This is a genomic window from Methylobacterium sp. Leaf93 (assembly GCF_001422345.1).
Taxonomy (GTDB): domain Bacteria; phylum Pseudomonadota; class Alphaproteobacteria; order Rhizobiales; family Beijerinckiaceae; genus Methylobacterium; species Methylobacterium bullatum.
Map to the genome: position 1 here is coordinate 1 of NZ_LMMS01000002.1, position 57671 is coordinate 57671.

Here is a 57671-nt window from a genome sequence, read left to right on the forward strand (position 1 = left end):
GATGCACTTGTCAAAGAACGCCAGACCCGAAAGCCCGGAAACTCACCMAACAAACCAAATCAGCGCCGCTTCCAGCACCAATCCCGCTTGCCTGTCTGGGAGAACCGTGATACCGACACCACCATCCGGTGGAGCGCCTCAGCGGTGGGGGCCGTCTAAGCCACCCAAATCACCCTGTCAACCCCGGCAATCCAGCAAAACCAGAYCACACAAAACCAACACCAGACAACAAAAACAGACGATCACCCAGCTAACCAGCCGGATCATCCATCCGATCATCATCCAGAAAGACACAACAACCGCCCGCCGAACCGAAGTCCCCGCTGGCCGCCGCCGATGAACAGGCTTCTAGACCCCACCCACGGACCCGTCAATGCTAAAATCGCAAAGCTGAGCGATTTTCGCGACAAACATATGACCACACAACATAACTCATTGCCGGCAAACAAGAATTCCCGCGGCCCGGTTCCAGTCTCGGATCGCCGCTTGAAGCTAGACCATGGTCAAGTGCCCCTCTGACGTAGAGCGGCGCAACACCGGGGTGGCTCGGCCAATACAATCCCGATTACGCGACGGAAACCGAAGGCGCGAACGACACGCGCCCTCGCCCTCGGCAGACATCACCGGTCTCAGGCTGCGTCAGGCATACGGTCAAGAAGTTTGTCGAGGGTGAGCGGGTAATTGCGCACCCGAATGCCGGTGGCATTGTAGACCGCGTTGGCCACCGCCGCGCTGACGCCGCAGATACCGAGTTCGCCCACGCCCTTGGCTTTCATCGGCGAGGAGATCGGGTCGGGCTCGTCGAGGAAGATTACCTCCTGATGCGGGATGTCGGCATGGACCGGGACTTCGTATCCGGCGAGGTCGTGATTGACGAAGAAACCGCGCCTTGTGTCGACGGCCAACTCCTCCATCAGCGCCGCGCCGACCCCCATGGTCATGCCTCCGATGACTTGGCTGCGGGCTGACTTAGGATTGAGGATGCGTCCGGCAGCACAGACCGCCAGCATGCGCCTCACCCTGATCTCGGCCGTGCTCACATCGACGCCGACCTCGACGAAATGCGCACCGAAGGTCGATTGCTGGTACGTCTTCGACAGATCGCCGCTGAACTCGATCGTGTCCTCGGCGATGATGTCACCCGCCTTCGCGGCCTCGGCGAGCGGAACGGAGCGGTTGCCCGAGCGGACACGCCCATCCTCGAACACGGCATCGTCCGAATTGAACCCGAGCGACCGCGCCACCGCCTCACGGAGTTTGACGCAAGCGGCGTAGACTCCCGACGTCGAGGAGTTCGCACCGAACTGGCCACCGGATCCCGACGAGATGGGGAAGGCGGAATCGCCGAGCCGCACCACGACCCTGTCGAGGCTTAAGCCCATCATCTCGGCGGCCGTCTGGCCGATGATGGTGTAACTGCCGGTGCCGATATCGGTCATGTCGGTCTCGACCGTCACCACGCCCTGGGCGTCTAAACGGACGCGAGCGCCGGATTTGACGTTCATGTTGTTGCGGAACGCCGCGGCGACACCCATTCCGACGAGCCAGCGTCCGTCACGGACCTGCCCCGGCTTGACGATCCGCTTGTTCCATTCGAAGCGCGCCGCGCCCCGGCGGAGGCATTCGATCAGGCTGCGCTGGGAGAACCGGCGCTCGGGCTTCTCGGGATCGACCTGGGTGTCGTTGCGGATGCGGAACTCGACCGGATCGAGACCGAGTTTCTCCGCCATCTCGTCCATGGCGATCTCGAGGACCATCAGGCCGGGCGCTTCGCCGGGCGCGCGCATGGAATTGCCCTCCGGCAGGTCGAGCATGGCGAGCCGGGTCTGGGTCATGCGATTGGCGCCGGCATAGAGCAGGCGCGTCTGTTGCACCGCCGCCTCCGGCTTGCCGCCGGGCAGGTTGCCGGACCAGCTCTCATGGCCGATCGCCGTGATCGTGCCGTCCGGCGTCGCGCCGAGGCGGATGCGCTGGATCGTGGCGGGCCGATGCACAGTGTTGTTGAAGCTGAGCTGACGGGTCAGCGCCACCTTCACCGGCCGCTTTGCGGCGCGGGCGCCGAGCGCGGCCAATACCGCTTCCGCCCGAAGGAATAGCTTTCCGCCAAACCCGCCGCCGACGAAGGGCGAGACGAGGCGGACCTTCTCCTTCGGGATGCCGAGGGTCAGGGCGAGATCCCGCGTACCCCAGGCGATCATCTGGTTCGAGGTCCAGACCGTCACAGCGTCGCCATCCCAGGAGGCGATGGACGCATGCGGCTCCATCATCGCATGCGCCTGATCTGGCGTGGTGTAGGTAGCGTCGAGTTGAACCGGGGCAGAGGCGAAGGCCCCGGCGAAATCACCGATGGCGGTGTCGGACGGGGCACCGGCGAGTTTCTCGGGCTTGCCCGTATCCTTCACCGCCGCGAGATCGAACGCGCCTTTGGATTCGGCATAATCGACACGAATGAGGGCCGCCGCGGAACGGGCCTGTTCGAACGTCTCCGCCACGACCAAGGCGACCGCCTGGTGATAATGCTCGATCTCGGGGCCGCCGAGAAGCTTGGCGGCGTTGAGCTTGCCCTTGTCGAGGGGGCCGGCATTCTCCGCAGTGACGATGGCCAGCACGCCGCGTGCGGCCCTTGCCTCATCGAGAACCATCGCTTCGATCCGTCCCTTGGCGATGGTCGCGCCAACGACGAAACCGTAGACCGCCGTCGAGTGCGGATCGTGCCAGTCATAGGCGTAGTTCGCAGTGCCGGTGGTCTTGAAAGGACCGTCGATCCGGTCCGTGGCCTTGCCCACCACTTTCAGCTGATCGATGGGGTTGCGACCCGCGGGAGTGTCGAACTTCATGGTTCAGGCCCTCGCTTCGGACAGGACGGCACCGAGCGCGCGCTCGGTGAGCTTGAGCTTATAGGCGTTGTCGTGGGTCGGCTTCGCTCCCGCGAACAAACGCTCCGTCGCTGCCTTGGCGCCTTTTGGCAGCTCCGCTTCGGTGGCCTCGTCGCGCCACGGCTTCGGGGCGATGCCACCGACGGCGATACGTCCGGTCCCGTCGCGCTGGACGATTCCCGCGATGGAGATCAACGCGAAGGCATACGAGGCTCTGTCCCGGACCTTGCGGTAGATATGCGTACCCAAGACCGGCTTCGGCAACGTCACCGCCGTGATCAGTTCGCCCGGCCGCAAGCTCGTCTCGATCTCGGGCGTGTCTCCAGGCAGGCGATGGAACTCCGCGATGGGGATCGTCCGCGTATCACCCTTATCATTCACGGTCTCGACGTTCGCGTCGAGCACCCGCATGGCCACGGCCATGTCGCCGGGATGCGTGGCGATGCAGGCTTCGCTGGCCCCCACCACCGCGAGTTGGCGACTGATGCCGCCGATGGCCGAACAGCCGCTTCCGGGATGGCGCTTGTTACAGGGTTGAGCCGTGTCGTAAAAATAGGGGCAGCGGGTGCGCTGGAGCAGGTTGCCCGCCGTCGTCGCCTTATTGCGCAACTGGCCGGATGCCCCGGACAGAAGGGCCCGGCTCAGCACTCCGTAGCCGCGCCGAACTCGCAGATCGGCAGCAAGATCGGTGTTGCGCACCAGGGCCCCGATCCGCAGGCCGCCCTCCTCAGTCGGTTCGATTGTATCGAGATCCAGCCCGTTGACATCGACGAGATGGGTCGGCGTCTCCACCTGCAGCTTCATCAGATCGAGAAGATTGGTGCCGCCGGCGATGAACTTCGCGCCGGGTATACGCATGACGGATGCGGCGGCCTGCGCCGGTGACGTGGCGCGCTCGTAAGTGAAGGACTTCATGCCTGCCTCCCCGCGACTTCGGACATGGCGTCGATGATGTTCGAATAGGCGCCGCAGCGGCAGATATTGCCGCTCATGCGCTCGCGAATCTCGTCCGTAGTGACCGCGGCGGTCGCGTTCAGATCCGCCGTGACGTGGCTCGGGATGCCGGCCTTGATCTCTTCGAGAACCGCGACACCGGAGCAGATCTGGCCCGGCGTGCAAAATCCGCATTGATAGCCGTCATGCTTTATGAAAGCGGCTTGCATCGGATGCAGGTTGCCGGGCTTGCCCAAGCCTTCGATGGTGGTGATAGCATCCCCCTCGTGCATGACCGCGAGCGTCAGACAGGAATTGATGCGCCTTCCATCGACGATCATCGTGCAGGCCCCGCACTGGCCGTGGTCACAGCCCTTTTTGGCGCCGGTCAGGTGAAGGTGCTCGCGCACGGCGTCGAGAAGCGTCGTACGGGTATCGATGGCGATCTCATGCGACGTCCCGTTCACCATGAGCGACACTTTGGACGTGACCGGGTCGGACGTGTTCTCAGCGGCCGCCCAGGACGCGGAGGGACAGGCCGTGAAGACGGCACAGGCAGAGGCTCCCGCCATCAAATGGCGCCGGTTGAGTTCGAGGTCTTCAGAGCCATACATGGCGTTCTCCGAACCTGATCCATAAGACGTGAGATTCCGTTGGTCGTGTCGCGGAAGTCCTCGCAAGGCTTCGACCAGCCCCTGGCAAACGCCCAATGGCGCAGAGATTTCCCTGGTGGTGCGAAGTAGCGCAGGCGGGCCGTGCTGCAACGCCTTGGAAGATTTCCAAAGCCCGTATGTGCGTGCGCACACGCGCGCCACGGTCGTCATTGAGCGGCTAAAGGGACGGGTAAAACGCCACTGAACCGGGCGAGACGGGCTCAAAGCCCACGCCGGGAAAAGCGAAACACAACAAAGCAGCCTAAAACGGCAATGCCGCGACTGACTAAACTATACCAATGATAATCAGAAAAGTGGGTCCCGGAGCCGAAGCCCCGGGTTCTGTTTCGACGGTTACCCTACCGCAAGATGCTTACGCCGCGAGGCGGGCATCCATGACAACGTTATCGTTGGCATTTAGAGTTTTGGCCAAATACTTGGAACAGGGGTTACCTGCGCCAAACCGGTCGAGTCCTTACCGACGCTCTCGCGATCCCTTTACCGCCCAGTCGATCCTATTTCGCCCCCATCAGAAACGCATCACGATGCGCTTTTGGTGGAGGCGCCGGAGTACTGCCCTCCGGGTCCTGAAACGTTATTACGAACCGGTCATCAAACGCATTCCTGATATAGAGGCGGCGGGCCGAAAAGTCCAGATCGGCGGCCCTTTGTCTGTCGGATGCCGGATGCCGAATGCCGCCAGGCGGATTTTGTCCCACACCCGGCAACCACATGCGCGGATGAGGCTTCTCGATCCGGCACGAGGCATGCGGGGATGCGTCCCGATGTGCCTTTCGGCAGAGGATCGATGATGGACAACACGCTGCTTTCCGCCCCGGACTTCAAGGGCCCCGCCATTCTGCTGTCGGGACCGGTCGATCACGACATGTACAAGGCTTTCCGGCGCCAACTCGACGCCGCCTCCGGGCTGGACCTCGTGGTGGTCGAACTCACCACCCTCGGCGGCGACCCGGAAGTGGCCCGGATGATGGGCGAAGACATTCGCTTTGCCAGCGAGGTGACACCGCATCGCCGTTTCGTCTTCCTCGGCAAGGCGGCGATCTATTCCGCCGGAACGACGCTCATGAGCTTCTTCGCGCGCCCGAACCGCTACCTCACGCGCGGTACGCGACTGATGATCCACGAGCGCAAGATGGCCAAGACCCTAGAGATCCACGGTCCCCTCTCCACTTGCATCGCCACCATCAAGGCGACGTTGCACGAGATCGAAACCTCCATCGAAATTCAGAACGAGGGCTTCGCCAACCTCGTCACCGGCTCGCAGGTAAGTCTGGAAGAGGTCATCGAGAAAGCCCCGTACAATTGGTATATCGAGGCCGAGGAAGCCAAGAGTCTCGGGCTGATCGAGGCGGTCCTCTGATCACTGACGCTCAATCCCGGCGGCAGGCCTGGATCACACCGACCCGTCCCGATGCCGTGCCGCCTCCATTACCGCGAGGTAGATGCGGTCCGGCGCGAAGGGAGTCGCGGTGAGCCTCGCGCCCGTGGCATCGCGGATGGCGTTTGCGAGCGCTGGCGCAACGGGGTTGAAGGGGCTCTCACTCATCGATTTCGCGCCGAGCGGACCGATGCCGTCATAGGTGTCCGCGAACAGGACGCGGGTGCGCGGCACGTCCGCGAAGGCGGGGATATGATAGTTGCGGAAGGTCTGCGTGACGACGCGGCCCTCTCCGTCGATACGCATCGCCTCGTACAGAGCCGCACCGATCGCCTGCGCGACACCGCCCTCGACCTGGCCGCGGCACTGCATCGGGTTCAGAACGCGGCCGGCATCGGCGGCATGCACGCTGTCGAGGATGCGAACCTCCCCGCTCGACCGATGGACCGCAACCCGGAACCCCTGGACGTTGAAGGCAACGGAACGCGGCGAGCCATCGGCCTTCGCCGCGCGCTCGATAGGACCGTTCGAAACGAGTTCGGCGAAATCGATCTCGCCGTTGGGAGTCGCGACGCCGTCTCGGTGCGGGCGGCATTCGGAGGGCGCCCCCCCTCCCCTCTCGGCGGCGACCTCGCGAAGGGCCTGGCCCAAGGCGAGGGCGGCCTTCAACGTCGCCTGTCCGGCCACCACGATACCGGTGGATCCATAGGCCCCGGTATCGTGGCCGACGCGGTCGGTATCGCCGTGGCGCAGGGCGATGCGCTCGGAGCTCGTACCGAGTGCCGAGGCCGCAATCTGGGCGAGGACGGTGGTCGTCCCATTGCCGAACTCGGCGGTCCCGACATCGAGATGGTAGCGTCCGTCTGCCTCAAGTGCGATCCGAGCCTCGGAGAAATGCCCGCGCGGCGGGATCGTGTCGATCATCGCCAGTGCCATGCCCTTGCCGACGAGCCAGTCACCGGACGGGGTCTCGGCGGGCGCGAGTTCGTCCATGGCGGTTGCGACGAGATCGAGGCACTGGTCGAGCCCGTAGCTTCCGTATTGCACGTCATGGGGTTCGAGGCTGTTCGATACCATCGGGTCGCCCGGGCGCACCACGTTGCGGCGGCGCATCTCGAACGGATCCAGTCCGAGGCCGCGCGCTACTTCGTCCATGGCCGACTCCACCGCGAAGATGGTCTGGCTCAGGCCGTAACCCCGGAAGGCGCCGCTCGGCAGGGTGTGCGTGTAGACCGCGTAGCCGTCGACGCGTTTGTTGGGACAGCGATAGACGCCGATCACCTCGTTGCAGCCGTGATGAATCACACCGCCGGCATGGTTGCCATAGGCGCCGGTGTTGGAGACCACATGCAGTGCGATGGCCGTCAGGGTGCCGTCCCGGCGGGCGCCGATCTTCACCGTCACCCGCATCGGATGGCGGGTGGTCGTGGCGGTGAACTGCTCCTGCCGGGTCATTTCCCACTTCACCGGGCGACCAGTGGCGAGCACCGCCAGGGCCACCAGATCCTCGGTGAGCATCTCCTGCTTGCCGCCGAAGCCGCCGCCGACCCGGCCGCAGAGCACGCGCACGGCATCCCGCTCCAGGCCGAACAGGTTCGCCAGCGCGTCGCGGGTGAGGAACGGCGTCTGCGTGCTGGAGCGGATGACGAGGCGTCCGTCCTCGTCGCGCCAGCCGACGGCGCCATGGGTCTCGAGATGGGCGTGCTGGACCCGCTGAGAATCGTAGGCCGCCTCATGGATGAGGTCCGCCTCGGCAAACCCCGCCGCGACGTCGCCGACTTCGCCATGCACTTCGGCGGCGAGGTTGGGATGGGAGAGGCGCGGCGCCGCATCCTCGCCGGTCCGGTCGGTGCCGTCATGGACCAGAGGTGAGCCGGGCCGGAGGGCCTCGTCCGGATCGAACACCGCGTCGCGGATCTCGTAATCCACGGTCAGCGCCGCGCAACCGGCCTCGGCCGCGGCTTCGCTCGTCGCCACTACCGCCGCCACCCGCTGACCGACGAAGCGGAGGATCGGATCGAGCACCCGTGTATCCGGGGCGTCGTCGAGGGGATTCTCGTGCCGTCCGGTGGAGAACCGTCCGGCGGGGACATCCTCGTGAGTAAAGACCGCCACCACGCCCGGCACGGCCAGAGCTCCCGCCCGGTCGACCCGCAGGATGCGGGCATGGGCATGAGGCGAGCGCAAGACCTTGAGATGAAGCAGTTCCGGTACGGCCAGATCGAAGGTGAAGGCTGCGCTGCCCGAGACGATCCGAGGCCCGGCGGGGGCCGGGATGCTGCGCCCGCAGGGGTCGTCGCGCCCATCCTCCGGCCATTCCACGCGCGCCACGCCCACCACGGCGTCGGCAATGGCGCCGTAGCCGGTACAGCGACACAGATTACCCTTCAGGGCAGTGGCGAGATCGCCGATCTGCCCCTGATCCAGGGCCGATGCGGTCATGATCATGCCGGGGGTGCAGAACCCGCACTGGTAACCCTGGGCGCCGAGAAAGGCCGCCTGCATGGGGTGGAGCGGCTGCGCGCCCCCCTCCCCCGGTCGACAAGGCCCGCCGAGGCCTTCGATGGTGGTGACGCTGCGCCCATCGGCACGGAAGGCCGGCAGCAGGCAGCTATGCACCGGCTCCCCGTCGAGATGCACCGTGCAGGCGCCGCAATCCCCGGCATCGCAGCCCTTCTTCACCCCGAACCAGCCGAGCTCGCGCAGCATCGTGCGCAGGCATTGGCCCGGACGTGGGGACGCATCCTGCTCGTGTCCGTTGACCTGTAGGATCATGCGCGGCCCTCGTTCTCGAACGCGCGCCGGATCTTTTCGGCGAGGGTGAAGGTCATATGCCTGCGCCAATCCGGCGTACCGTGAACGTCGTCGTGATACAGGGCTTCCGGAACCGCCTCGGTGACGGAGGCGGCCAGAGCCGCCGCATCGGGGAGCGTCGGGAAGACCAGGCGCAGCGGGCGGCGCGTGGAGGCGGTGATCGTGAGCGCGAAGGCGTCGCTCGGATCCAGGGTACCGATCAGCAGGGCGCCGGAGCGTCCGTTGGGGCTCAAGGAAACCTGGCGGAAGGCGGTCCGGCGCTTCAGTGCAGCCAGGGGAAGATCGATGCGCCGCAGGATTTCGCCGGGTGCCAGCGACGTGCATTGCGAGCCGAGGACGAGATCGGTGATGGCGACCTCGCGCTCGGCCCCCTCCGGCGTCCAGACCAGGCAGGTTCCCTCCAGGGCGGTGGCGAGTGCGATCATCGGCGCGGCCGGCAGGGCGAGGCAGACGTTGCCTCCCACGGTGGCCATGTTCCAGATCTTGAACGATCCGAGCAGCGCCCGGCAGCATTGCGCGAAGAGGGGAGCGGCGCTCCACGATGCGGGCAGATCGAGCCGGTACAGCTCGGCGATGGTACAGGTCGCGGCGAGCGAAAGGCCCCGTTCGCTCACCTCATGAGCCTGCCAGCCGAGGCTCGAGAGATCGACGAGGCGGCGTAGGCGCGGCTGAGGCTCGGAGAACAGCCATGTCCCTCCGGCCAGCCAGGCATCGCCTTCCCGCCACCCGGAGAGGTCGGAGCGGTTCCGCGGCACGGCGACGGAGCCGATCGAGTTCAGGTCCATCGTTGGAATCCAGGGTCGAGCACGCGGCGAGATTGCCCGGTCGGGAGGGTGATGGGAAGCTCGCGAGCGAAGCGAGGGCACCCGTGCTTGGGGCAAAGTCAGAGGAGCAAAATCAGTGCCGCCCGGGATCGCATCTCGCGCGCTTCGGCTCGCCCCGCTAAGCTGCGGCGATGGAGCATGAAGCCGTCGCGAGTCTTCTGGCGAGCGCCCTCGGCGACCCGCTCACCACATGGAGCCTCGGCAGTTTCGGTGCCGTCGCGAGCTTTCTCCGCGATCCGGAGGAGGTGGCGATGCCCTTAGCCGATGCCCGGATGGGTATCGTCACGGCGCGGGGGGCCATCGCCCTCGACCCCGCCGCCCTGCTTCGTCCCGTGGCCTATGAGACCGGGTTCGCCTTCGGCTGGAACCACGCCCTTTCCCTGTGTCTGCCGCGTGATGCCTGCGCCATGGGCCGAAGGTCCGTCCTCACCGAACTCGGGCCGGATCGCGAGGCCGCCGGGATCGGACATCGCGACCATATCCTGTTCGATCTTGGCCTGAACCTGCTGGCCGTGGATGCCTGCATCCGGACCGACGACGCCGCCCTCATCGATCTCCTCCGCAGCCGAGCCGGGCGTGAAATCTTCAATCCCGACAATACGATCGCGGCGGAACTCGTCGCGGCTGGCCCTCATCGCGTCTTCGTCACCCGGATCGGGCGGGTCGAGGTGTTCACTCCGATCCGAGCCGACCCCAATTCCGGCTCTGTCGGTCCACGGACGCACATCCTGCCGCACATCCTACGTCTTGGCCGGACCCACCCCGCCACGGCGCCGATCCCCTCCGGCTGGGTGCCCTGCGGCGCGATTCATCCACCGCACCCGTGCAGGGATGGTGTGGGTAGAAGAATTTCCTTTCAGCGCGCGCGTCACGAGGCTTTCCAGGCGCTGCTCACGCGCTGGGGCGACCCGGACCTGGTCGCGGCGAAGCACGCAGCGATCCGTGGGGAGGCCGTGGTCGGACGGTTCGCCAGGAGCGCGCGGCGGGCGGCCGAGGCACAGGCAGCGTGCCTGCGCGGAGAGGGCTAGGGGCTCTTCCCGGCGAGTTCCACGGCGAGGGCGGTCAGTGCCCCGTCCGGGCGGATCAGCTCGTCGAGGATGGAGAAATGGTCGTGGCCGGTCAGTTCGGCGACGATCGAGGCGTTCCCGGCTGACCGCCACGCGCGGTCGTAATCAGCGGAATGCCGCCGTAATTCGGGCAATTCGTTCGATCCGCACACGATGGCGAGGGGCTTGTCCGAACGCGGCACCTGCCGGATCGGCGAGAGGGCCTCGATTTCGGCTTGCGTCAGGTGCAGGCGGTCGTCGAGCTCGGTGTGCCGGATCGGCTCCAGATCGAACACCCCGCTGATGGCGAGACCGGCATCGACCTCGGGCCACGCCATGGCCAGCGCCGCGAGATGCCCGCCGGCCGACCAGCCCGAGACGACGAGGCGACGACGCCCCCTCCCCTCCTCCCGGCCGCGCAGCATAACCAGCGCCGCCCGGATCTCGGCGGCGATCTCGGTGAGGCTGGCATCGGGCGCCAGGGTATATCCCACCAATCCCACATCGAGACCGTGATGCAACGGTCCTTCGGCCATGCTGGCGAAATCCTGGCGGGTATTCCGGATCCAGTAGCCGCCATGGATGAAGACGAGGAGCGGCGCATCCTCCGCCCCGCTCCGGAACAGGTCGATCCGGTTTCGCTCGGCCGGCCCATAGGGGAGGTCGAGTTCGTGGGGGTGGAGCGCGCGAAACGCGGCGCTCCGGGCACGCCAACCGGACAGTCGGGCGGCGCTGTCGGCGACGGCGCCGGTATTGTCGTAGGCGCGGCTCAAGGTCTCGCGGTCCAACCGGCGCCAGTCGCCGGATCGCGACGCCGCGCCGCTCATGCGGCCACGGGGGCGTGGTGGCTGTGGAGTTGGGCCGAGAGCATCCGGCGCACGTCGTTGAAGGCCGGGCTCGACACGTCGCGGCGGCGTGGCAGATCGATCCCGTGGATCGCGTCGATCCGGCCGGGGCTCGGGGACATGACCACGACCCGGTCGGCGAGGAAGATCGCCTCCTCGATGGCATGGGTCACGAACAGCACGGTGAGCCCGGTGCGGCTCCACAGGTCGAGGAGCTCGTCCTGCAGCCGCTCGCGGGTCATGGCATCGAGCGCCCCGAACGGCTCGTCCATGAGGACGATCTCGGCATCGTTCGCCAGCACCCGCGCGATGGCGACCCGCTGCTTCATCCCGCCGGAAAGCTGGTGCGGATGGGCGTCGGCGAAGCGCTGCAGCCCGACGAGGGCGAGGTAGCGCTCCACCGTATCGCGGATTTCCGCCGCCGGCCGGCCGCGCGATTTCGGGCCGAAGCCGATATTGTCCCGCACGGTGAGCCAGGGGAACAGGCCGTAATCCTGGAACACCATGCCCCGGCTCGGGCCGGGGCCGTCGATGGGCTTGCCCCACATCAGCGCCTCGCCGGCGGTCGCCGTCTCGAAACCGGCCACGATGCGCAGCAGGGTGGACTTGCCGCAGCCCGAGGCGCCGAGCAGGCAGATGAACTCGCCCTTGGCCACGGTGAGGTTGGCCCCGCTGAGCGCCTGGACCGTACGGCCCTGGACGGCGAAGGATTTCGACACGCCGCGAATATCGAGGATCGGCACGGTGGGCTCAGCCATGGGAGGGGCTCCAGGCAAGAAGGCGCTGACCGACCAGCATGACGGCCCGGTCGCAGACGAAGCCGGCGACGCCGATGACGATCATCCCGCAGATGACGATGTCGGTGCGCGAGAGTTGCCGCGCCTCCATGATGATCGCGCCGAGGCCGGTGGGAACGCCGGTCATCTCGCCGACGACGATCACCACCCAGGCAAAGCCGAGGCCGAGGCGCAAGCCCGTGACAATCGACGGCAGGGAAGCCGGCAGGACCACGCGGGCGAATTGCGCGGAACCCCGGCAGCCCAGCATGGCGGCGGCCTCGAAGAGGCGCGGCTCCACGGAGCGCACGCCGAAGATCGTGTTGACGAGAATCGGGTAGAACGCGCCGAGGAAGACGAGGAAATAGGCCGAGCGCGGGCCGAGGCCGAACAGGATCATTGCCAGCGGAAGCCAGGCGGTGACCGGCACCGGGCGCAGGATCTGCAGCGTCGGGTCGAGGAGCTGACGCATGATCGGCACCCGGCCGATCAGCAGCCCGAGGGGCACCGCGGCCAGGGCCGCGAGACCGAACCCGCCGAAGACGCGGGTGAGCGAGGCGACGAGATGCGTGAGCAGCGTGCCGCTGAAGGCGTCGCCGTCGGGTCCGCCGATGGCGAGATCCACCATCGCCGTCCAGACCTCGGCGGGCGGCGGGATCAGGCTGTAGGGCTTGCCCACCGTGAGCAGATGCCAGGCGATGCCCATCGCCACCGGAAGCGCGAGGGCGAGGAGGGGCTGACGCAGGCGCGCGAGCCTCGGCAACGCGCGGCGCGGCGCCTGCTCCGCCACCACAGGGGCGGAAACGGCCGGCGCGCTCATGAATCCCTCATCGCATCGACGAAGCGGGTATCGATGAAAGTGGAGAAGTCGGGGAGGCGCTTGATCTGCCGCGCCGCCAGCATGTGCTCGGAATAGGCCTTGGCCTGCTTCACCTCGGTCTCGCCGAGCTTCCACTTGAACTCGACATTAGGCACGGAGAGCTCGATTGCCTCCCGCTTCTGGCCGAGCTTCTGCACCGCCATCGCTACGGTCGCCTCGCGGTTGGCTTGCGCGAAATCCGACCCCTTGCGGTGGATCTCCAGCATGGTCTTCACCACGTCGGGCCGCTCGGCGAGCGTGTCGCGATGGGCGCCGAACACCATGTTCAGGGAGCCCATCTCGGTGCCGTAAGGATACTCAACGAGTGCACCGATTCCCGTGGAGAGGCTGACGCCGGGGGCGGGTTCGGCGCCGACATAGGCGTCGACGTCGCCGCGCGCGAGGGCGATGTGCATCTCGCTGAAGGAGATGCGCACCGGCGTGATGTCCTTCACGCTCACGCCCTCCATGCGCATGCGCTCTAGGGCGAAGACCTCCTGGGTCGAGCCGGGCCAGATCGCCACGCGCTTGCCCTTGAGGTCGGCGACCTTCTCGATGCCCGACCCGGTCTTGGCGATGATGGCCATGCCGCGATTGCAGGTGGAGGCAATGACCACGATGGGCTCGCCGGCCGCCGCTCCGAGGGTGCCGGCGGCGATGCCGAACGTGCCGAAATCCACCGATTTCGTCACCACCGCGTTCTTGCACTCGGTGGGGCTCTCGAACGGGATCACCTCCACGGTGACGCCGGGCGGCGCGAACTGGGCGTAGAAATACGGCGCGATGGAATGGATCAGCTTCAGCGATCCCATCCGGATCACGGTGGGCGTTTCGGCCCGGAGCACCGATGGTGCGGCCACGAGGCCGGCGCCGAGGCCGGCGAGGAAGGTGCGACGACGAATCATCTGTGCCGGCTCCGATGTGATGTGAACCCGGACAGGGTATGTCGGAAGGCCGTTGCAAACGAGTGCTGCTTATCGACTATGATGTTGCGAAATTCGCAACACGCGAAACGGCGGTGACCGGTCCTGAGAGATCGCCCGCCACGAGCATGTTCGAGTCGTTTGTCCAAAACTTAACCTCATCCTGAGGTGCCGCGGAGCGGCCTCGAAGGAGCCTTCCAGGGATCGCTGCGGCGTCTGGAGGCCTCCTTCGAGGCCCGCTGACGCGGGCACCTCAGGATGAGGTGATCTGATGGGATGAGCGACTTCGGCATGAGCATCCACTGAGACATCCGATCGAACAGGCGCCATGAAGCATCTGCGAACCCTCACCTACGTTTCCGAGGTCGCGCGGCGCGGCTCGATCCGCCGGGCGGCGGAGGCCTTGAACATCGCCCCCTCGGCGCTCACGCGGCAGATTCAGGACCTCGAATACGAGCTCGGCACGCCGATCTTCGAGCGTCTGGCCCAGGGCATGCGGCTGAACGCGGCCGGTGAGTTGCTGGTGCGCCATATCCGGGATCAGGTCGCGGACATGGAGCGGGTCCGCTCGCAGATCGCCGACCTGTCCGGCGTGCGGCGCGGACATGTGGCACTCGCTTGCAGCCAGGCTTTCGTGAACCAGATCGTGCCGGACGAGGTCCGGGCCTACCGGGCGCGCTTCCCCCTCGTCTCGTTCACGGTCCAGGTGCGCGACCATGCACAGGCGGTGGCGGCCCTCGTCTCCTTCGAGGCCGATCTCGCCCTGGTGCTGCAGCCGCCGCCCTCGGCGGATCTCCACGCCCTGTTCACCTGCCGGCAGACGCTCTGCGTGGTGATGCGCGCGTCACATCCCCTGGCCCACGAGGAAGGACCCGTCCGGCTCCGCGAATGCCTCACCCACCCCCTCGCCCTGCCCGATCGGTCGCTGGCGATCCGCCATCATCTCGACGATGCGCTGGCGCGGCGGGGAACGCCGTTTCGCCCCGCCGTCGAATCGAGCTCGCTGGAATTCCTGCGCAACCTCGCCCTCCGCGAGGACGTCGTTAGCCTGCAGGTGCCGAGCGGCATCCCCAACGACCAGCGCCTCGTCAGCCGGCCCATCGACGAACGCGACCTCTCGCCGATGACCCTGATCCTCGGCCAGCTGCGCGGGCGGATGCTGCCCGTGGCCGCCGCGAAATTCGCCGACGGCCTCGCCGTGAGCCTGAACGACCGCTACGGCGCGGCCTGACTTGTTCAGGCGGCATTCCGGTTCGACAGGTTAGGAGATGCGCAATCACCGGCACGGGTTTGGCCCGGCATCGTCCTCATCCTGAGGTGCCGCAGCGAAGCGTTGGCCTCAGGATGAGGGTCACGGATGAGATGGCCGGGTGCAGTCGCGGCTTTTTTCGAAGGGTTGATTCCTACTCATGCATGCCGACGCCTTTCTCGCCGCCGCCGAGAACCTCCCCGTGGCGGATCTCGATGCCCTGACCGATGGTGGCGGGCTCGTCGTCGTCGCCCCGCACCCGGATGACGAGAGTCTCGGTTGCGGCGGCCTGATCGCCGAGGCCTGCGCGCGCGGGCGCGAGGTGCGGCTCGTCATCGTCAGTGACGGATGCGGCTCGCACACCCATTCCGCCCTCTATCCGCCGCTTCGCCTGCGGGCGCTGCGCGAGGAGGAGACACTGGAAGCGGTGGCGGCGCTCGGCCTCGCCCCCGCCAACGTCACGTTCCTGCGCCTGCCCGATGCGGGGGTGCCGAGCCGCGGCCCCGAAGCCCAGGCGGCAGCGGATGTGGTAGCGTCCGTGGCCAAAGAGAGCGGGGCCGGCGCCGTCTGCGTGACCTGGGCGCACGATCCCCATTGCGACCATCAGGCCGCCGCCGCCATCGTCCGGCTCGCCCAGCCGAAGCTCGGCGCGACGAAGGCCTTCGCCTATCCGGTCTGGGGCTGGACCCTGCCGCAGGGCACGGAAGTCGGCGCTCCCCCGTCGGGCTACCGCGTCGATGTCGGCGCGCATGTGGAGGCGAAGGCGCGGGCCGTGGCGGCGCATCGCTCGCAGACCACCGACCTCATCTCCGACGACCCGACGGGCTTTCGCCTCGCGCCGGAGATGATTGCACGCTTTCTCGGACCCTACGAGATCTTCGTCGCGATGCCGGCGGACGCCGCGTGAGCCCGACAATCATCACCCTGAACAAGGGCCGCGACGCGCATCTGGCGCGCCTCCTCGAAGGGCTCGGCCGGGGAACGCATCCGGCCGAATGCATCGTGGTGGAGATGGGGGCGAACCCCGCCCCCCTCCCCGATCACGGCTTTCCCATCCGCCGCATCGATCTTCCCAGCCAGGGCCTGCCCCTCGCCAGTGCCCGCAATGCCGGGCGTCGCGCGGCCTCGGGCGATCACCTGATCTTCCTCGATGTGGATTGCATTCCCTCGGGCGATCTCGTCGCCAGTCTCGACGCGGATCTCGGAGGGGCCGACGGGCTGATCTGCTGCGAGGTGAGCTACCTGCCGGCGCGGGCCGTCGACGACGGCTGGACCGAGGCGGGCTTACGCGCCGTCGGTCATACCCATCCGGTGCGCAACTTCCCGGCGGCGGGCCTCGCCCGCACCGACAATCCCGGCCTGTTCTGGTCCCTCGCCTTCGGCGTCCGGGCCACGACCTTCGACCGGATCGGTGGGTTCGACGAAGCTTTTGACGGCTACGGCGCCGAGGATACCGACCTCGCCTTCCGGGCCGATGCCGCCGGCATCCCGATCCTGTTCAGCGCGGGCGGCCACGCCTTCCACCAATATCACGGGGCCTTCGACCCGCCGCTCCAGCATTTTTCCGACATCATCGCCAACGCCACCCGCTTCCATGCCCGGCACGGGCTCTGGCCCATGGACGGCTGGCTCGATGCCTTCGCGCGGTTGGGATTGCTGCCGCCGACCTGGCGCGCGGCGCCGACGATCCTGCGCATGCCGACACCGGACGAGATGGAAGCCGCGCGGGTGCCGCTGGACCGGCCATTTTAGGTATTGGTGCAGAACCGTTGGCGGCTTTGCTTTCAGACGTCGAGGGCTGGTTCATCCCACCAATCCACCTCATCCTGAGGTGCCGGCGCGCAGCGAAGGCCTCGAAGGAGCCCTCCAGTAGTCGATGCGATCCCTGGAAGCCTCCTTCGAGGCCGCTCCGCGGCACCTCAGGATGAGGTAAAGGCTTGGAACAGCGCCTCAAACGGGCGCTAGACCAGAGGCGCGCGTCGGCGCTCGATGCCCGCGATGACCTCTTCGATGATCGCAACCGTGCGACCGATGGCGTCGGCCTGCACCAACCCGCCGATCACTGACGGATCCAGCGCGAGGCCCGCTTGAACCAAAGCCGGCCATTCCGAGGCGTCCGGCCATGCGGTGCGGACGATCGCCGCGCCGAGCTTCGCCAGGGATTCCGCTTTCGCCGTCTGCTCGTCGAAGGCGCGGGGTTCCGGCAGGCAGAGGAAGCGCTTGGCCCGCGTCGCCACCGCCGCGACGACGCCGTCGCCGCCACCGCCGACCACGAGGGCGGCGCGGTCGAGAAACGGACCGGTCTCGGCGACCCAGCCATGGAGATGCAGGTTCGGCGGGGCGTCGGTCGTCGTCGCCTCCACCGGGCCGAGAACGTGCCAGTGCCGGTCGGGCACGGCGCGCGCCGCGGCCGCGAGGTCGGAGACCGAGCCGCCGGCCCCGCCTCGCCCGTAGATCACCGCGATGGAGCCGTCTTCCGACGCGCCTGCCTTGGGGGCATCCGCCAGGAAGCCGGCATAGAGGGTCTTCGCCCGCACCCAATCGGGCGTTCCGGCCGTCTCGATCTCGGGCGGGTTGAAGGCGAGCAGGCGTTCCGCCGAGCGGAAGCCTTCGAGATGCGGAATATCGGTGCGGTTCCCGGCAAGCCGCACCACCAGGGTCGGCACCGACAGGAGCCGCGCGAGGAGCGTCACCTCCACCGACACGTCGACGATCAGCAGAGCCGGATCGGTCTTCGCTATCCAGGCGGCGAGCATCCCCATCCGGGCGCGGATACGGTCGATCCCGACGGGGACATAATGGAAGCAGTCCGGCCGGATCGCCTCGCCATCCTGGCCGTCGAATCCGGTGAGCCGGTCGTCGGGCAAGTCGAGGATTGCGCCGTTGGCGGTCAAGGTGTCGATCTCGGCCAGGGTGCCGATGAGGGTCACGGGCCGGTCCAGGCGGGCGGCGATGAGATTCGCGCGCTGCCAGTGACCGGCGCCCTGATGATGGACGTAGTAGCCGACGGGACGCCGGCTCGTCGTGGCCTCGCTCACGCGACGCGCGCCCTGGGCCTGTCGATCAAGCGGGCCAGCAGAGCGTCGAGCCCCGCGATGGCCTCGTCGAGGGGCACGTGCGCCGGCTCGGGCGCGATCTCGCCGACCCGTTCGCCCACGCGCTCCGCGAAGGCGATGGCGTTGACGCAGGTTCCCGGTTCGATGGCGGCGATGTCCTCCGCCGACACGCCCAGCGCGCGCAAGCCGGCTTCCGGGCCGCCCTGTGCGCTCCAGGCGAGGCGGAACGCGCGCTGACGCTCGATCACCGCGAGCCAATGGCTCGCCGGCGGCAGGAGGTAATCCTCCTCGCCCGCGACGACGCGGGCGCGGCGGGCCATCTCGGTGGCCATCCCGCCGGTGACGCGGCCGGTGCCACGATCGGACACCGAGATCGAGACATGGGGGCAATGGCGCACGCGACCGCCCGCGAGGCGGACCTTGGCGACCAGCGCGTTGTCCTCGCCGCAGGGAATCGCGGGCAGCCCGCCGACCTCGCGGTAGAGCGCGGCGCGAAGCGCCAGGCTCGCTGCCACATGGTCGCCGTGACGGGGCGCCGGATCGTGGGCGGGGGGATCGACGGCCTCTTCGAGGGCGCGCACCGCGACCCAGTATTGTTCGATCCGGCGATGGAGCGCGTGGATCTCCGGGTCCCGGTTCTCGCTCTCCTCCGTCTCGATGACGAGACGGCCGCCCACGAGCTCGGAATGTTCCAGGGCCGCCAGATTGGCGCGGGCCCAGCCGGGCGCGGCGACGGCGTCGGCATCGGTGCTGAGGAGCACGGCATCCTGCACACCATCGGCATCCAGCCAGTCGGCCCCGGCATCGAGCGCCATCCGGCGGGCCGTGCCCACATGGGCCACCTCACGCGGCACCACGGCTTCGATCACCCGGAGATCGAGATGGCGCGTCTCGCCGTTGCGCTCCATCTCGCGGATCAGCGACACCGTTTCGTCGGTGCAATTATTGGCCAGGATCACGACACGCAGCAGCGCGCCGTCCCCCGACCCGATCTGCCGGTCGAGGGAACGCACGAGGCGCGGCATCACCTCGGCTTCGTTGCGGGCGGGCACGCAGACGACGGCCCGGCCGAGGGAAAGCGGGCCGTTACGCATTGTCGAGCAGGGGTGCGCGAGCGCCGGCCGGGACAGGACGGACGGAGACGGGGGTCGACCAGCGGCGGATTTCGGCATGATACATCGCCTCGTAGCGGTCGGTCATCGTGTCGGCGTCGAACAGGTGCTCGGCCCGGCGGCGGCAATCGTGCCGGTCGAGACCGATCGCGCGGGACAGCGCACGTCCGAGATCCACCGGATCGTCGGCCTGAGCGAGAACGCCCGACGTCTCGTCGAGAATGTCGGGGATGGCACCGCGCGCGAAAGCGGCCACCGGCGTGCCGCAGGCCAGGAACTCGGCGAGCACGAGGCCGAAGGGCTCTTCCCAGCGCGGCGTGCACAGGGCCACATGCGCCTCGCCGACGCGACGGGCGAGTTCCGCATGGCCGAGATGGCCGAGATAGGTGATGTCCGGACCGAGCCGGGGCGCGATCTCGGCGTCCCAATAGGCACGGTTGCTCTGCGGACCGGCGAATTTGAGGGGGATACCCGCGACACGGGCGGCGTCGATGGCCAGATGCGGCCCCTTCTCGGGGACGAGGCGTCCCATCCAGATCGCATGGGGCTCACCCTTGGGCTCCGAGGAATAGGCGAAGGCGTCGAGATCGATGCCGTTGCCGATCACCAGCGGATCGTCGAGGAAGGGCAGCCACTCACGGGCCAGGGATTCGGAGACGGCGGCGAAGGTCATGTCGTCCGCCCGCGCCTTCACGCCGCGCACGAAGGGCTCGAAGGGCGGCGTGTGCAGAGCCGTCACCATCGGCGCGCCGAGATCGCGGGCGCGCAGCAACGGCAAGTAATGCAGGCTGTTGTTGTGGATGATGTCGAAGTCGCCGCGCGCCACATCCGCCACCATCGTCTCGTAAGCGGCGAGTTCGGCGCGGTCGATCCGCAGGCCGGACTCGTCGTCGACGGCGCTGCCCGTGGGCGGGCAAACCGCCTTGAGGCAGCCACGCGCGTCCGACCCTTCGGACGCGTAGAGCGTCACGCTGTGACCGCGGGCACGCAGGGTGCTCGCGAGCAGATGCGTGTGCATCTCGAGCCCCCCGGAGAAGGGCTGGGCGATGGGATATTTGAGGTGAGCGAGGAGGGCGATCTTCACGGGGCTGCAGACATCACTTCTCGAGTGTCCTACGCCGCGAGTGACGCGGCCGACGGACACTGGAGTGCCACTACGGTCTCGTTCGACGCGACAGTGAGGCCGGCGTAGACCTCTACAGTGTCCATTTAGGGCACCACAGGTGAACGCCGACAGAACGACCTCATCGATATCGCGATTGTCCGAACCCGTACCGTTCCGCCAGGCGCGTTAGCGCGCGAGCCGCCGGTGTGCCTGCGTCAGGCCATCATAGCCCCAGGCATCGGCCGCGATCTCTTGGACCACCACGTAGGTGGCGAGCGGCAAGGCCTCCCCAAGCACCCGATGCAGCAGGGCGTTGGCCTCGGCTATGAAGCGGGCTTTCTCCTCGGCGTCATTGGTGCCGGCCGTTATGGCCGCCTGGACATGCGCCGCGACTTCGACCGGCCGCCCTCCCACCCGCCAGCCGGACGCTGACACCTCCTCGATGAGGACGGCCGTGAGATCCGGGTTCTTTCCCAGAATGTCGGCCATCAGCGCCGTCACTCCGCTCTGCAGGCGGCCGACCCGATCCGCCCCGATGCTGAGACCGGCGATTATGACATTCACGAACGGCATGACGCTCTTCTCCTCGTCCCATCGCGAACGATCCGCGATTGACGAGAGGAGCATGCCGCGACAGGATCATTTAGAAAATCTCGTAATTCCAAACCGATCGTTTGGCAAAACTCAATGTCTCTGCCGGTCAACCTCGACATGGACGTATTGCGGTCCTTCGTGACCGGGATCGAACTCGGCAGTTTCGCCAGGGCGGCGTCACGGCTCGGCCGCTCGCCGTCGGCGATCAGCCTCCAATTGCGCAAGCTCGAGGATCAAGTCGGGCAGATCCTGGTGCAGAAGCAGGGACGCGGTCTCGTTCTCACCGAGGCGGGAGAGACGATGATCGGCTATGCCCGCAGGCTGCTCGAACTGAACGATGCCGCGCTCCATGCGGTCGGTTCCCCGGCTCTGTCCGGCAGTGTCCGGATCGGCCTGCCGCAGGATTTCGCCGAGACCTGGCTTCCGGAGACCCTCGGGCGCTTCGCGCGCCTGCATCCCGGCGTGAGGATCGACGCGCATGTGGACCGGAACGCGACCCTGCGCGCGCGCCTGGACGAGGGCCAGCTCGACCTCGCGCTCCTCTGGGACGAGGACGGAGGCAAGCAGGACGGACCCGTCATCGGAACCCTGCCTATGGCCTGGATCGGACCGCGTCCGGGCGTCACGCGGGGCACCGACCGCCCTCTTCCCCTGGTCCTGTTCGGATCGCCCTGCATCTTCAGGCACGCCGCCCTGAACGCCCTCGACGCGGCGGCGATCTCCTGGCGGATCTCGTTCAGCAGTCCGGGTCTGGCAGGCCTGTGGGCCGCCGTCTCGGCCGGTCTCGGCCTGACCGTCCGCACACCCCACGGCCTGCCCGCCGCACTCACGGCGCTCGACCCGGAGGAGTCCGGCCTGCCCCAGTTGCCGTCTCTCTCCCTTCGCCTGCTCAAGCCGCGGGCGAGGTCGGATTTGGCGGTGGAGCGTCTCGCCTCGCTCCTCACGGATGTTCTGACTGTCGCCATCGACGAAATGGATTCTACGACGCTCGTCTCGCCGCATTGAGAATCCCGACAATAGATCTTCGCCGCCGACGATGTTGTGCAACGCAAAACGAAAAGCGCAAACAACGGCGCACCGCACCAGCTGGCCGATAAGCTTGTCCTTTCCAGCCTTTGGAAATTTGTCTTTCCATGGCCGGGACGATTCAGAAAATCCGGGGAACGAATGAAGCCTTGCTCCCGTTGTGAGGGCAGAACTACTTCTTGGAGGAATAGATGCGACAGATTTCCAAGCTCGTCGGCGCCGGCGCCATCGTGATGCTCAGCTCGGCGATGGCCATCGCCGCCCCCTGTGCGACCGGCTCCACGGCGGATGGGAAAGCGGCCATGAACGACAAGAGCTCGAAGGTCGATCCTGCCGCGACCGGCAACGTGAGCCCTGGCGCGAAGGCCGAGTCGCCCGGCACCGTCGGCGCCATGAACAATGTCGGCGCCAACACGGCGACGTCGGCGTCCGACGTCGCCAAGCAGCAGGACGGCAAGCCCACCGCCGCGGACGCAGCCAAGGGCTGCTGATCTCCGTTTTCCGACCGTCAAGGACGCCCGCCCGGTACCACCGCGGCGGGCGTTCCGCGTTTCGAGGGATGGAGGCGAGAGATAGCTGATTGTGGAACGCCTCGATCCGGCGACGCCTCGATACACCACGCAGAAGAGCCTGAATTGTGTATGTAAACATACATTGAGCGAGGCAAAACAACCATTCGGGAAAACATCCCTGTCGGGCGGCCCTATAAGTTGAGATGAAGCCTTGCTTGGGCTTAGCTCGGGCGTACAACGAACCCTGTCCGAATCGTTTTCTGGCGAACGGGTCCGGTTGTATGTCGAGGCAACGCATGAGGCATTCGATCATCCTGGACGTCGCGCGGTGATCCGAGTTTCCGAACAGGATCGGATCGCCTCGGAAATCGCCCGCACGGTCGATGGGCCCGATCCCTTCGCAGCGGCCCTGCGCGCGACGCGCATGCCGATGGTCATCGCGGATCCCAACCAGCCCGACATGCCGGTCGTGTTCGTGAATGCGGCGTTCGAGCGGGCCACAGGTTTCTCGCGCGAGGAGGTCCTCGGCCGCAACTGCCGCTTCCTCCAAGGCCCCAAGACGGATCCGGCGGATGTCGCCCGCATTCGCGAAGCCATCGCCAAAGGCGTCCCCATCGAGATCGACCTTCTCAATCATCGCAAGAACGGCGACGTGTTCTGGAACCGGCTTCTCATCGCGCCGGTCTTCGATTCCAACCGCGAGGTCGCCTACTTCTTCGCCTCACAGCTCGACGTGACGCTGGAAAAGGACCGCCTGGTCCGGCTGCAGGAGGACCGCGATGCCCTGGAAACCGAGGTCGAGCGCCGTAGACTGGAGCTTCGCCGCAGCGAGACGAACCTGCGTTTCGCGCTCAGTGCCGGCCGGCTCGGTTCCTGGACGCTCGATCTCGTCGACATGAATCTAGAGACGTCGGATCATTTCCGGATGAATTTCGGGCGGGCCCCCGACGCGCCGCTCAGCTATGGCGAGTTGCTCGCCACGATCCATTCCGGCGACCGCGAACGAATGCTGGCAGAGGTGCGCCGCTGCATCGAGCGGAACGTCGATTACGACATCGAGTATCGGGTGATCGCGCCGTCCGGCGACCTGCGCTGGGTCCATATCCGCGGCCAGACCTTCTACCGCGCCGATGGAACGCCCCTCAGCATGGCCGGCATCTCCCTCGACATCACTGAGCGCAAGCATGCCGAGGAGTATCGCAGCCTGCTTGCGGGCGAGTTGACCCATCGGGTCAAGAACACCCTGACCCTTATCCAGTCGATCATTCGGCAGACCCTGCGAACCGCGCCCTCCCTCGAAGAGGCGGGCCGATCCCTCGAAGCCCGGGTGGTGTCCCTGGCCGCGGCGAACGACGTCCTGACCGAGGAGGCCTGGGACGGCGCCTCCATCGCCGATATCGCGGACCGCGCGCTCACCCCGTTCCAGAGCAAGGGGCGGGAGCGCGTCGACCTCGAAGGCGGCGAGATCAGGCTGCCGCCACGCGGCGCCCTGGCCTTGGCGATGGCGTTGCACGAACTCGCCACCAACGCGGTGAAATACGGCGCGCTGTCCAACGATACCGGACGGGTCCGGCTGTCCTGGAGCCTCCTCGACGGCACCGCGCCGCATGACTTTCGCGTCACATGGCAGGAATCGGGTGGGCCGCCGGTGGCGGTGCCGACGCGGACCGGGTTCGGCTCACGGCTGATCGAGCGCGCCTGCGCCCAGGAAATCGACGGCACCGCGACCATCTCGTACCAGCCAGAGGGGATCCTGTTCGTCGCCGAGGGGATCCTGCCGGGGCATCTGCAGGACTGAGCGGGTTTGTATTGGCGAGCCAACGCTTCACCCTGCTGAGCTCTCCGAGGTGTCGCGGGTTTTATCGCAGAACCGGCGGCCGCTTCTATGAGACCTGCTCAGGGCGAGCGTCCGGGCGCGGCTTGACCCGCTCGGGCCGAAGCTCGAAGACGGGCGGGACGCAAGCGCACGGACGGAGACGGGCATGGCGACACGCGGTTTTTCAGGACGACGGCCGCCGGAAGCGACGGCCGAGCGGCTTCCTCCGGGCCAGTATCTCGAACAGGACTTCCCGGTCCTGCAGATCGGCCCGAATCCGCGCATCGACATGGAGAGCTGGAGCTTCACCCTGCGCGACGGCTCGCGACCCCTGAAGAGCTGGAACTGGGAGGAATTCTCCGCCCTCCCCCGCACCTCCTGGCGCGGCGACATCCATTGCGTGACGAAATGGTCGAAGTTCGACACCGGCTGGGAAGGCGTCAGCATCGACGACATCCTCGCGGCCGCCGGGATCTCGGCCCCCACCGAGTTCCTGCTCGCGGAAGGTTATGACGACTACACCACCAATGTGCCCGTGGCCGATCTCACCGGCCCCAAGGCCATGGTGGCGACCCATTACGAGGGCCGGCCGATCGAGCCCGATCACGGCGGCCCGGCCCGGCTCCTCGTGCCGCACCTGTATTTCTGGAAGAGCGCCAAATGGGTGAAGGGCCTGCGCTTCACCAGGAAGGACGAGGGCGGTTTCTGGGAGTTGCGCGGCTACCACATGTACGGCGATCCCTGGCGCGAGCAGCGCTTCACCGGTGATTGATCCCACCGCGCGGCCCCTCCCCTGGCGACAAGCCACCCTCCTGGCCATCGAACCGGTCACGCGGCGGGTGAAGAGCTATCGGTTCCGGATCGATTTCGACCGGCCGATGCTGGCCGGGCAGCATGTCGACGTGCGCCTGACCGCGACGGACGGCTATCAGGCCCAGCGCAGCTATTCCATCGCCTCGGCGCCGGGCACGGACGGCACGATCGAACTGATGATCGAGGGCCTGCCCGATGGCGAGGTCTCGGGCTTCTTCGATGCCGTGGCGGAGATCGGAGACACGATCGAACTGCGCGGCCCCATCGGCGGCTCGTTCGTCTGGCGTCCCGAGGATGGCGGCCCTCTCCTCCTCGTCGGCGGCGGCTCCGGCGTGGTGCCGCTGCTCGCGATGCTGCGCCACCGCGCCGCGGCCGCCCCCGAGGTGCCCGCCCTGCTGCTCTACTCGGTCCGCGATGCGGCCGAGACGATCGCCGCGGAGGAACTGGCCGTTCGCGCACGCGACGAGCCGCATTTCGACCTGATGCTGAATTTGACGCGGGCCGGTGGCCGCCGGGTCGACGGAGCGATGATCGGCGAAGCGTTGGAACGGCTCGGTGCTCCGCGCCACGTCTATATCTGCGGCGGAAACGCCTTCGTCGGAAACGCAGCGGACCTGCTGGTCGATGCCGGGCTCGAACCGGGCCGTATCAGGACCGAACGTTTCGGCGGCTGATCCAAAGGGGCGGGCGAAGGCTAGCGGGCCGGGGGCGCCCTACGCCCAATGGCAGGCCCACAATGCCACGCCCCCGCCGACGGCGAGGGCCAGGAGCGAGGTCACCACAAAGGCGACGAATTGGATCTCGGTCATGGCGTGAGGTCTTTCAGGACCATGCGCGCTAGGGCGTGAAGCCCGACATTGCATCCCAGAAAGATCGCGACGCCCAGCAGGAGCGTCAACGGGCCGACGCCCCGCCCTCAAGCCTACGATTGTCACAGATCGCGCGGGCAGCGCGGGTCCCCTTTCCTGAAAGGAGAGGGACAGGGTGAGGTGTGCGTTTCGTCCGGAGATGGACCACACCTCACCCCAGCCCTCTCCTTCCAGGAAAGAGAGCGCGTTGCGACTTATGCCAAACCCTCTCGGATCGAAGGAACAGCCGCCGAGCGGATTGATGAATCCCGTGGCCCTCAGGCCTCGGCCCCGACCAGCCGGTCCGCCACCTCCTCGGCCAAAGACAGGCTCGAGGTCAGCCCCGGGCTCTCGATGCCGAACAGGTGGACGAGGTGCGGCAGGCCGTGCTCGGCCGGTCCGTCGATGACGAAATCCGCCGCCGGCTCCCCCCGTCCGGTGAGTTTGGGGCGGATGCCGGCGTAATCCGGCGTCAGCGCATGATCGGGAAGCCCCGGCCAGTAGCGCCGGATGGCGTGGGTGAAGGCCTCGGCGCGGCCTGGATCGACGACGTAATCCGGTGCCTCCACCCATTCCACATCTGGCCCGAACCGCATCCGACCGGCCAGATCGAGGGTGAGATGAATGCCGAGCCCGCCCTCCATCGGCGCGGGATAGATCAGGCGCGAGAAGACCGGACGGCCGAGGCAGCCGAAATAGCTGCCCTTGGCGAGGACCTGCCTCGGGATCCGCGCGGGCGGATACGGCTCGACCACCCGCGCCACCGCCTGCGCGCCGAGACCAGCGGCGTTGACGACGGCGTCGAAGGCGAGGACTTCCCCGCAGACCTCCACCCGCCAGCCCCCGTCATCGCGCCGGATCGCGCCGACCGGTGCATGGAAGGCGATGGCCCCGCCCGCATCCTCGATGTCGCCCTGAAGGGCGAGCATCAGGGCATGGCTGTCGACGATGCCGGTCTCGGGCGAATGCAAGGCAGCGATGCAGGCGAGATTCGGCTCCAGCGCACGGGCCTCCCGGCCCTCCAGGAGAACGAGGCCCTCGACGCCGTTGGCCCGGCCGCGCTCGGCGATCCCCTCCAGGGCGGCCCGCTCGTTCTCGGAGGTGGCGACGATGAGCTTGCCCAGCTGCGCATGGGGCACGCCGTGGCTCCGGCAGAACTCGTAGAGCATCCGCCGTCCCCGCGTGCAGTGGCGGGCGCGCAGGGAGCCGGCGGGGTAGTACATCCCGCCATGGATCACCTCCGAACTGCGCGAGGACACGCCGGTCCCAATCGCGCCCTCGGATTCGGCGACAACGACCGCATGCCCGCGCCGGCCGAGGCCCTGCGCCACGGCGAGGCCGACGATTCCAGCTCCTATGACAAGCACATCCATCGGCGGTTCCGGCCCGAGAGTCTTCGTCCGCCGCATGCATCGGCAGGCCCTGGGTAGCGACGAGGATGCGGCGCGTCTCGCCCTCGATCGCCTCACCCTCGATCGTCTTGGCCCGCATCGTAGCCGGCAGATCGATCGCGCGCCCTCTTTTTCCGCGTGCTTCAGGCCGCTCGCGCGGCAAAATCCGCTCCGGTGGTTCCCATCGGCCAAGGCCTTATCCGGCTTTACTCGAATCGCCGACCATTCCGATCCCACGATATGGGGCCGGCCGGATGCTATGGCCTGACGTGAGACCGACGCCCGAAGCCACTGATCAGGTCTCTGACGCCTTGGGTCAACGGGATCTCGATCCGGCGATGCACGACCCAGGCAATTAGACCGGCGAGCGCAACCGCCCCGACGAATGCGGCCAGTTTCAGGGAAAAGCCCTGCGGATCGAACACCTTGAAAACGATTTTCTCGCAGAGTTGATAGGACAGGAAATGCGTGAGGTAGAGCGCATAGCTGCTGTTTCCCTGCTCGACGGCAAAGTCAGTCTTCGAGACGATACCTCTGGTTTCCAGCAACACCGCAGCAAGGACGAGCAATGCTGCCGGCACGCCGAGGCCGACGAAGCGGGGCGCTGTCGGCCAGAGGAATTCCGCCGCCAGCAGACAGCCGAAACTGGCGAGGCCCAAGGCGCCGATCGTCGGGACAGGCAACAGCCTCGGCGGAATCGTGACATGCCGCACGAGGTAACAAATCCAGATGCCGGCAACGAATTCGAGGATGATCGTGTCTGTATAAAACCGGCCAAGTACGGTTTCGGGGCACACCAGAACCCCGAAGATGACGAGAGCAATCATCGTCAGGCTTAAGTAACAATACCTTTTTATTTCCGGATAAATGTAAAGACTTAGAAAAAACAGGCAGTAGAAAAATAGCTCGTAGTTCAGCGTCCATCCAAGGAACAGGACAGGCTGTATCAAGCCATTCGATTTCTCGAATGGGATGAACGCCAGCGACATGAGCAGATGCCCCAGCCCGCTATCGATGTTGCGAAACAGGAAGGGCATCGCGAGGGCCGCGAGAAAGACGGCCATCGTCATGAACCAGTACAGCGGAACGACGCGAACCAGCCGTTTCATGATGAAGTGATGTGGCGGCGCGATCCGCCCGTCGGTGGTGTAGGCCATCACGAACCCGCTGATGACGAAGAAGATATCGACGCCCCAGGAGCCCATCGAATATTTGAGATGGCCGAACAGCAAGACTTGGCAGTGGAAGCAGACAACGAGATAGGCCGCGATCGCCCTCAAAGATTGGATGTTGTATATCATCAGATTGTTTCCACATACGATGATATGAGCGGGCGTTGGACGCTATCCAGAATTTCGCGATTGACTGTTCTGATTGGGCACGCACCACCAGTATCATCGCTGCCGCGGGTTCTTCGAGAAAGTGCGCATCGGGACTACGTCCGTCTTCAGCGAAGTAGGATTCACCAAGCCGGACAGTCGTCCTTGCAGCTGCGGATCGAAGTGGCCGGCAGCATCCTGGGCCGCCCCCTACCTTCGGGAGATGACGGACTCGTTCTTCTGTCCGCCGCCCCGCTCCACCGATCTCGCTTCGATGCCCCCTCGCCAGACTCGGGCCATGCGGCGCCGATCGCCGGCAATCGCGCGACGGCGCCCCGTGCCAGGCCCCTGATTCCGTCGGGTTGAAACCACGCGGCACGGTGCACGCACTGGCATGTCACCCCTCTCGTCAGGTGAGATGGATGATCAGTTCGACCGCATTGAAAATCTTTCGCGACACATTTTGAACAAGATTGGCTCACTAAGATTTGTTGTATCAATAAAGTATTAGATGATCGAAGTGTACCTATCTGTACATTTGTCGAAAAGCACAGAGGAAGTTCTTCTTAGTACTGAACGATAATTCATCAAATCCGATTATTCGCTCATCGCTGCGACAATAATCTTGGGAATAGTGTCGGCGGGCAACGCCGACGCTGACGGGGATCCGTGACCGGAATCGGCTCGGATTGGGAGGATCGGCATCAGGACCGATCGCAGACATAACTGGAAAACGAATGCAGCATTCGCATCAACACGGCGCATCGCAGGACGAGGAGCGTTCCACCTCCGATACGGGTCTCTGGTCGAGCCCGACATACGACTTCGTTTCAGGCTTCACCGACAGCAACGTGCCGAGCCCGGTTCCAGAGATTGGAAGCTGGGAGCCCCTCTCCGACGTTTCGGATCTGGTGGAATCCGACACCGGAACGACATCCCTCATGGCCGCCGGCACGGTTCCGCTTACACGCCATGACGGGACGATCGTCGCCCGGGAAGGCGATGTCATTCGGAACCTCGACATCTATGTCGATAGCGGCCCCGGTATCGACGTCGATCACGTAAACAACGTGACCATCGAGAACGTGCGCATCCATATCAATGGAAACGGCGGCACCGAGGAAGGTGCCGGCATCCGTATCATGCGGGGTAACAACGTCGATATCCAGAACGTCGAGGTCTTCAACGAGGGCGCACCCGAGACGGGCGCCGAGCGGACTCCAGACCATTACGGGATTTCGGCCTTCGAGGCCGAGGCTCTGAGCGTGACGAACGCGACTTTCCACGACACGTCGACGGGCATCCTCGTGCAATACTCGCCGGGCGCCACACTCGAGGGCATCGAAGGTTACGATATGCGCGGGCCCTTCCCCCGCGGTCAGCTCGTACAATTCGGCGAGTCGCCTGACAGCAGCCTCAACAACTTCTACGTCCACAACGATCCGAACGTCGCTTGGACCGAGGACAACATCTCGATCTATTACAGCGACAACGTCACCGTCTCGAACGGTGTCATCGACGGCAACAACTCGCCGAGCGGTCAGGGAGTCATTTTCGAGGGGTCGAACAACGGTACAGCCCGCAACATCGACGCGATCCATATGGGCAACGGCGCCTTCGCGGATTACGGCCAGAACAACACCTTCGACTCCACGCGCGCCTTCGACAACATCGCGGAGGACCAGGGACGTGGACATCCTCTCTCGAACGCCCTGCTCTGGGGCGTGAACGAGAGCACGGTGGTGACCGATTCCTCGTATCAGAACGCTGGAAATCCGGGCAACATCGTCTGGGGCGAGGGCAATATCGGCGCCGGCATCGACGTGACCGAAGTGACCGGCCAGGCGCCCATGGTGCATTGGACGAACGACTTCAGCAAAGGCGCCTCGGAGCCGGTGCCGGACGTCGTCACACCGGATCCCGTCTCCGAGGGACCGGATCCGGTGGTTCCGGACATCGGACCGACGCCCTTGCCCGAAGAACCTCCCGTCGTCGCGCCGCCCTCCGATCCAGTACCCGGGGACGACACGGCTCCGCTCACACGCCATGACGGGACGATCGTCGCCCGGGAAGGCGATGTCATCCGCGACATGGACATCTATGTCGATAGCGGTCCCGGCATCGACGTCGATCACGTAGACAACGTGACCATCGAGAACGTCCGCATCCATTTCAATGGAAACGGCGGCACCGAGGAAGGCGCCGGCATCCGCGTCATGGAGGCCGACGACGTCGACATTCAGAACGTGGAGGTCTTCAACGTGGGCGCACCCGAGACGGGCGCCGAGCGGACCCCGGACCATTACGGGATTTCGGCCTTCGAGGCCGAAGACCTGAGCGTGACGAACGCGACCTTCCACGACACCTCGACGGGCGTGCTCATCCAATACTCGCCGGGTGCGGAACTGGAGGGGATCGAAGGCTACGATATGCGCGGGCCCTTCCCCCGCGGACAGCTCGTGCAGATGGGCCAGTCGCCGGACAGCACCCTCAACAACTTCTATGTCCACAACGATCCGAACGTCGCTTGGACCGAGGACAACATCTCGATCTACTACAGCGACAACGTCACTGTCTCGAACGGCGTCATCGACGGCAACAACTCGCCGAGCGGCCAGGGTGTCATCTTCGAGGGATCGAACAACGGCACCGTCCGCAACGTCGACGCGATCCATATGGGCAACGGCGCCTTCGCGGATTACGGCCAGAACAACACGTTCGAGTTCACCCGCTCCTTCGACAACATCGCGACGGACCAGGGGCGTGGACATCCGCTCTCGAACGCCCTGCTCTGGGGTGTCAACGAGAGCACGGTGGTGACGGATTCCTCGTATCAGAATGCTGGAAATCCGGGCAACATCGTCTGGGGAGAGGGCAATATCGGCGCCGGCATCGATGTGAGCGAAGTGACCGGCCAAGCACCCGTGGCGCATTGGACGAACGAGTTCACCTGGAGCTGATTCGACAGCCGAACTTGAAACAGATGGGGGGTCCCGACCGGCAGCGGCCGGGACCCCTTTCGTGTGAGACGGCCTGTCGGGCGATCCGGCATCGTCGATCCTGCCGCGTCCTGCCTCATGGAGAACTTGGGCAGCCCAGCGCACTCGACGCGGGATATACGCAAACCACGCTTGGAAGCATTGCAGCATGGGGCGTGGCGTCAGCGCCGCATTGCGGCTAGAAGCGATCTCTCCGTAACCGAACGAGGCCGGACCCACGACCGGATGCAGCGACGTCGCCACTCAGGGTGACTCGAATCCGCAGGGTTTGCCTTGTCTGCCTGCAAGGCCTCTGCCCCGTGCCCTTTCCTACCCTGCCGGCCCCGCTCGTCCGAGCGCTCGAGGCCCGCAACTACGAAGACCCGACCCCCGTCCAGAGTGCCGTGATCGAGGCGGCGGCCCAGGGCCGCGACCTCCTCGTCTCGGCCCAGACCGGCTCCGGCAAGACCGTCGCCTATGGCCTCGCCTTCGCCGAGACGCTTCTGGGCGATGCCGAACGGCTGGAGCCGGCCGGCCCGCCCCTGGCCCTGGTCATTGCCCCGACGCGTGAACTCGCGCTTCAGGTCCAGCGCGAGCTCGAATGGCTTTATGCCGAAACCGGAGCGCGCGTGATCGCCTGCGTCGGCGGCATGGACCCGCGCCGCGAGAGCCGCGCCCTGGCCGAAGGCGCGCATATCGTCGTCGGTACGCCGGGCCGCCTGCGCGACCATCTGGAGCGCCGCAACCTCGCCACCCAGAACCTGCGCGTCGCCGTCCTCGACGAGGCCGACGAGATGCTCGATCTCGGCTTCCGGGACGACCTCGAATTCATCCTCTCGGTGACCCCGAAGGAGCGGCGCACCCTGCTCTTCTCCGCGACCCTGCCGAAGGCGATCGCGAGTCTGGCCGAGCGCTACCAGAACGACGCCCTGCGCATCGCCGTGAAGGGCCAGGAGCGCGGCCATACCGACATCACCTACCGCGCCGTGCGCGTGGTGCCGCGCGAGATCGAGCACGTGGTGGTCAACACCCTGCGCTACACCGATGCGCCCACCGCCATCGTCTTCTGCAACACCCGCAACGCCGTGCGCCACCTCCAGGCGGTGCTCACCGAGCGCGGCTTCTCGGCGGTCGCCCTGTCGGGCGAACTCGGTCAGGGCGAGCGCAACGCCGCGCTCCAGGCCCTGCGCGACGGACGCGCCAAGGTCTGCGTCGCCACCGATGTCGCCGCCCGCGGCATCGATCTGCCCACCGTGAGTCTCGTCATCCATGCCGACCTGCCCCACGATGCCGAGGTGCTGCAGCACCGCTCCGGCCGCACCGGGCGCGCGGGCCGCAAGGGCACCAGCGTCCTACTGATTCCGGCTTCCAAGCGCCGCCGCGCCGAGCAGATGTTCGCCATCGCCAAGGTCAACGCCGAATGGGCCGCCCCGCCCACGGCGGACGAGATCCGCCGCCTCGACGGCGAGCGCATGTGGCAGGATCCGCTCTTCACCGAGACGCCCTCCGAGGAAGACCTCGCCATGGGCGAGGCGCTGCTTGCGCAGCGCACGCCGCAGGAACTCGCCGCCGCTCTCGCCAAGATCTACCGCGCCCGCCTGCCCGAGCCCGAGGACGTGACCGACCCCGGTGCCGGTCCCGAGCGCAAGGAGCGCAAGGTCTACGACCCCGCCGATTCGGCGCGGATCGATGCGGAAGGCCCCTCGGTCTGGTTCCGGCTCAATCTCGGCCGGCGGGACAATGCCGATCCGCGCCGCCTCCTGCCGATGCTGACCCGCCGCGGCAATATCGGCCGCCAGGAGATCGGTGCCATCCGCATCTTCGACCGGGAGACCAAGTTCGAGATCCGTGGCGGCGCCGCCTCGCGCTTCGCCGCCACCTTCGCCAAGAATGGCTCGCCGGAAATCCAGGTCGAGGCCCTTCTCGGCGGCGAGCCCGACCGCGAGGCCGAAGGCCCGAAGGGCTTCAAGAGCCCCCGCGCCGCCCGCCACGAGCGGGAAGCCGGCAAAAAGCCGCCGCAGCGCCGTCCGCGCTAAGCGCATCGCGTCCCTCTCCCGCCTGGGCCTGCGGGACTCACGCATATCGCCGGATGCGCTCTCCTGCCCTCCTCCCCCTTGTGGGGAGGAGTTGGAGGTGGGGGTGGTCGGGTGACCCTCGACCGGCAGAGGCTGGCGGAGCCACCCCCACTCCTAACCTCTCCCCACAAGGGGGAGAGGGACGCCGCGAGACCGCTCCGTCAGTCGAACGACGCCGTGACGAACTGATCCATCTCGTTCGCGGGCCGGTAGGGCGTCCGGCGCAGGGTGACGGAGCGCTCGGCGAAATCCGGGTCGTCGGCCCGCAAGACCAAGACCTTGCCGTCCGGTGAGACCCGGCTGAATGCGAAGAGCGAGACCGCGAGGTTGTCGAACGCGGCTTCGGTGGACCGGAACCGGCCGGGGGCACCGTTCGCCCGCTCGAACAGCCGGAGCACCTCCCGCGCCTTCAGCGAGAAGATCCGTTCGTTCCGAAACTGCGTTTCGGCATGACGCGCTTCGACCGTCACCCCGTCCAGACGGCCGTCGCGGTATTCCAGAAGGATCGGCGTGCGGTCCTTTTCGAGGTTCTGCCGGTCGAGGCTCGCCAGATCGATGGCGGCTTGTCTGATCGCCGAGATGTCGGCCGCCGACAGAGAGGGGCCGAGTTGGGCGATCAGGCCTTCGGTATCGGCGGCGGCTGCCGCGCCTCGGATGAGCGGCGTGGGCACACCGTAGACCGGGTCCGCCACGGCCGCGACCTTCTCCGGTGTGAGGCCGAAGACGAGCCGACCGATCCCGATATGCGGCACCACCCGCCAATCGGGATTCATGGTCGCTCCGTTCCGCTCCATCGGATGGGCAAACGCGGAGGCGGCCGCCAGAAGACACGCCCAGAAGGCCAGGCGCCATGGCAGGATTCGCGTCATGGTCGGGCCGCCTCCTCTACGCCAATCACGCCGCCGCCTTCGATCGTGCAGCCCGCATATCCGCACCATCGCGTCGATGCCGAGACAGTGTCAGCCAAACGGCCGACAGGAGAAAGTAGAAAGCACCGAAGGCGGCGTAGGGCGCAAGGTCGGCGAGGCCGGGCGCCGCGACGCCGGTCGCCTTCGTGAGGAAGAAGACGCCCGCGAGCGCCGATTGCGCGCCGCTGAGAATCATCGCCCATTGAGCGCCGTTACTCCAGCGCCGGAGGCCGGTGGCGAGTTGCAGCAGACCGGCGAGGATGGCCCAGGCCCCGAACACCGCGAGCACCGCATGGAGGCTCATTCCGACGGAGACGGCGACCGCGAGGGCGGTGACGGTGCTGATCGCGGCGTTGACGACCTGGCTGGTATTGGCTCTCCATCCACCGCTGCGCTGCGCATCCGCGAGGTTGGCCGCGGCATCCCAGGCGGGATAGGCGACGAGGAGTGCCGCCGCGACCGGACTCATGGTCGGTCCGACGGTCACGGCGCCGGCGACCCAAGCGGCGGAAACACCGGCCCGGACGAAGTAATAGGATGTCAGCCAACGCGATGCGGTAGGAGTTGCCATGTCGGTGTCCCTCTCGTGTGTAGACCATTCCGAGGATCGGCAAATCATCGCGCGCGACGTGAGCCGTCAGATCCTCGGGTCTTCGTGAGACGTCGCCCCTTCGCCTTACGGAGGGGCGTCTTCACTGACCGCATGTGTAAGTTTCGGGGCCGGCACCAGCTATGACGGATACGCGGAAAGACTTGACCGATCGTCCGGAGATGGGTCCGCCGGAGGAGGCCGATCTCCTGTCGCAGGTGCTGGAGCAGATCCGGCTCACCGGCGACCGGGTCCAATCCCGTACCGTTTCGCATGACGAGCCGTTGCAGCTGGATACGGACGCGGCGCATGTTCTCGTCGTCGCCGCGGGCGCGCTTCACGTGGGCGCTGGCGCTGGACAACCGCTCCTGCTCGACACGGGCGACCTCATGCTGTTGCCGCGTGGTCCCGGAGCCGCACGTCTCCTCGGGTCATCGGTGCCGACCACCATCATCCTCTGCCGGTTCTGGTTCGATCCCTACAGCCTGCGCGGCATGATCTCGGCCCTGCCCGACCGGATCCACATCCGGCACGAAGAGGGGGCGGAATGGCTGGACGGCATGGTGCATTTCATGATGCGCGAGACGACCGACCCGCAGCCCGGCGCGTCCCTGATGATCTCGCGGATCATCGATCTGCTCGTCATCCGCACCCTGCGGACCTGGGTCCATCTCGGGCATTCGTCCGGGTGGCTGAGCGGTCTCTCCGATGCCCGCATCGCACGCGTGCTCAAGGTCATGCATGAGAGGCCGATGCAGCCCTGGCGCATCGACGAATTGGCCGACGTGGCCGGCATGTCGCGCTCGGGCTTCGCCGAGCGGTTCACCGAACTCGTGGGACGCGCGCCGCTGCGATACCAGAACGAGTGGCGGCTCAATCTCGCGCGGGACATGCTCGCGAGGCGCGAAGCGCGGGTCGGCGAGATCGGGCTGCGGATCGGCTATACGTCGGAGGCCGCCTTCAGCCGCGCCTACAAGGCCCTGTTCGGGCATCCGCCTCGGGACGAAATTTAGGTCTCCGGACGGGTCAGCCGCCCAGGCGGCACCCGTCGCAATCGACGATCAGAACTGGTTCGGCAGGTTCTTCACCGCGTTGCCGAGGGCTTCAACGCTCTCCGCGATCTTGCGTCCGGCCGGGGCGAGGGACGGCACCTTCAGGCCGAAGATTTCGCTCTGTTCGGGTTCCGGCGCGGCGGCGGGGGCCGCTGCGGGTTCGGCGCTGGCCTCCTGCACGGGCTTGGCGGCCTTGACCGGCTTGGGCTTTGCCACCGCCACGCTGGGCTTGGCGGCGGCGGGTTTCGCCACGACGCTGGCGGCGGGCTTGACCGGCTCGGCCGTAGTCCGGGCGGGCTCGGCGGGAAGCGACGCGAAACTGATCTCGGCCGAGCGAGCCTTGATCGTCTGGGCCGCGCTCGGGGCGATCACGGCGGCGACGCGGTTCGGCACGATGGGCGAGAGCGCGTTGGGCGGCAGGGCGAGACTTACCGGCTCGATCGGCGGCAATGCCTTCGAGCGCGGCACTTCGGCCTTGACGACGGGGGGAACGGGCGCCGCCGCCAGCGTCACCGGAGCTTCGACCGTCGCGGGCGCTTCGACCTTGGCGGGCGCTTCGATCTTGGCGGGCGCTTCGATCTTGGCGGCCGCTTCGATCTTGGAAATGGCTTCGACCTTGGCAGCGGCCTGGACCGATGCGGGGCTCTGGACCTTCGCAGACGTCTCGGCCTTCGCCGGCTCCTCCACGAGGGCACGCCTTTCCACGAGTTGGATACCGGGATCACGGGGCGGCACGGACGATCCGGTGGCCGAGGCCAGGGCCGGCACGCCGTCGCGCAGGTCGGGCCAATCGGCGGCTTTGGCCTGGGGGCCTTGCGCCTTCTGCATCTGGTAGAGGTTCGGCCGCACCACCTGCGGGCCGGCGAGGCTGCCCATCGCCGAATAGGCCGCGTAGGACAGGCCGGCCACGGCCACGCAGCCGAGCGTCCCGAGGGCGATCATGCGACCGCGCGCGGCGGGCTTCGCCACGGGCTTCACCGGCCGCGCCACTGCCGGCTTGGCCGGAGCGGGCTTGGCAGGAGCCTGCCCGCGGGAGCCGGTGTCGCGCCTTTCGCTCGGGTCGATGGCAACCTGCATCATCAGGCGAGTTCTCTAGCAATGCTCGAAAAAACGTTTGACCGTCACGGAATCGCGACGGCGTAGTGCCGACGTGAGGCCGACATTCGGGCACAAAGATGTCCTCGGACACCTCGCCAGTCACGCCCGTGTCGTCGCCCACATCGATCTCGATAAAGCATTGTCGCTTAACGCTCGGTATCCGGCGAGGACTTGAGGCCGACGACCATTTCCAGATGGCCTCGAGGCGGGGAGAAAGGAGCGCGGTGCGCGCCGCTCCGGATGCGCGCATTCCAAGCGGATGGGATATCGCTACAAGCGCGATGCCGCCCCCGATCCATCCCGGTACGATCGACGATGACCCTGTCTCCCCCCGGCCCTCCCCCCGTGGAAACCGCGAGTGGCGCCTCGCGACGCCCGACCTGGGCCGCCCTGCCGACGCGGGCACGCCTCGTCGTCCTCGTCCTCGCCATCGACCTCCTGGCCGCCCTCGTCTCCTTCAGCCTGATCGTGGTGAACGCCCGCTCGGCGGTGGAGGTGGAGATGAAGGCGGCTTTGGCCAATATCGAGCTGATCGTCTCCGATACGATCGGTCTCGCCCAGTCCGATTCGCCCGCGCGCCTGCTCCAGACCCTGGAACTGCGCGTCCAGGGGCTTCGCCACGTCCGGGTCGCGGTGTTCGATGCAGAGGGGCGCAAGGTGGCCGTCGCCAATCCCCGCCCCCGCCGCGAGACCCATCTGGCGCCGCGCTGGTTCGCCGAGCTGATCGCCCCGACGCCGCAGCGGGACGACCTGCCCATCGTGGCGCAGGAGCAGCGGATCGGCACCGCCCTCATCACCACGGAGCCCCTCGACGAGATCGACGAGGTCTGGGGCTATACCGTCTCCCTCTCGCTGGCGAGCCTGTGCCTCAATCTCGGCCTGCTCGGCGCCCTCTACATAGCCTTCGGCCGGGTCCTCGCCCCCCTGACCCAGCTCGCCGACGGGCTGACCCAACTGGAGCGGCACGATTACACCGCGCGGCTCGACCCGCCGGCCTCGCGGGAACTCGCCGTCATCGCCGAGCGCTTCAACAGCGTGGCCGGGGCTCTGGCCGAGGCGCGCGCCGCGAACGGTCGCCTCAACCGGCAGCTTCTCACCGCCCAGGACGACGAGCGGCGCCGCACGGCCCTGGAGCTCCACGACGAGTTCGGCCCCTGCCTGTTCGCCCTGGAGGCGAACGCCGCCTCGGTGACGCGGATGGCGCAGGGCTCGACCGAGCCCGACCGGAGCAAGCTCGCCGCCCGCGCCGAGGAGATCAGCACCATCGTCGGTCAGGTCCAGGGCCTCAACCGCGACCTCCTCAACCGCCTGCGCCCGCACGCCCTCGGGCAAGTGCCGCTCGCCGAGTGCCTGCAGCTGCTGCTGCGCAACTTCCGCAGCCGCCATCCGGGGACGCAGTTTACGGGGACGTTCACCGATCTCGCCCGCGGCTACGGCGACCTCATCGATCTCACGGTGTTCCGCTGCATCCAGGAGAGCATGACCAACGCCGTGCGCCATGGCGCGGCCCGCACCGTGACGGTGGAGGCGAGCGAGCGCCCGGCCGCCGACGAACTGCGCCTCGTCATCCGCGACGACGGCACCGGCCTGCCCGCCGACCACGGCACCCCATCTGCCAGCCTCGATGGCGGGTTTCGCGGCGGAATGGGTTTATCGGGGATGCGGGAGCGCGTGGAAGCGCTCAGCGGCACATTTCGGCTTGACAATGCGGCGCCGGGGACGGTTGTCCGGATAGCGATACCGCTCGATCCCGAGCGGGCCGAGGACACGAGCCCGATCGTTCCCGCATGAACGCGTTCACACCGACATCGACCCAGGCGCCCGTCCTCGTGATCGACGATCATCCGATCGTCCTCCAGGGCTGCCGCCGCGTCCTCGAAGACGCCGGAATCGAGCGGATCGCCGAGGCCACCAGCACGGTGGCCGGCTATCGCCTGTTCTTCCGCCTGCGCCCGTCGATGGTGATCTGCGACCTGACCTTCCAGGGCAGCGGGCTCGCGGGTCTCGATCTCATCCGCCGGATGCGCAGCGCCTCGCCCGGCATCCGCATCCTCGTCTTCAGCATGCACAACGACCCGGTGATCGTCTCGCGCGCCCTGGAGGCCGGGGCGCTGGGCTACGTGCTGAAGGACCACGCCTCGGTGGAATTGTTCGAGGCGTTCGAGAAGGTCCGTTCCGGCCAGGTCTATCTCGACCGACGTCTGGCCACCGAGGTCGCCATGCTGCGCACCGACCCGCGCCGCACGCCCGAAAGCCAGTTGACCCCGCGCGAGCAGCAGATCCTCACCCGCCTCGCCCAGGGCAAGTCCTACGGCGCCATCGCGAGCGACCTGTCGGTGAGCTACAAGACCGTCACCAACGCCTGCTCGCAGATGCGCCAGAAGCTCGGCGTGCGGACGCTGGCCGAACTCATCCACGTGGCCGTGACCCAGGCGCAGCGGCAGGGCTGAACCGCGTCGCCGTCGTGACGGCGCGGGTGCCGGATGGTCAGCCCAGCCCGCCCATCTCCCGCACGATCGCCCATTCCTCCTCCGTCACCGGCTGCACCGAGAGGCGGGAATTGTTGGCGAGCACCATCGCCTTCAGGCGCGGCTCGGCCTTGATCGCCTCCAGGGTCACCGGACGCGCCAGCGGCTCGACGGCCCGCAGATCGACCATGCCGAACCGGCCGGTCGGGTCCGTGTCGTCCGGGTAATAGGGGCGGATCACCTCGACGACCCCCACCACCGCCTTGCCCTCGTTGGAATGGTAGAAGAAGCCGCGCTCGCCCACCTGCATCGCCATGAGGTTGAGCTTGGCGACATGGTTGCGCACCCCGTTCCAGGGCGTGCCGTGCTCCCCCGCCTCGACCTGCTGGTCCCAGGACCAGGTCTTAGGTTCGGATTTGTAGAGCCAGTACGCCATCGGTCGCCTTTTTGATCGTCGCGCCTCCTTAGCGCGGGAAAGCGTGGCCGTCAGGCGTCGCGGAGCGCCGATCCCCAGTAGCGCAGGCTGTCCTGGTTGATGGGCGAGCCGGCTTGTGCGTTGCGCGCGGTCACGAAGGCGTGGAACGCCTCCGCCTCGTCCGGACCGAGGAGGAGGCGGATCGCGGTGAGGATCCGGGTGATGCGAAGGTGGTTGTGGTCGTAGGGGCGGAGCCAGCCGTCGGTGCGGGTATAGAAGAGCCGCATCCGCGCCAGCGCCGAGCGCAGGCCTTCTCGCGCGGCCTCGTCGGCGCGGATCGCCTCGGCCTCGTCGCGCCCGAGCACCGGGGCGCCCGGCACCGCGCGGCTGGCCTCGGCCAGGGGAAAGCACCATTGGATGTAGTCGTGGACGCCCTCGATCCGCGCATCGTCGAAGGCGAGGATGTCGGCGAGGCTGCGACGCGCGCCGTCGCGTCCGTGACCGGCAAGGTAAGCGTGGATCGGCCCCGTGCTCATTCGGCTTCCCGCTTGAGGGGGCGGGCGAGGAGGCCCGCCACCACGGCGTCGACGCTCGCTTCCCCGGAGACGATGGCGGCCACGGCCTCGGCCACCGGCATCTCCACCGCGTTGCGGCGCGCCAGGGCGATGAGGGCGGCGGCGGTGAAGGCGCCTTCCGCGAGCTTGCCGCCGGAGGCTTCCTCCGGGGTGGCCCCGGCGCCGAGGCGTTGACCGAAGGCGAAGTTGCGCGATTGCGGCGAGGAGGCGGTCAATACGAGGTCGCCGAGACCGGACAGGCCCATCAGCGTCTCCGGCCGTCCGCCATAGGCGCGGGCGAAGCGCATGAGCTCGGCGAAGGCCCGCGCGATGAGGGCGGCGCGGGCGCTCTCGCCGAGGCCGCGCCCCGCGACGATGCCGGAGGCGATGGCGAGGACGTTCTTGCCCGCCCCCCCGATCTCGACGCCGCGCACGTCGTCGGTGTGATAGACGCGCAGAGCCGGGCCGGACAGGGCGGCGGCGAGGCGGCCGGCCAGATCGCCGTCCCCGGCGGCCAGGGTTACGGCGGTGGGCAGGTTGCGGGCGACATCCGCCGCGAAGCTCGGGCCGGACAGGACCGCCACCGACGCGCCGGGCATCGCCTCGGCGGCCACCGCGCTCATGAAGGCGTCGCTGCCGCGCTCGATCCCCTTGGCGCAGAGCACGATGGCCGCCTGCGGATCGATGGACGAGCGGAGATTTTCCAGAACGCCGCGCAGGGTCTGGGCGGGCGTCACCAGCAGGACGATGCCCGCCCCGGCGAGATCGCGCGCTTCGCCGGTGGCGCGGATGCCGTCGTGCAGCGTCACGCCGGGCAGGTAGCGGGCGTTCTCGCGGCTGGCCTGAAGCCGAGCGGCGGCCTCCCCGTCGCGCAGCCACAGGGTCACGGGCCGCCCCGTGGCCGCCGCCGCGTTGGCCAGCGCCGTTCCCCAGGCGCCGCCGCCCACCACCGCAATCCGGTCGCTCATGATCGATGGTCCTCTGGCGCTTTGTCCGTTGGCGCCTGGCCCCCCTCGGCGAACGCCCCCTCCGCCCTCAGGCGATAGAGCACGTGCGGCTGGAGGTGGTGGTCCGCCGGCAGGGCGGGATGGAGGAAGTCCTCCGAGAAAACCATGCCGAGCCGCTCCATGACCCGCCGGGAGGGCGTGTTGCCGGTGGCCGTGAAGGCCACCACCGCCGGCACGCCGCACCGCCCGAACAGGTCGGCGAGGGCGAGCGTGGCGGCTCGCGTGGCGAGACCGCGCCCCCAGGCCGAACGGGCGAGGCGCCAGCCGATCTCCACGTTCGCCCCCGCGGTCTCCCCGCCGGCGAACGGCATCGGCCGGATCAGCCGCATGGCGCCGACGAAGCCGACGAACCCCTCCCCCGGCACCTCCACCGCCCAAGGGCCGAACCCATCGGACTCGAAGCGCCGGTCGATGGCCCGCGCCTCGATCAGGCTCTCGCTCCGGTTCTTGGTGGAGGGGAAATGCCGCATCACCTCCGGATCGGCATTGAGCGCGGCGAAAGGCGCGTCGTCGGCCCTGATCCAGCGCCGCAGGACGAAACCCTGCCCCGTGAGCGAGGCGGGGGTCGAGGTGGGGACCGCCCGCCTGATCTTGCCGCGCCAGGCGAGGGAGCGCCGGTTCAGGAGCCCGAGATCGGCCTTCGCCGCCAGCACCGCCTCGCCGAGATCGATGGCGAAGGCCAGTCGGTCGGGCGGCATGTTGGCCCAGGCCGGCGGGGCGACGCTCTCGCGCCAGGGGCCGCCGCAGGCATTGTCGAGAAGGATGCGCGCGAAGCAGTGATCGACGCGCACCGGCCATTCCGGCCGGGCACGGGCGGCCTGGGGGAGACGCCGGTCGACGAGGTCGCGCCAGCGCCTCTGCAGGGCGACGGGTGGCACGGTCCCTGTCAAAACACCCTCAGGCAACCGCCGCCGCCTCGGCGAAGGGCCAGCGGGCGCGGGCGGGCGCGGTGAGATCGTCCACGAGGCCGAGGCGCAGGCGCTCGATCCCCGCCCAGGCGATCATCGCGCCGTTATCGCCGCAGAGGGAGAGGGGCGGGGCCACGAAAGTAAGACCGGCCTCGTTGGCCTGTGTCGTCAGCGCCCGCCGGATCGCGCCATTGGCCGCGACCCCGCCGGCGGCGACGAGGGCGGTCGGATGGCCCGCGATGGAGCCGAACTCGCGCAAGGCGACACGGACCCGGTCCACCACCACGTCCACCACCGCCGCCTGGAAACTGGCGCAGAGATCGGCCACATCGGCGCCGGAGAGCGGCGCCAGCCGCTCGGCCTCGATCCGCAGGGCGGTCTTGAGGCCGGAGAGGGAGAAGTTCGGCTCGCGGCGGCCGAGCATGGGGCGCGGCAGGGCGAACCGCTCGGGGTTGCCGGTCTCGGCCATGCGCTCCACCTCGGGGCCGCCCGGGTAGCCGAGGCCCAGGAGCTTGGCCACCTTGTCGAAGGCCTCGCCGATGGCATCGTCCACGGTGGTGCCGAGGCGGACGTAATCGCCGACCCCCTTCACCGCCACGAGCTGCGTGTGGCCGCCGGAGGCGAGCAGCAGCAGGTAGGGAAAGCCGATGCCGTCGGTGAGCCGGGCCGTCAGCGCATGCGCCTCGAGATGGTTCACCGCGATGAGGGGCTTTCGCGCCACCAGCGACAGGGTCTTGGCGGTGACGAGGCCGATCAGCACACCGCCGATCAGGCCCGGCCCCGCCGCGACGGCGATCCCGTCCACCTGCGACAGCGTCATCCCGGCCGTGTCGAGGGCACGGGCCACGAGGCGATCGAGGACCTCCACATGGGCGCGGGCCGCGATCTCGGGCACGACGCCGCCATAGGCCGCGTGTTCGGCGATCTGGCTCAGAACCTCGTTGGAAAGGATGCGGCCGCGCCCATCCTCGCCCGGCATGACGATCGAGGCGGCCGTCTCGTCGCAGGTCGTTTCGATGCCGAGGACGTTCATGGCGATACTTTGGACTTTGCGAAAACGAAGATCACCACCCTAGCCGGGCATGGCGCCCGAGGGCAACGATTGGCACCCGCCGAGGAGACGTGTCATCGAAGCGGCTTGCCAACGCCGTGGCGAAGGGCGAATCCGGGGCGATGGTGGCGATGCGGATATGGATCGCGCGGCCCGAGCCGGGGGCTACGCGCACGGCCGGGCGGCTCGCCGCTTTGGGCTACGAGCCTCTGGTGGCGCCGGTCCTCGTGGTGGAGGCGACCGGGGCGCCCCTGCCTCCGGGCGTCTTCGACGGCGTTCTTGTCACCAGCGCGAACGCGCTTCGGCCAGCCTCGCAGTGGCGGCCGATACACCGCCTTCCCGTCTTCGCCGTTGGCGCACGGACGGCGGCGCTGGCGCGCGAAAGCGGGTTCGTCTTTGTGATGACGGCGGGTGGAAACGCCGCCGATCTCGTCGACCTCGTAGTGCGGGAGGTCACGCCGGGAGCCTCGCTCCTGCATCTGGCCGGAGAGGACCGCAAGGCGGAGCCGGCGGCATCCCTCACCGGCGCGGGCTTCGGGGTGACGACCCACATCGCCTATGGCGCGCGACCGGTCGCCTCGCTGCCGACCGTCGTGGCGACGGCGCTCGCCCCCCCCTCCACCCTGACAGGCGTGCTGCACTACTCACGAAGAAGCGCGGCCACGGCTTGCGAACTCGCCCGGCAAGCGGGATATGGCGGAGCTTTCGCGGCGCTCAGGCATTACTGCTTGTCGGCGGACGTGGCGGTTCCCCTGGCCCAGGCCGGGATCGCCCCCCATTTCGTCGCGGAACAGGCCAACGAGGAATCACTTCTCGCGGGTCTGACAGCAGGTTTCCGACAAGCGGTCTCGCCGAGGCCGCGGCCTCGGTGTTAGGACGAACGCATACGCTGTGACCGCAGGGCGGCAGACCGAGCGCGACACGCGCCGGGGGTGCTTCATGCGGCAGACGCAAGTCGGGAAGGGAGCAAGACGCCCGTGAATCCATCCAACAGCGACGGAAAAGGTCCGGGAACTCCGACGGGGCCGAACGGCCCCAAGCCTGAGGCGAGCAAGCCCGAGGCGGCCAAGCCGGAGACGGCCAAGCCCGTCACGACGAATCCCGGCTCCACGACTCTCGGTACCACGCCGCCCGGCGCGACCAATCCCGGTGCGGTCAAGCCGCCGACGCAGCCTTCTGCCTCGCCGTCTCAGCCGACCAGGACCGATGCACCCAAGCCCGCCGCGCCGCCGGTCTCGACGGCTCCCAAGCCTCCCGAAGCCAAGCCGGGCGATACGAAGCCCGATGCCGCGAAGGCGGCCACCCCTCAGACCGAGCCCGTCAAATCCGAGCCTCCGAAGCCGGCGGCATCGCCCTTCGACGCCGGCAAGGCCGCTGGTCTCAAATCCGAGCCTCCCAAGGCTGAACCGTTCAAGTCCGAGCCACCCAAAGCCGCCGGTCCGGGCGCTGCAGGCGCGAATCCGTCTTCCATGAGGACCGACCCGCCGAAGACCGGCACATCCGGCAGCGGCGCTCAGTCCATGCCGTCGAAGGCGGATCTCACCGATGGGCCGATCATCGACCTGAAGGCCAAGCGAGTTTCCGATCCGGCCGATGCCGCGAAGACCGGTTCCGCGTCGAGCGCGACGAAGCCCTCCGGCTCGGGCACCTTCACCACGAGCGCGGACAAGGCCTCCTCCCCGTCGGATGCCAAGCCCATTGGCTCCGATACCAAACCCGCTGGCTCGACAACTCCCAAAATCGGCCCGGCCGTCGCCGCGACCGAACCCAAGCGCGGCGGCGCCGGCTTCGGCTCGGTAGCCGCGGCCGGGCTCCTCGGCGGCGTCATCGGCGCGGGCCTGCTCTTTGCCGTCGAACGTTCCGGTGCCCTGGGCGTCGCTGACGACGGGCGCATCGCCGCCCTCGACCAGAAGATCGCGACGCTCGCGCCGAAGGACGCTCTTGCCGCCCTCGACAGGCGGATCGGGGCCAACGAGGCCACCCTGAAGCCGCTGCCGGAGGCGATCCGCTCCGCCGATGCGGCCGCCAAGGACGCGTTACAGAAGGCGGGTTCCGTCTCGGCGAGCCCACCGGCCGATGGGTCCGCCCCCGCGGCGGCCTTGCCGCAGGATCTCGTCGCCCGCCTCGACGGGCTCGACCAGCGCGTGGCCGCCCTTCAGGAAGAGCCCGGCCGCGACCAGTCCGGCAACGCCGCCCTCACCGCCCTCTCGCCCCAGGCGCTGTCCGGCCTCGACGACAGGCTGAAGGCCGTCGAGGGCAAGGTGGAGAATGCGGCCAAGCCCGCGGCCGACGATGGCCTGGCCAGCCAGGTCACTGCCCTGAAGGGCGACCTCGAGAAGAGGACCAAGGCGAGTTCGGAGGCGGACGAGGCCCTGACCCAGAAGCTCGCCAGTCTCCAGCAGACCCTGGAAGCGCGGGTGAAGGCGGCCACGGAAGCGGTCCAGGCAGCGACGCAGGCGAGCCAGCAGGCGGTCGACGCCAACAAGACCCAGGCGGCGGAAGCCGCGAAGGGTGTGGAGCGTCTCCTCCAGGCTCAATCCGAGAAGATCGCCGGCCTCGACAAGGCCGTGGCCACCCGTGCGGAGGCCTCCACCGTCCAGGCCGCCATGCGGGTCGTCGCGGCCGATCGCATCGTCGGCGCGCTGAACACCGGCTCGCCCTACGCCGATGCGCTGGCGGCCCTGCGCAGCTCCGAGCCCGGTGATCCGGCGCGGCTTACCGCCGTCGCGGCCTTCGCGGACAAGGGCGCCCCGACGGCGCGGAGTCTGGCGGCCGAGTTCCGCCCCATCGCCGAGCGGATCGCCGCGATCCGCAAGGCGGCCCAGGCGAAGTCGGTGGCCGAGACCGGCGACATCAAGCAGCGCCTGATGAGCATGGCCGAATCCATCGTCCAGGTCCGCAAGGTCGACGCTCCCGCTGCCCCCGGCGAGGTCGCGGCCGAGGACGCCGTGCCGAAGGTGCAGGATGCCCTGGATCGCGGCACCATCGCCGAGGCGGCCAAGGCTTTCGCCGGCCTGCCCGAGGATGTGCGCGCGCAGTTCGGCGAGTTCGGCACCAAGCTCGCCTCGCGCGCCGCGGCGGGCGATGCCGCGCAGGCACTGCTGGCGGATGCGTTCAAGGCGCTGCCCTCCACCGGCGCCGGCCGGTGAGGATCGCCCCTCCGGTTCGGCCGTCCGGCATGCCGGGCGAGGCCAACTCGATCATCATCTGTGGGCGCGGCGCGCCCGCCCTTCCCGATACGCGCGTCCCCTCCCCGGCCGACGCCACCTTCCGGAGTTCGTGATCCCATGTGGCGCGCCCTCGCCTTCCTAGCCCTTCTCGCCCTCGCCGCCTTCGGGGCGACGTGGATCGCCGACCGCCCCGGCACGGTCACCATCGTCTGGAACGGCTACGAGCTCGCCACCAGCCTCGCCATCGCCCTGATCGGCGTGTTCATCGCCGCCATCGTCATCGGCTTCATCTGGGCCATCGTGCGGGGCATCATCACCCTGCCGGAGACGCTGGTCCGCGGCTCGAAAGAGCGGCGCCGGGCCAAGGGCTTCTCGGCCCTCTCGCGCGGCATGGTCGCGGTCGGCTCGGGTGACCCGCTCGCGGCACGGCGCCATGCCAGCGATGCCGAGCGCCTGCTCGGCGCAGAGCCCCTGGCGCTCCTGCTGAAGGCGCAGGCGGCGCAGATCTCCGGCGACCGCGAAGCGGCGGAACACGCGTTCCAGCGCATGGCCAACGACCCCGAAACGCGGGTGCTGGGCCTGCGCGGTCTCTTCGTCGAAGCCCGCCGCCGCGAGGACGACGTCGCCGCCCGCGCCTATGCCGCCGAGGCCGCACGCCTCGCCCCCAGCGTCACCTGGGCCAACGAGGCCATGCTCGAAGCGCAATGCGCCGATGGCGATTGGAGCGGTGCCGTCCAGACGGTGGAGCGCCGCGCCTCCTCGGGCCTAATCGAGAAGGGGCTCGCCCGCCGCCAGCGCGCCGTGCTCCTCACCGCCGCCGCCCAGACCCGCGAGGCGGGTGAACCCGAGGCGGCGACGCAGCGCGCCCTCGACGCGGTGAAGCTGGCGCCGGACCTCGTCCCCGCCGCCTGCGTCGCCGGACGCCTCCTGGCGCGGCGCGGCGACCTGAAGAAAGCCGCCAAGATCGTCGAGGCGGCCTGGCGCGCCAATCCCCACCCGGATCTCGCCAAGGTCTATCTCGGCCTGCGGGTCGGCGATTCCGTGCGCGACCGGCTCGCCCGGGCGGAAAACCTGGCGCGGATCTCCACCTGGCATCCCGAAGCCCGCCTCGCTCTGGCGCAGGCGGCCCTGGAAGCGCAGGAATTCGGCAAGGCCCGCGAGGCCCTGTCGCCTCTCATGGCGGACCGCCCCACGGTGCGCGCCTGCCTGACCATGGCGAAGGTCGAGGAGGCCGAGCACGGTGCCGGCTCCGGCCGGGCGCGCGAATGGCTGGCCCGCGCCGCCCATGCTCCGCGCGACCCGATGTGGATCGCCGACGGGGTCGCCTCGGAGCGCTGGGCGCCGGTTTCGCCGGTCACCGGCCATCTCGATGCCTTCGTCTGGAAGGCCCCGACCGAGCTGCTCGAAGGCCCGTCCGGCAACGACGTGACCGGCGATCTCGACGACCGGGACAACCGCAGCCAGCCGGCGCTCGCGCCCGCCGTGCAGGGCACGGAGATGCCGGCCCCGGTGAGTGCGCCGGTGGCCGCGCCGACGAAGCCCGTCGAACCCACGGCTGTGAACGGGGCCAAGATGGCCTCGGCCCCCTCTGCGCCTTCGACCGGACCGATGGCGCCGGGCGCCGCGACACCGGTGGTGTTTCCGCCGCCGAAGGGCTCCGATTCCACGGCCGAGACCAAAGCCCGGCTCGTCGGCTGATCCCGCAATGGGGCAGGAAGGGCGGCGCCGCGCCGCCGCCCTTTAAAGGTCGGTTCACGCAAGCTCGCTAAAGCTGTGTCCAGCGAGTTCTGCGTAAACGAAGTGCCATGTCCCCATCTCTCGACGATGCGCCGGACTTCTCCGGCCTGATCGAACTGTCGCGTCTCGGTGACCTCGATCTGAAACCTGTCATCCTCCGGGTGCAGACCGATCTGTTCCTCTCCGCCTCGGTGCGGGACCGGAAGACGGTGGAGGCATTCGAATCCCTCGCCGGCGGTCTGATCCCGACGGTCGATGACGAGACGGCGGAGATCGTGGCGCGCAAGCTGGCGCCCTTCCCCGCGACCCCGCAATCCGTGCTGGCGGCGCTCGCCGCGCGCGGCGGCGAGATCAGGGATCTCATCATCGCGCAGGCGCCGGACCTGTCGGCCCGCGTGATCGAAGCCGCCCTCGCCGACGGCTCCGACATTGCCGCCGCCATCGCCCGCAGGGCGGATCTGAGCCGCAGCCTGATCGAGGAGATGGCCTCGCGCGACGTGGCCGCCATCGATCTCGCCCTCGCCGAGAACTGGCAGCTCGCCCTTCAGGGCACCACCATCGCCCTCCTCGTCGGCCGCGCGCGGACGAAGCCCGACCTAGCCCAGGCGCTGCTCGCCCGCCCGGATCTCGCCCCGGGGGATCTGGCTCCGCTGTTTCTCTTCGCCGACGAAGAATTGCGTGAGGCGATCGGTCGGGCGGTCGGTTCGCGCGCGGCCCTTCGACCGTCGCCTCCCCTGCCGCGCGAGGCGGGCGCCGTCCTCACCGGTTTCTCGGGGAGAAACGACGTCGCCGGCTTCGTCGCGGCTCTCGCCGAGATGCTCGGCCTGCAGCGCAACTTTCTCGCGGCGACGCCGGACCCGAGCCAGCGTTACGAACTCCTCACCCTCGCCCTTCGCGCGGCCGGGCTGCACGAGGAGGAGGCGGTCTATGTCTTCCTCACCCTCAACGAGACCGTGGCGCGTTCCGTGGACCGGGTCTACGACCTGGTGAAACTGTTCCGCACCATCCCCAGCGGCGCGGCCCGCGACCTTCTCAGCGCGGTCCTCGACAAGCCGCTGCCCGAGCGGCTCAACGGCGGCACCGCCCACCAGCCCTACACCGCCCCCGATGCGGTCCGCCCGCGCATGGCGCCGGCCGCCGCAGAGCGTGCGCCGCTCCGCCCTGCCCTCCCCGGCCGCGTGAGGCAATCGGCGTCGAACTGACCCTCGCCTCGTCCTATTCGGCGAGGTCGAGGTGGTGGCGGCCCGCGCGGTCGTCGATCTCGACGATCCAGAGATCGTCGTCGAAGCGCAGTTCCTTGCCGAGGCGGAGCTCGACATCGGGCGGCGAGGCTTCGCTCATCAGCCGGACGAAGCTGCGATCGGCCCCGTCCCCGGTATCGACGAGGGATTGCGGGGCCGGGCCATAGAGATCGGCCCGGCCATCCAGACGGTCGACCTTCACGAAGATCGCCCCCGCCTCGGGCGCGCCGCGCCGACGCTGCACCGCGTCGATCCCCTCGACGGCGAGACGGCGGAGATGGGCGGAGACCCAGAAGTCGGAGCGCAGACGAGGCATGGCCCGCCTATAGCACCGAAGGCGTGGCGCGGGGACCGGCCTCAAAGAGAGCCGAAGAGTGGACCCGATCCGGCACTCGGTACCGTCCGGTATCCCGCCAATCTCCGCCACTGTGATGGGATCGCGGCGCCCGGCTCCCTCGCTCTTCGTTGAGGTCTGAGCTTCGGCGGTCTATGCACAGCCCATGGACCTCCAAGTTTCCGCGAGTCGCTCCCCGACTCCCATCGCCTGCAAGCTGCCGCTTTACGGGAAGGCGGCACCGTTCCTGCCCATGAGCCGCGCCGAAATGGACGCGCTCGGGTGGGATGCCTGCGACATCATCCTGGTGACGGGGGACGCCTATGTCGATCATCCGAGCTTCGGGATGGCGATCATCGGCCGGCTGCTCGAATCGCAAGGGTTCCGGGTCGGCATCATCGCCCAGCCCGACTGGCAATCGGCGGAGCCGTTCAAGGCGCTCGGCCGGCCGAGGGTGTTCTTCGGCGTCACCGGCGGCAACCTCGATTCGATGGTGAACCGCTACACGGCGGACCGGCGCCTGCGCAGCGACGACGCCTACACGGCGGGCGGACAAGGCGGCGCTCGCCCGGACCGCTGCACCATCGTCTACACGCAGCGCTGCCGCGAGGCCTACAAGGACGTGCCAATCGTCCTCGGCGGCATCGAGGCGTCCCTGCGCCGCATCGCCCATTACGATTACTGGTCCGACAAGGTACGCCGCTCGATCCTGGCGGACGCGAAGGCCGATCTGCTGCTCTACGGCAATGCCGAGCGCGCCGTGGTCGAGGTGGCGAACCGCCTCGCGGCCGGCGCGGCGCCGAACGAGCTCGACTCCGTCCGGGGCGTCGCCCTGTTCCGCCGCGTGCCCGAGCATTACACCGAGCTGCCCGCCGACGATCTCGATTCGGCCGACGAGGCCGCTTCCCGCCGCCCCGGCGAGACCGTGATCCGGCTCCCCGCCTACGACGAGGTCAAGGACGACAAGGAGGCCTATGCCCGCGCCTCGCGGGTGCTGCACCGGGAGGCCAATCCCGGCAACGCCCGCCCCCTTGTCCAGCGCCACGGCGACCGCGACCTGTGGCTGAACCCGCCGCCGATCCCGCTCTCCAGCGAGGAGATGGATGCGGTCTACGACCTGCCCTACGCCCGCGCCCCCCATCCCTCCTACGGCGACGCGAAGATCCCCGCCTGGGACATGATCAAGTTCTCGGTGACGATCATGCGCGGCTGCTTTGGCGGCTGCACCTTCTGCTCCATCACCGAGCACGAGGGCCGCGTCATCCAGAACCGCTCGGAGGGCTCGATCCTGCGCGAGATCGAGCTGATCCGCGACAAGACACCGGGTTTTACGGGCGTGATCTCCGACGTGGGCGGACCCACGGCCAACATGTACCGGATGGCCTGCAAGGACCCGAAGATCGAGGCGGCCTGCCGCCTGCCGTCCTGCGTCTTCCCGGATATCTGCCCGAACCTCAACACCTCGCACGACGACCTGATCCGGCTCTATCGCAAGGTCCGCGAGGTGGAGGGCGTCAAGAAGGTGATGGTCGCCTCCGGCGTGCGCTACGATCTGGCGGTGCGAAGCCCCGAATACGTCGAGGAGCTCGTGACCCACCATGTCGGCGGCCGTCTCAAGATCGCGCCCGAGCACACCGAGCGCGGCCCCCTCGACCTGATGATGAAGCCAGGGATAGGCACCTACGACCGCTTCAAGGAGATGTTCGACGCCGCCGCCAAGAAGGCCGGTAAGAAATACTACCTGATCCCGTATTTCATCGCGGCGCATCCGGGCACGACCGACGAGGACATGATGAACCTCGCCGTCTGGCTCAAGAAGAACGACTATCGCGCCGATCAGGTCCAGACGTTCCTGCCCTCGCCCATGGCGACGGCCACGACCATGTATCACACCGAGATCAACCCGCTGCAGGGCGTGCGGCGCGGCGGCAGCGAGCCGGTGGATGCGATCAAGGGGATGCGGCAGCGCCGGCTGCACAAGGCGTTCCTGCGCTACCACGATCCGGAGAACTGGCCCCTGTTGCGCGAAGCGCTGCGGGCGATGGGCCGGGGCGATCTCATCGGTCCGAGGCCGGACCAGCTCATTCCATCCTCGCAGCCGCCCGGAACGGGTTCGGGTAAGCCGGGGGGCCAGCCGCGCCCCATGCGCCATCCCGGCGCGCCGCGCTTCACCACGAAGGGCGTGCCGCTGCGGAAATGACGGTCTCGCCCGTCCGATAGCCGGATGCTTCGAGGGGTCTTCGGGGTTCTGCGCGTCGAGGCGGACCAACGGGAACGCCACTCCTCGCGGAGCTACGGCTTTCACACATCTCACGGGCTGCGCCGCACTGCCCTCCTCCCCCTTGTGGGGAGGAGTTGGAGGTGGGGGTGGTTGGGCGACCCTCAAGCTGCGGAGGCTGGCGGAACCACCCCCACTCCTGACCTCTCCCCACAAGGGGGAGAGGGACGCGTCAGCCTGCATGAGCAGATGTGTGTGTCCGGTAGCCTCACGGAGGCCGCGAGCCGCCTCCGAATGCCGGATTCCTTGCCCTACCCCTTGGTCGAACCGGCGCGCGAGGCGAGTTCGCGCAAGGTGCGGCCGGCGGCGACGCCCTTGACCGGCAGCTTGCGGTCGCGCTCGAACTTCTCGATGGCCGCCCGTGTTCCGGGGCCGAGGACACCGTCAGCGACGAGCGGTCCATATCCGAGCTTCACCAGCGCCCGTTGCGCCTGCGCCACGGCCTGATCGGGTTTCGGCGTCACCGAGGCCGTGGTCTCCCCGGCTTTGATGATGTCGGCGATGACGTCGCGCTTGGTGGAAGGTGCGGCAGCCGCCGGCTTAGGCACGGGTTTCGCCGCCTCGGCGGCCGGGGCGGCCTTCGGTTCGGGAACCGTCTCCACCTTCGGCGCCTCGATCCTGCGCGGCGGGGCCTCCGCGACCTTGACCGGCTCGGGCGACGGGCCGGCCGTGGGCTTGGCGGCGGCGGTGCCTTTGCCGAGGGTGGGGAAGAGCGGCGCCGGGTGGCGTCCCCCCTGGTAGCCCAGCGCGTTCATGGCCACGGCCGCCACCGCGCCGATGGCCACCACCGAGCCGAGGACCTCGCCGGGCCGGCGTAGGCAGAGCCGGCCGAAACTGCCGATGGCCGAGGCCACCCCGCGCAGCCAGCCGAAGGCGGGCCGGCGGGCGCGGGTCGAGGCGGGTTTCCGGCGCGGAGCGGCGGTCTGCGCGGCCCTGGTGGGAACGACGATCTCGCGCTGGTCGCGCTTCGGCAGCGGTTCGCGCATGGTCTATCCTCTCAAACGCAGAAAACGGCCCGACAGGTCGAGCCGAAAACGGGTCGGTGGCATGGCCGGGGCACAGGATCCCGACGGAGGCCGCGGACCTCGGCCCGGATGCCGGCTCCGGGACGAGGTCCGCGTCGGGTTGCGGTGATCGGACGAGGGGCTCATCCGGCGCGCTGCATGGGAATGTAGCGCTCGCTCACCGCCTCCGGCGCGGGGTCGAACAGACCGATCGGGCGGCGCACCGGGACCACAATCCCCTCCGCGACCGGCAGGGGCGCCGAGCGACGAACCCCCGTGCGGATCGGGGCCGGGGGAGCGGTGCTGGAGCCGCGCCGGCAATCGATGGGCAGCGTCACGGTCACGCTGGTGCCCTGGCGCTCGGCGCTCTCGATGGAGATGCTGCCGCCATGGAGGCCGACCAGCCCCTGCACCACCGAGAGACCGAGCCCGGTTCCCTCATGGGTCCGGTCGTATCCGCCGCCGGCCTGGAAGAACGGGGCGCCGATGCGGGGCAGGTCATCGGCGCCGATGCCGATCCCCGTATCCGCCACCACGATGTCGAGATGCGACGCGCTTCGCCGCACGGAGACTTCGACCCGTCCGCCCGGCGCGGTGAATTTCACCGCGTTGGAGAGGAGGTTGATGAGCACCTGCCGGCAGGCGCGTGCATCCGCCGTGATCTCGATGCCCGCAGCGTCGGTGCCGCGCACCAGGGTGATCCCGCCCTGATCGGCGCGCAGCTGCATCAGATCGCAGCAGGTCCGCACCAGGGAGCCGACATTCATCGCCTCGGGAACGTAATCGAAATTGCCACTCTGGATCCGCGACATGTCGAGGAGCGCGTTGACCACGTCGAGGAGATGGCGCCCGGAGCTACCGATGATCTCGGCATATTCGCGGCTCCGCTCGGGACCGAGGGTCATGGAGCCCTGGCCGGCGAGGACTTCCGAGAAGCCGATGATGGCGTTGAGCGGCGTGCGCAGCTCGTGGCTGACAGTGGCGAGGAAGCGGCTCTTCAGGTCGTCGGCGCGTTCGGCCTCGGCGCGGGCGTGCTCCAGCTCCTCCGCGTGGCGACGATGCTCGCTGACGTCGCGGGTCACGGCGACCACACTCGAGCCCTCGACCCCCGACTGGGTGCCGGCGATGCGGTGGGCCCGCATCTCGGCGAAGATCACCCGCGGCTCGCCTTCGGCGCGTAGGGCCGCCGGGTCGAGATGCAGGCGGAACTGGACGGTGGCCGGCATGCCGCTGGCGGCCACGTCGCTGATCGTCTGCAGAAGGGCCGGACGGTCCCCCACATGGACCCGGTCGAGGAGCCCGTGCCCGCGCAGGCGAACGGACTCGATGCCGACGAAACGCGACGAGGAGGCGCTGGCTTCGATGACGCGACCGTTCCGGTCGTGCCAGGTGACGAGGTCGTCGATGGCCGAGAGCAGCATGCGGTCGCGCATCTCGTTGTCACGCATCCGGGCGAGCCAGCGGCCCTCGTGGCGCAGATGCTCCATGGCCTGGGCGGCCACGTGACCGATGGCGGTGATGGCGAAGACTGGCATCGCCAGGGACCGGGACAGGTCGAGGAGAGGCAGCGAGATGGCGCCGTGCGGCAGGAACGCCACGACCAGGGCGCCGATCATCGCGACGATGGCGGCAGCCAGCGTCGCCCGGCGCGAACCGGACACGACCGCCTCCAGCGGGATCGCTACCAGCCAGATCGCGGCGGCGGAGTTCACGCCGCCCGACATCAGGGCGAGGCAGACCACGAGGCCGGTGAGCCCCGCCGACGAGATGGCATGGGCGACCCACAGGATCCCCGTCCGCGACAGGAACACGGCAGCGAAGACCGGCAGCATCAGGCTGGCGATGGCGAGGACTTCAAGGCCGGTGGGGACGCCCCGCCAGAGCAGGTAAGGCGGCAGGGCGGCCATCATCACGATCCCGGTCGCGAGGCGCGACACCAGGAACCGCTCGTGCCGGAAACGCACGGCCTCGTCTTCGACCACCGACTCGTGGACGAGCCCGGCGAGCCGGAGATCGATCATGGAAGCCAGGCCGCTGTAGATACGCAATACGCACACGCACAGCGCGAAGTGCCTCGACGGCCGCTTCGTCGCCCCTTGCTGGACTTTGACTCGGGTTCGACTTGAACTCGACTGAGGCCAAACCTCGCAGACCGGACTTAAGCGAGTGTTGCGCAGACCCGACCGATTGTTCGCGGATGCTTTCCGGTCCGTAACCACGCCTATTCGGTGGACGGCCCCTTTCGGGGCACATCGCCCGCTATCCACAGGGCCGGGCACGACATGCCGGTTCGCAGGGGCATGGCGGCAAAGCCGCGTTCACCATGGTTCTCGATTTCAGGGCGTGCGTGAGAGGCGCTTTACGTTCTGCGCCGAGGCTCGGTCACAACGGGCCGCTCACGGCCGGCACCGAACCAACCCGGGACTTCCATGTCGTTCCTCATTCGCGCCTGCCTGGCGATCGGCATCCTCTCCTACCTCGCCGCCCATCGCGACGATCCGGGGCTCGCGGCGCCCCTGACGGCGCCGACCGTGGAGAACACCGCCTCTCTCGCCTGGGACGCCCTGCCGAGCGATGTCCGCGAAAAGGCGTTGCGCCAGGGTGCCGACGCTTTGGTCCAGAAGGTGGCGGGGGCCATCGCGAGCGCATCGCGCGACACGCTGGCGGAGACCGATCGTCGTCCGGCATGGCGCGGCGTGGAGGAGCGCTGATCGGGGCGCGGGCGTCCGAACCGGCCGCTTCGCCCCTCAGATCTCGTAGGACGCTGCCTGTCGTGCGCGCAGGACGTAGAGCGAACGGGGATCGAGGCGCAGGCGCGCGTTGGGGGGAAACAGCGCCTGTCCGGCCTGGACCATGCCGGTCGGCCGGGTGGTGTCGAAGAAGACCATCCACGGCCCGCCGATGACCGGGGCCAGGGTGAAATCGATCGCCTCGTCGGCGGCGTTGATGAGGATAAGCAGGCGGTCCGCGCTCGGCAGGTCGTTGCCGATCTGCATACCGAAGGCCTGCCGGTGACCGTCGCCCCAAGCCTCGTCGTCCATCTCCGCGCCGCAGGGCGAGAGCCAGTGGACGTCGCGCAGCGGTCCCTCCCCGATGATGGCGCCGGTGAGGAAGGTCAGGCGGCGCAGGGCCGGCTGCTCGCGGCGCAAGGCCGTGAGGTTGGCGACGAAGGCCGTGAGTCCGGGATCGGGATCAGTCTCCCAATCGAGCCAGTTGACCGCGTTGTCCTGGGCATAGGCGTTGTTGTTGCCGTTCTGGCTGCGTGACCGCTCGTCCCCGGCAAGGAGCATCGGCACGCCCTGGGCCAGAAAGGTCGTCGCCATGAGGTTGCGCTTCTGCCGCGCCCGCAGACTCAGGATCGCCGGATCGTCGGTGGGGCCCTCGACGCCGTAATTGCGCGAGAGGTTGTGGCCGTGGCCGTCGCGATTGTCCTCTCCGTTGGCGTGGTTGTGCTTCTCCTCGTAGGCCACGACGTCGGCCAGGGTGTAGCCGTCGTGGCTCGCCACGTAGTTGATGCTGGCGAGCGGCGACCGGCCGGAGCCGGCGAAGATCTCCCGCGAGCCCGACAGGACCTGCGTGAGCTTCGGCAGAATGCCGTGGTCGCCGCGCCAGAAGCCGCGCACGCTGTCTCGGAACTGGTCGTTCCACTCGGCCCAGCCGCGTGGATAGGCGCCGAGCTGGTAGCCGCCCATGCCGATATCCCACGGCTCCGCGATCATCTTGGCGCGGGAGAGAACCGGATCCTGGGCGATGGCCTGGAAGAAGGCGGCTTTGGCGGTGAAATCGTGCGGCGTGCGGCCGAGGCTGGTGGCGAGGTCGAAGCGGAACCCCGCCACACCATAGGCGGTCACCCAGTGCCGCAGGGAATCGAGGACGAGCTGCATCACCCGGGGATGGTCGAGGTCGAGGGTATTGCCGCACCCCGTGCAGTCGATCTCCTGCCGCCGGTTCTCCGGGTTCAGCTTGTAATAGCTGGCATTGTCGATGCCCCGGAACGACAGGGTCGGTCCGGTAT

48 protein-coding genes and 1 other RNA gene (1 of these 49 running past the window's edge) are annotated in these 57671 nt (G+C 68.1%); 21 read left to right on the forward strand and 28 right to left on the reverse strand.

Annotated features, from left to right (window positions below; genetic code table 11):
- Nucleotides 1–629 precede the first annotated feature (629 nt).
- From paoC to ssrA, 4 genes are all read right to left on the reverse strand, one after another.
- A complete protein-coding gene (gene paoC, locus ASF26_RS03715; protein ID WP_056249884.1) occupies nt 630–2837 on the reverse strand; it encodes an aldehyde oxidoreductase molybdenum-binding subunit PaoC in 2208 nt (735 codons plus the stop codon).
- Nucleotides 2838–2840: 3 nt separating this feature from the next.
- Entirely contained in the window at nt 2841–3791 is a 951-nt protein-coding gene (locus ASF26_RS03720; RefSeq protein WP_056249890.1) for a xanthine dehydrogenase family protein subunit M, read from the reverse strand.
- Entirely contained in the window at nt 3788–4423 is a 636-nt protein-coding gene (gene paoA / locus ASF26_RS03725; RefSeq protein ID WP_056249893.1) for an aldehyde dehydrogenase iron-sulfur subunit PaoA, read from the reverse strand. Before paoA ends, ASF26_RS03720 begins: the two co-directional genes overlap by 4 nt.
- Nucleotides 4424–4793: 370 nt before the next feature.
- Nucleotides 4794–5121: a transfer-messenger RNA gene (ssrA, locus tag ASF26_RS21795) on the reverse strand.
- Nucleotides 5122–5273: 152 nt separating this feature from the next.
- On the opposite strand from ssrA, the gene ASF26_RS03730 reads away from it, so the two are divergent.
- Nucleotides 5274–5843, forward strand: coding sequence for an ATP-dependent Clp protease proteolytic subunit (locus tag ASF26_RS03730; RefSeq protein WP_056250152.1), 570 nt, complete (start codon nt 5274–5276; stop codon nt 5841–5843).
- Between the two features lie 33 nt (nt 5844–5876).
- Here the strand turns inward: ASF26_RS03730 and ASF26_RS03735 are convergent, their stop codons facing one another.
- Both ASF26_RS03735 and ASF26_RS03740 read right to left on the reverse strand, forming a co-directional pair.
- The gene (locus tag ASF26_RS03735; protein ID WP_056249897.1) at nt 5877–8636 is read right to left on the reverse strand and encodes a molybdopterin cofactor-binding domain-containing protein; all 2760 of its coding nucleotides are present in this window, start codon (nt 8634–8636) and stop codon (nt 5877–5879) included.
- Entirely contained in the window at nt 8633–9460 is an 828-nt protein-coding gene (locus ASF26_RS03740; protein WP_056249900.1) for an FAD binding domain-containing protein, read from the reverse strand. Before ASF26_RS03740 ends, ASF26_RS03735 begins: the two co-directional genes overlap by 4 nt.
- 170 nt (nt 9461–9630) lie before the next feature.
- On the opposite strand from ASF26_RS03740, the gene ASF26_RS03745 reads away from it, so the two are divergent.
- Nucleotides 9631–10527, forward strand: a complete 897-nt coding sequence (locus ASF26_RS03745; protein ID WP_056249905.1) for a hypothetical protein — start codon at nt 9631–9633, stop codon at nt 10525–10527.
- On the opposite strand, the gene ASF26_RS03750 is transcribed toward ASF26_RS03745, so the two are convergent.
- The 4 genes from ASF26_RS03750 to ASF26_RS03765 are packed head-to-tail and all read right to left on the reverse strand — an operon-like array spanning nt 10524 to nt 13930.
- On the reverse strand, nt 10524–11372 hold the full coding sequence (locus ASF26_RS03750; protein ID WP_056249908.1) for an alpha/beta hydrolase: 849 nt from the start codon (nt 11370–11372) through the stop codon (nt 10524–10526). The genes ASF26_RS03745 and ASF26_RS03750 overlap by 4 nt on opposite strands.
- Nucleotides 11369–12148 (reverse strand): ABC transporter ATP-binding protein, encoded by a 780-nt coding sequence (locus ASF26_RS03755; RefSeq protein ID WP_056249913.1) that lies wholly within the window; start codon nt 12146–12148, stop codon nt 11369–11371. The genes ASF26_RS03750 and ASF26_RS03755 overlap by 4 nt, the downstream gene beginning before the upstream one ends.
- Nucleotides 12141–12986 (reverse strand): ABC transporter permease, encoded by an 846-nt coding sequence (locus ASF26_RS03760; protein WP_056249916.1) that lies wholly within the window; start codon nt 12984–12986, stop codon nt 12141–12143. Before ASF26_RS03760 ends, ASF26_RS03755 begins: the two co-directional genes overlap by 8 nt.
- The gene (locus ASF26_RS03765) at nt 12983–13930 is read right to left on the reverse strand and encodes an NrtA/SsuA/CpmA family ABC transporter substrate-binding protein (protein ID WP_056249921.1); all 948 of its coding nucleotides are present in this window, start codon (nt 13928–13930) and stop codon (nt 12983–12985) included. Before ASF26_RS03765 ends, ASF26_RS03760 begins: the two co-directional genes overlap by 4 nt.
- A gap of 346 nt (nt 13931–14276) precedes the next feature.
- Here ASF26_RS03765 and ASF26_RS03770 point away from each other — a divergent pair, with 346 nt between their 5' ends.
- From ASF26_RS03770 to ASF26_RS03780, 3 genes are all read left to right on the forward strand, one after another.
- Nucleotides 14277–15179 (forward strand): LysR family transcriptional regulator, encoded by a 903-nt coding sequence (locus ASF26_RS03770; RefSeq protein ID WP_056249926.1) that lies wholly within the window; start codon nt 14277–14279, stop codon nt 15177–15179.
- A gap of 178 nt (nt 15180–15357) precedes the next feature.
- The gene (locus ASF26_RS03775; protein ID WP_056249929.1) at nt 15358–16104 is read left to right on the forward strand and encodes a PIG-L deacetylase family protein; all 747 of its coding nucleotides are present in this window, start codon (nt 15358–15360) and stop codon (nt 16102–16104) included.
- Nucleotides 16101–16949, forward strand: a complete 849-nt coding sequence (locus tag ASF26_RS03780; RefSeq protein ID WP_056249932.1) for a galactosyltransferase-related protein — start codon at nt 16101–16103, stop codon at nt 16947–16949. Before ASF26_RS03775 ends, ASF26_RS03780 begins: the two co-directional genes overlap by 4 nt.
- A gap of 209 nt (nt 16950–17158) precedes the next feature.
- Here ASF26_RS03780 and ASF26_RS03785 read toward each other — a convergent pair whose 3' ends face one another.
- From ASF26_RS03785 to ASF26_RS03800, 4 genes are all read right to left on the reverse strand, one after another.
- Nucleotides 17159–18235: a glycosyl transferase gene (locus tag ASF26_RS03785; RefSeq protein WP_056249936.1), complete on the reverse strand. Its 1077-nt coding sequence runs from the start codon at nt 18233–18235 to the stop codon at nt 17159–17161.
- Nucleotides 18232–19347: a glycosyltransferase gene (locus ASF26_RS03790; RefSeq protein ID WP_056249939.1), complete on the reverse strand. Its 1116-nt coding sequence runs from the start codon at nt 19345–19347 to the stop codon at nt 18232–18234. The genes ASF26_RS03785 and ASF26_RS03790 overlap by 4 nt, the downstream gene beginning before the upstream one ends.
- A complete protein-coding gene (locus tag ASF26_RS03795) occupies nt 19340–20449 on the reverse strand; it encodes a glycosyltransferase family 4 protein (protein ID WP_056249940.1) in 1110 nt (369 codons plus the stop codon). Before ASF26_RS03795 ends, ASF26_RS03790 begins: the two co-directional genes overlap by 8 nt.
- A 207-nt stretch (nt 20450–20656) precedes the next feature.
- The gene (locus ASF26_RS03800; protein ID WP_056250154.1) at nt 20657–21043 is read right to left on the reverse strand and encodes a tautomerase family protein; all 387 of its coding nucleotides are present in this window, start codon (nt 21041–21043) and stop codon (nt 20657–20659) included.
- A 114-nt stretch (nt 21044–21157) separates the two neighbouring features.
- On the opposite strand from ASF26_RS03800, the gene ASF26_RS03805 reads away from it, so the two are divergent.
- The 5 genes from ASF26_RS03805 (at nt 21158) to ASF26_RS03825 (ending at nt 25905) form a co-directional block, all read left to right on the forward strand.
- Nucleotides 21158–22069, forward strand: coding sequence for a LysR substrate-binding domain-containing protein (locus ASF26_RS03805; protein WP_056249944.1), 912 nt, complete (start codon nt 21158–21160; stop codon nt 22067–22069).
- A 212-nt stretch (nt 22070–22281) separates the two neighbouring features.
- Nucleotides 22282–22581 (forward strand): hypothetical protein, encoded by a 300-nt coding sequence (locus ASF26_RS03810; RefSeq protein WP_056149850.1) that lies wholly within the window; start codon nt 22282–22284, stop codon nt 22579–22581.
- Between the two features lie 349 nt (nt 22582–22930).
- Nucleotides 22931–24400, forward strand: coding sequence for an HWE histidine kinase domain-containing protein (locus ASF26_RS03815; protein WP_056249948.1), 1470 nt, complete (start codon nt 22931–22933; stop codon nt 24398–24400).
- A gap of 184 nt (nt 24401–24584) precedes the next feature.
- Nucleotides 24585–25190, forward strand: a complete 606-nt coding sequence (locus ASF26_RS03820; protein WP_056249950.1) for a sulfite oxidase-like oxidoreductase — start codon at nt 24585–24587, stop codon at nt 25188–25190.
- On the forward strand, nt 25183–25905 hold the full coding sequence (locus ASF26_RS03825; protein WP_056249955.1) for an FAD-binding oxidoreductase: 723 nt from the start codon (nt 25183–25185) through the stop codon (nt 25903–25905). The genes ASF26_RS03820 and ASF26_RS03825 overlap by 8 nt, the downstream gene beginning before the upstream one ends.
- 452 nt (nt 25906–26357) lie before the next feature.
- Here the strand turns inward: ASF26_RS03825 and ASF26_RS03830 are convergent, their stop codons facing one another.
- Together ASF26_RS03830 and ASF26_RS03835 are read right to left on the reverse strand one after the other, a co-directional pair.
- The gene (locus ASF26_RS03830) at nt 26358–27452 is read right to left on the reverse strand and encodes an NAD(P)/FAD-dependent oxidoreductase (RefSeq protein WP_056250156.1); all 1095 of its coding nucleotides are present in this window, start codon (nt 27450–27452) and stop codon (nt 26358–26360) included.
- A gap of 275 nt (nt 27453–27727) precedes the next feature.
- A complete protein-coding gene (locus ASF26_RS03835) occupies nt 27728–28771 on the reverse strand; it encodes an acyltransferase (RefSeq protein ID WP_056249958.1) in 1044 nt (347 codons plus the stop codon).
- A 755-nt stretch (nt 28772–29526) separates the two neighbouring features.
- Here ASF26_RS03835 and ASF26_RS03840 point away from each other — a divergent pair.
- Nucleotides 29527–31749: a right-handed parallel beta-helix repeat-containing protein gene (locus ASF26_RS03840; RefSeq protein WP_056249962.1), complete on the forward strand. Its 2223-nt coding sequence runs from the start codon at nt 29527–29529 to the stop codon at nt 31747–31749.
- Nucleotides 31750–32087: 338 nt separating this feature from the next.
- Nucleotides 32088–33803 carry a DEAD/DEAH box helicase gene (locus ASF26_RS03845; protein WP_056249973.1) on the forward strand — a complete coding sequence of 572 codons (1716 nt, stop codon included), beginning with the start codon at nt 32088–32090 and terminating at the stop codon, nt 33801–33803.
- A 200-nt stretch (nt 33804–34003) separates the two neighbouring features.
- Here the strand turns inward: ASF26_RS03845 and ASF26_RS03850 are convergent, their stop codons facing one another.
- Together ASF26_RS03850 and ASF26_RS03855 are read right to left on the reverse strand one after the other, a co-directional pair.
- The gene (locus tag ASF26_RS03850; RefSeq protein WP_244475817.1) at nt 34004–34711 is read right to left on the reverse strand and encodes a hypothetical protein; all 708 of its coding nucleotides are present in this window, start codon (nt 34709–34711) and stop codon (nt 34004–34006) included.
- Between the two features lie 25 nt (nt 34712–34736).
- Nucleotides 34737–35321 (reverse strand): DUF308 domain-containing protein, encoded by a 585-nt coding sequence (locus ASF26_RS03855; RefSeq protein WP_056249976.1) that lies wholly within the window; start codon nt 35319–35321, stop codon nt 34737–34739.
- Nucleotides 35322–35482: 161 nt separating this feature from the next.
- On the opposite strand from ASF26_RS03855, the gene ASF26_RS03860 reads away from it, so the two are divergent.
- The gene (locus tag ASF26_RS03860) at nt 35483–36352 is read left to right on the forward strand and encodes an AraC family transcriptional regulator (RefSeq protein ID WP_056249980.1); all 870 of its coding nucleotides are present in this window, start codon (nt 35483–35485) and stop codon (nt 36350–36352) included.
- A 48-nt stretch (nt 36353–36400) separates the two neighbouring features.
- Here the strand turns inward: ASF26_RS03860 and ASF26_RS03865 are convergent, their stop codons facing one another.
- Nucleotides 36401–37471 carry a hypothetical protein gene (locus ASF26_RS03865; RefSeq protein ID WP_056249984.1) on the reverse strand — a complete coding sequence of 357 codons (1071 nt, stop codon included), beginning with the start codon at nt 37469–37471 and terminating at the stop codon, nt 36401–36403.
- Between the two features lie 333 nt (nt 37472–37804).
- On the opposite strand from ASF26_RS03865, the gene ASF26_RS03870 reads away from it, so the two are divergent.
- Together ASF26_RS03870 and ASF26_RS03875 are read left to right on the forward strand one after the other, a co-directional pair.
- A complete protein-coding gene (locus tag ASF26_RS03870) occupies nt 37805–39280 on the forward strand; it encodes an ATP-binding protein (protein WP_082477505.1) in 1476 nt (491 codons plus the stop codon).
- Complete coding sequence (locus ASF26_RS03875) at nt 39277–39939, forward strand: response regulator transcription factor (RefSeq protein WP_018042257.1); 663 nt, start codon at nt 39277–39279, stop codon at nt 39937–39939. Before ASF26_RS03870 ends, ASF26_RS03875 begins: the two co-directional genes overlap by 4 nt.
- 37 nt (nt 39940–39976) lie before the next feature.
- On the opposite strand, the gene ASF26_RS03880 is transcribed toward ASF26_RS03875, so the two are convergent.
- Genes ASF26_RS03880 through tsaD form a run of 5 tightly spaced genes read right to left on the reverse strand, consistent with a single transcriptional unit; the run spans nt 39977 to nt 43874 of the window.
- Nucleotides 39977–40393, reverse strand: coding sequence for an EVE domain-containing protein (locus ASF26_RS03880; protein ID WP_056249990.1), 417 nt, complete (start codon nt 40391–40393; stop codon nt 39977–39979).
- A 50-nt stretch (nt 40394–40443) separates the two neighbouring features.
- A complete protein-coding gene (locus tag ASF26_RS03885) occupies nt 40444–40908 on the reverse strand; it encodes an opioid growth factor receptor-related protein (RefSeq protein ID WP_056249992.1) in 465 nt (154 codons plus the stop codon).
- Nucleotides 40905–41894, reverse strand: a complete 990-nt coding sequence (locus ASF26_RS03890; RefSeq protein ID WP_056249994.1) for an NAD(P)H-dependent glycerol-3-phosphate dehydrogenase — start codon at nt 41892–41894, stop codon at nt 40905–40907. Before ASF26_RS03890 ends, ASF26_RS03885 begins: the two co-directional genes overlap by 4 nt.
- Nucleotides 41891–42811 (reverse strand): GNAT family N-acetyltransferase, encoded by a 921-nt coding sequence (locus ASF26_RS03895; RefSeq protein WP_056249996.1) that lies wholly within the window; start codon nt 42809–42811, stop codon nt 41891–41893. Before ASF26_RS03895 ends, ASF26_RS03890 begins: the two co-directional genes overlap by 4 nt.
- Before the next feature lie 19 nt (nt 42812–42830).
- Entirely contained in the window at nt 42831–43874 is a 1044-nt protein-coding gene (tsaD, locus tag ASF26_RS03900) for a tRNA (adenosine(37)-N6)-threonylcarbamoyltransferase complex transferase subunit TsaD (protein WP_018042252.1), read from the reverse strand.
- A 149-nt stretch (nt 43875–44023) separates the two neighbouring features.
- Here tsaD and ASF26_RS03905 point away from each other — a divergent pair, with 149 nt between their 5' ends.
- The 4 genes from ASF26_RS03905 (at nt 44024) to ASF26_RS03920 (ending at nt 50001) form a co-directional block, all read left to right on the forward strand.
- A complete protein-coding gene (locus ASF26_RS03905) occupies nt 44024–44767 on the forward strand; it encodes a uroporphyrinogen-III synthase (protein WP_056250160.1) in 744 nt (247 codons plus the stop codon).
- 102 nt (nt 44768–44869) lie between these two features.
- The gene (locus tag ASF26_RS03910) at nt 44870–47041 is read left to right on the forward strand and encodes a hypothetical protein (RefSeq protein ID WP_056249998.1); all 2172 of its coding nucleotides are present in this window, start codon (nt 44870–44872) and stop codon (nt 47039–47041) included.
- Nucleotides 47042–47179: 138 nt separating this feature from the next.
- Nucleotides 47180–48760 carry a heme biosynthesis HemY N-terminal domain-containing protein gene (locus ASF26_RS03915; protein WP_056250000.1) on the forward strand — a complete coding sequence of 527 codons (1581 nt, stop codon included), beginning with the start codon at nt 47180–47182 and terminating at the stop codon, nt 48758–48760.
- 107 nt (nt 48761–48867) lie between these two features.
- Nucleotides 48868–50001: a DUF2336 domain-containing protein gene (locus ASF26_RS03920; protein ID WP_056250003.1), complete on the forward strand. Its 1134-nt coding sequence runs from the start codon at nt 48868–48870 to the stop codon at nt 49999–50001.
- Between the two features lie 13 nt (nt 50002–50014).
- On the opposite strand, the gene ASF26_RS03925 is transcribed toward ASF26_RS03920, so the two are convergent.
- On the reverse strand, nt 50015–50356 hold the full coding sequence (locus ASF26_RS03925) for a DUF1491 family protein (protein WP_056250009.1): 342 nt from the start codon (nt 50354–50356) through the stop codon (nt 50015–50017).
- Nucleotides 50357–50540: 184 nt separating this feature from the next.
- On the opposite strand from ASF26_RS03925, the gene ASF26_RS03930 reads away from it, so the two are divergent.
- Entirely contained in the window at nt 50541–52574 is a 2034-nt protein-coding gene (locus tag ASF26_RS03930) for a YgiQ family radical SAM protein (protein WP_056250012.1), read from the forward strand.
- 329 nt (nt 52575–52903) lie between these two features.
- Here ASF26_RS03930 and ASF26_RS03935 read toward each other — a convergent pair whose 3' ends face one another.
- Nucleotides 52904–53638, reverse strand: coding sequence for a peptidoglycan-binding domain-containing protein (locus ASF26_RS03935; protein WP_056250014.1), 735 nt, complete (start codon nt 53636–53638; stop codon nt 52904–52906).
- A gap of 161 nt (nt 53639–53799) precedes the next feature.
- Entirely contained in the window at nt 53800–55677 is a 1878-nt protein-coding gene (locus tag ASF26_RS03940; RefSeq protein ID WP_156462856.1) for an ATP-binding protein, read from the reverse strand.
- A 408-nt stretch (nt 55678–56085) separates the two neighbouring features.
- On the opposite strand from ASF26_RS03940, the gene ASF26_RS03945 reads away from it, so the two are divergent.
- On the forward strand, nt 56086–56367 hold the full coding sequence (locus tag ASF26_RS03945; RefSeq protein ID WP_056250019.1) for a hypothetical protein: 282 nt from the start codon (nt 56086–56088) through the stop codon (nt 56365–56367).
- Nucleotides 56368–56403: 36 nt separating this feature from the next.
- On the opposite strand, the gene glgX is transcribed toward ASF26_RS03945, so the two are convergent.
- Nucleotides 56404–57671, reverse strand: partial view of a glycogen debranching protein GlgX gene (gene glgX / locus ASF26_RS03950; protein ID WP_056250022.1) — the 3' portion only. It continues 832 nt past the right edge of the window; the window shows 1268 of its 2100 coding nt (coding positions 833–2100); its start codon lies beyond the right edge, outside the window; its stop codon occupies nt 56404–56406.

Coding starts and splice junctions, on each gene's coding strand:
- paoC (WP_056249884.1), bottom strand. CDS start 2,837: ATGAAGTTCGACACTCCCGCGGGTCGCAACCCCATCGATCAGCTGAAA.
- ASF26_RS03720 (WP_056249890.1), bottom strand. CDS start 3,791: ATGAAGTCCTTCACTTACGAGCGCGCCACGTCACCGGCGCAGGCCGCC.
- paoA (WP_056249893.1), bottom strand. CDS start 4,423: ATGTATGGCTCTGAAGACCTCGAACTCAACCGGCGCCATTTGATGGCG.
- ASF26_RS03730 (WP_056250152.1), top strand. CDS start 5,274: ATGGACAACACGCTGCTTTCCGCCCCGGACTTCAAGGGCCCCGCCATT.
- ASF26_RS03735 (WP_056249897.1), bottom strand. CDS start 8,636: ATGATCCTACAGGTCAACGGACACGAGCAGGATGCGTCCCCACGTCCG.
- ASF26_RS03740 (WP_056249900.1), bottom strand. CDS start 9,460: ATGGACCTGAACTCGATCGGCTCCGTCGCCGTGCCGCGGAACCGCTCC.
- ASF26_RS03745 (WP_056249905.1), top strand. CDS start 9,631: ATGGAGCATGAAGCCGTCGCGAGTCTTCTGGCGAGCGCCCTCGGCGAC.
- ASF26_RS03750 (WP_056249908.1), bottom strand. CDS start 11,372: ATGAGCGGCGCGGCGTCGCGATCCGGCGACTGGCGCCGGTTGGACCGC.
- ASF26_RS03755 (WP_056249913.1), bottom strand. CDS start 12,148: ATGGCTGAGCCCACCGTGCCGATCCTCGATATTCGCGGCGTGTCGAAA.
- ASF26_RS03760 (WP_056249916.1), bottom strand. CDS start 12,986: ATGAGCGCGCCGGCCGTTTCCGCCCCTGTGGTGGCGGAGCAGGCGCCG.
- ASF26_RS03765 (WP_056249921.1), bottom strand. CDS start 13,930: ATGATTCGTCGTCGCACCTTCCTCGCCGGCCTCGGCGCCGGCCTCGTG.
- ASF26_RS03770 (WP_056249926.1), top strand. CDS start 14,277: ATGAAGCATCTGCGAACCCTCACCTACGTTTCCGAGGTCGCGCGGCGC.
- ASF26_RS03775 (WP_056249929.1), top strand. CDS start 15,358: ATGCATGCCGACGCCTTTCTCGCCGCCGCCGAGAACCTCCCCGTGGCG.
- ASF26_RS03790 (WP_056249939.1), bottom strand. CDS start 19,347: ATGCGTAACGGCCCGCTTTCCCTCGGCCGGGCCGTCGTCTGCGTGCCC.
- ASF26_RS03800 (WP_056250154.1), bottom strand. CDS start 21,043: ATGCCGTTCGTGAATGTCATAATCGCCGGTCTCAGCATCGGGGCGGAT.
- ASF26_RS03805 (WP_056249944.1), top strand. CDS start 21,158: ATGTCTCTGCCGGTCAACCTCGACATGGACGTATTGCGGTCCTTCGTG.
- ASF26_RS03810 (WP_056149850.1), top strand. CDS start 22,282: ATGCGACAGATTTCCAAGCTCGTCGGCGCCGGCGCCATCGTGATGCTC.
- ASF26_RS03820 (WP_056249950.1), top strand. CDS start 24,585: ATGGCGACACGCGGTTTTTCAGGACGACGGCCGCCGGAAGCGACGGCC.
- ASF26_RS03830 (WP_056250156.1), bottom strand. CDS start 27,452: ATGGATGTGCTTGTCATAGGAGCTGGAATCGTCGGCCTCGCCGTGGCG.
- ASF26_RS03835 (WP_056249958.1), bottom strand. CDS start 28,771: ATGATATACAACATCCAATCTTTGAGGGCGATCGCGGCCTATCTCGTT.
- ASF26_RS03840 (WP_056249962.1), top strand. CDS start 29,527: ATGCAGCATTCGCATCAACACGGCGCATCGCAGGACGAGGAGCGTTCC.
- ASF26_RS03850 (WP_244475817.1), bottom strand. CDS start 34,711: ATGACGCGAATCCTGCCATGGCGCCTGGCCTTCTGGGCGTGTCTTCTG.
- ASF26_RS03855 (WP_056249976.1), bottom strand. CDS start 35,321: ATGGCAACTCCTACCGCATCGCGTTGGCTGACATCCTATTACTTCGTC.
- ASF26_RS03860 (WP_056249980.1), top strand. CDS start 35,483: ATGACGGATACGCGGAAAGACTTGACCGATCGTCCGGAGATGGGTCCG.
- ASF26_RS03865 (WP_056249984.1), bottom strand. CDS start 37,471: ATGATGCAGGTTGCCATCGACCCGAGCGAAAGGCGCGACACCGGCTCC.
- ASF26_RS03870 (WP_082477505.1), top strand. CDS start 37,805: ATGACCCTGTCTCCCCCCGGCCCTCCCCCCGTGGAAACCGCGAGTGGC.
- ASF26_RS03875 (WP_018042257.1), top strand. CDS start 39,277: ATGAACGCGTTCACACCGACATCGACCCAGGCGCCCGTCCTCGTGATC.
- ASF26_RS03880 (WP_056249990.1), bottom strand. CDS start 40,393: ATGGCGTACTGGCTCTACAAATCCGAACCTAAGACCTGGTCCTGGGAC.
- ASF26_RS03885 (WP_056249992.1), bottom strand. CDS start 40,908: ATGAGCACGGGGCCGATCCACGCTTACCTTGCCGGTCACGGACGCGAC.
- ASF26_RS03890 (WP_056249994.1), bottom strand. CDS start 41,894: ATGAGCGACCGGATTGCGGTGGTGGGCGGCGGCGCCTGGGGAACGGCG.
- tsaD (WP_018042252.1), bottom strand. CDS start 43,874: ATGAACGTCCTCGGCATCGAAACGACCTGCGACGAGACGGCCGCCTCG.
- ASF26_RS03905 (WP_056250160.1), top strand. CDS start 44,024: ATGCGGATATGGATCGCGCGGCCCGAGCCGGGGGCTACGCGCACGGCC.
- ASF26_RS03915 (WP_056250000.1), top strand. CDS start 47,180: ATGTGGCGCGCCCTCGCCTTCCTAGCCCTTCTCGCCCTCGCCGCCTTC.
- ASF26_RS03920 (WP_056250003.1), top strand. CDS start 48,868: ATGTCCCCATCTCTCGACGATGCGCCGGACTTCTCCGGCCTGATCGAA.
- ASF26_RS03925 (WP_056250009.1), bottom strand. CDS start 50,356: ATGCCTCGTCTGCGCTCCGACTTCTGGGTCTCCGCCCATCTCCGCCGT.
- ASF26_RS03930 (WP_056250012.1), top strand. CDS start 50,541: ATGGACCTCCAAGTTTCCGCGAGTCGCTCCCCGACTCCCATCGCCTGC.
- ASF26_RS03935 (WP_056250014.1), bottom strand. CDS start 53,638: ATGCGCGAACCGCTGCCGAAGCGCGACCAGCGCGAGATCGTCGTTCCC.
- ASF26_RS03940 (WP_156462856.1), bottom strand. CDS start 55,677: ATGATCGATCTCCGGCTCGCCGGGCTCGTCCACGAGTCGGTGGTCGAA.
- ASF26_RS03945 (WP_056250019.1), top strand. CDS start 56,086: ATGTCGTTCCTCATTCGCGCCTGCCTGGCGATCGGCATCCTCTCCTAC.